The organism is Pseudomonas sp. GW456-E7, from assembly GCF_059424105.1.
The window spans coordinates 1-45,064 of sequence record NZ_JBWKZB010000049.1 but is presented as its reverse complement, the minus strand read 5'-3'; the positions used below and the strand labels follow the sequence as shown (position 1 = coordinate 45,064).

Annotated in this window: 45 protein-coding genes and 1 riboswitch; of the genes, 31 read left to right on the top strand and 14 right to left on the bottom strand. The window is 60.4% G+C overall.

The window, feature by feature from the left end:
• Window positions 1-283: 283 nt before the first annotated feature.
• On the top strand, window positions 284-1,597 hold the full coding sequence (gene brnQ / locus AC07YV_RS24795) for a branched-chain amino acid transport system II carrier protein (RefSeq protein ID WP_102701801.1): 1,314 nt from the start codon (window positions 284-286) through the stop codon (window positions 1,595-1,597).
• A gap of 88 nt (window positions 1,598-1,685) precedes the next feature.
• Here the strand turns inward: brnQ and AC07YV_RS24790 are convergent, their stop codons facing one another.
• Window positions 1,686-2,930, bottom strand: a complete 1,245-nt coding sequence (locus tag AC07YV_RS24790; protein ID WP_158248460.1) for an NHL repeat-containing protein — start codon at window positions 2,928-2,930, stop codon at window positions 1,686-1,688.
• Window positions 2,931-3,238: 308 nt separating this feature from the next.
• On the opposite strand from AC07YV_RS24790, the gene AC07YV_RS24785 reads away from it, so the two are divergent.
• Together AC07YV_RS24785 and AC07YV_RS24780 are read left to right on the top strand one after the other, a co-directional pair.
• A complete protein-coding gene (locus AC07YV_RS24785) occupies window positions 3,239-3,976 on the top strand; it encodes a DUF599 domain-containing protein (RefSeq protein ID WP_007977519.1) in 738 nt (245 codons plus the stop codon).
• The gene (locus AC07YV_RS24780; RefSeq protein ID WP_095963895.1) at window positions 3,976-4,377 is read left to right on the top strand and encodes an MAPEG family protein; all 402 of its coding nucleotides are present in this window, start codon (window positions 3,976-3,978) and stop codon (window positions 4,375-4,377) included. Before AC07YV_RS24785 ends, AC07YV_RS24780 begins: the two co-directional genes overlap by 1 nt.
• A gap of 67 nt (window positions 4,378-4,444) precedes the next feature.
• On the opposite strand, the gene AC07YV_RS24775 is transcribed toward AC07YV_RS24780, so the two are convergent.
• Window positions 4,445-4,717 carry a hypothetical protein gene (locus tag AC07YV_RS24775; RefSeq protein WP_007977522.1) on the bottom strand — a complete coding sequence of 91 codons (273 nt, stop codon included), beginning with the start codon at window positions 4,715-4,717 and terminating at the stop codon, window positions 4,445-4,447.
• A 159-nt stretch (window positions 4,718-4,876) separates the two neighbouring features.
• Between AC07YV_RS24775 and AC07YV_RS24770 the strand changes: the two genes are divergently transcribed.
• The 4 genes from AC07YV_RS24770 to AC07YV_RS24755 all read left to right on the top strand — a co-directional run bounded on the left by AC07YV_RS24770 (window position 4,877) and on the right by AC07YV_RS24755 (window position 8,584).
• Window positions 4,877-5,353 (top strand): PaaI family thioesterase, encoded by a 477-nt coding sequence (locus tag AC07YV_RS24770; protein ID WP_102701799.1) that lies wholly within the window; start codon window positions 4,877-4,879, stop codon window positions 5,351-5,353.
• Complete coding sequence (locus AC07YV_RS24765) at window positions 5,350-5,802, top strand: PaaI family thioesterase (RefSeq protein ID WP_102701798.1); 453 nt, start codon at window positions 5,350-5,352, stop codon at window positions 5,800-5,802. Before AC07YV_RS24770 ends, AC07YV_RS24765 begins: the two co-directional genes overlap by 4 nt.
• A gap of 81 nt (window positions 5,803-5,883) precedes the next feature.
• Window positions 5,884-7,788: a molecular chaperone HtpG gene (htpG, locus tag AC07YV_RS24760; protein WP_102701803.1), complete on the top strand. Its 1,905-nt coding sequence runs from the start codon at window positions 5,884-5,886 to the stop codon at window positions 7,786-7,788.
• A gap of 67 nt (window positions 7,789-7,855) precedes the next feature.
• The gene (locus tag AC07YV_RS24755) at window positions 7,856-8,584 is read left to right on the top strand and encodes a dienelactone hydrolase family protein (RefSeq protein ID WP_102701797.1); all 729 of its coding nucleotides are present in this window, start codon (window positions 7,856-7,858) and stop codon (window positions 8,582-8,584) included.
• Window positions 8,585-8,676: 92 nt separating this feature from the next.
• Here the strand turns inward: AC07YV_RS24755 and AC07YV_RS24750 are convergent, their stop codons facing one another.
• On the bottom strand, window positions 8,677-9,537 hold the full coding sequence (locus AC07YV_RS24750) for a pirin family protein (RefSeq protein WP_102701796.1): 861 nt from the start codon (window positions 9,535-9,537) through the stop codon (window positions 8,677-8,679).
• A 62-nt stretch (window positions 9,538-9,599) separates the two neighbouring features.
• Window positions 9,600-10,016: an OsmC family protein gene (locus AC07YV_RS24745; RefSeq protein WP_102701802.1), complete on the bottom strand. Its 417-nt coding sequence runs from the start codon at window positions 10,014-10,016 to the stop codon at window positions 9,600-9,602.
• A 263-nt stretch (window positions 10,017-10,279) separates the two neighbouring features.
• On the opposite strand from AC07YV_RS24745, the gene AC07YV_RS24740 reads away from it, so the two are divergent.
• A complete protein-coding gene (locus tag AC07YV_RS24740) occupies window positions 10,280-11,509 on the top strand; it encodes a hypothetical protein (protein ID WP_102701795.1) in 1,230 nt (409 codons plus the stop codon).
• A 24-nt stretch (window positions 11,510-11,533) separates the two neighbouring features.
• Here AC07YV_RS24740 and AC07YV_RS24735 read toward each other — a convergent pair whose 3' ends face one another.
• From AC07YV_RS24735 to purM, 3 genes are read right to left on the bottom strand one after another with little or no spacing between them, the layout of a single operon-like run.
• A complete protein-coding gene (locus tag AC07YV_RS24735; protein WP_102701794.1) occupies window positions 11,534-12,247 on the bottom strand; it encodes a DUF3108 domain-containing protein in 714 nt (237 codons plus the stop codon).
• A gap of 8 nt (window positions 12,248-12,255) precedes the next feature.
• On the bottom strand, window positions 12,256-12,906 hold the full coding sequence (gene purN / locus AC07YV_RS24730) for a phosphoribosylglycinamide formyltransferase (protein ID WP_102701793.1): 651 nt from the start codon (window positions 12,904-12,906) through the stop codon (window positions 12,256-12,258).
• Window positions 12,906-13,964, bottom strand: a complete 1,059-nt coding sequence (gene purM / locus AC07YV_RS24725) for a phosphoribosylformylglycinamidine cyclo-ligase (RefSeq protein WP_034146362.1) — start codon at window positions 13,962-13,964, stop codon at window positions 12,906-12,908. Before purM ends, purN begins: the two co-directional genes overlap by 1 nt.
• 384 nt (window positions 13,965-14,348) lie before the next feature.
• On the opposite strand from purM, the gene AC07YV_RS24720 reads away from it, so the two are divergent.
• From AC07YV_RS24720 to AC07YV_RS24695, 6 genes are all read left to right on the top strand, one after another.
• Window positions 14,349-15,407 carry a DUF2066 domain-containing protein gene (locus AC07YV_RS24720; protein ID WP_102701792.1) on the top strand — a complete coding sequence of 353 codons (1,059 nt, stop codon included), beginning with the start codon at window positions 14,349-14,351 and terminating at the stop codon, window positions 15,405-15,407.
• A 36-nt stretch (window positions 15,408-15,443) separates the two neighbouring features.
• Window positions 15,444-16,517, top strand: coding sequence for an AI-2E family transporter (locus AC07YV_RS24715; RefSeq protein ID WP_102701791.1), 1,074 nt, complete (start codon window positions 15,444-15,446; stop codon window positions 16,515-16,517).
• 230 nt (window positions 16,518-16,747) lie between these two features.
• Entirely contained in the window at window positions 16,748-17,452 is a 705-nt protein-coding gene (gene hda / locus AC07YV_RS24710; protein WP_007898944.1) for a DnaA regulatory inactivator Hda, read from the top strand.
• Window positions 17,453-17,673: 221 nt separating this feature from the next.
• On the top strand, window positions 17,674-18,306 hold the full coding sequence (locus AC07YV_RS24705) for a C40 family peptidase (RefSeq protein WP_057715813.1): 633 nt from the start codon (window positions 17,674-17,676) through the stop codon (window positions 18,304-18,306).
• 165 nt (window positions 18,307-18,471) lie between these two features.
• Window positions 18,472-19,008, top strand: coding sequence for a C40 family peptidase (locus AC07YV_RS24700; protein WP_102701790.1), 537 nt, complete (start codon window positions 18,472-18,474; stop codon window positions 19,006-19,008).
• 18 nt (window positions 19,009-19,026) lie between these two features.
• Window positions 19,027-19,689: an O-methyltransferase gene (locus AC07YV_RS24695; RefSeq protein ID WP_102701789.1), complete on the top strand. Its 663-nt coding sequence runs from the start codon at window positions 19,027-19,029 to the stop codon at window positions 19,687-19,689.
• Window positions 19,690-19,836: 147 nt separating this feature from the next.
• Here AC07YV_RS24695 and AC07YV_RS24690 read toward each other — a convergent pair whose 3' ends face one another.
• Together AC07YV_RS24690 and AC07YV_RS24685 are read right to left on the bottom strand one after the other, a co-directional pair.
• Window positions 19,837-21,150 carry a PQQ-dependent sugar dehydrogenase gene (locus tag AC07YV_RS24690; protein WP_102701788.1) on the bottom strand — a complete coding sequence of 438 codons (1,314 nt, stop codon included), beginning with the start codon at window positions 21,148-21,150 and terminating at the stop codon, window positions 19,837-19,839.
• Between the two features lie 65 nt (window positions 21,151-21,215).
• Window positions 21,216-21,800 (bottom strand): hypothetical protein, encoded by a 585-nt coding sequence (locus AC07YV_RS24685; RefSeq protein WP_015096166.1) that lies wholly within the window; start codon window positions 21,798-21,800, stop codon window positions 21,216-21,218.
• Window positions 21,801-21,953: 153 nt separating this feature from the next.
• Window positions 21,954-22,186, top strand: a riboswitch (cobalamin riboswitch).
• Window positions 22,187-22,268: 82 nt separating this feature from the next.
• On the opposite strand from AC07YV_RS24685, the gene cobO reads away from it, so the two are divergent.
• The 14 genes from cobO (at window position 22,269) to AC07YV_RS24615 (ending at window position 33,869) form a co-directional block, all read left to right on the top strand.
• On the top strand, window positions 22,269-22,880 hold the full coding sequence (gene cobO / locus AC07YV_RS24680; RefSeq protein WP_007984541.1) for a cob(I)yrinic acid a,c-diamide adenosyltransferase: 612 nt from the start codon (window positions 22,269-22,271) through the stop codon (window positions 22,878-22,880).
• Window positions 22,877-24,277, top strand: coding sequence for a cobyrinic acid a,c-diamide synthase CobB (locus AC07YV_RS24675; RefSeq protein WP_102701787.1), 1,401 nt, complete (start codon window positions 22,877-22,879; stop codon window positions 24,275-24,277). The genes cobO and AC07YV_RS24675 overlap by 4 nt, the downstream gene beginning before the upstream one ends.
• A complete protein-coding gene (gene bluB, locus AC07YV_RS24670) occupies window positions 24,274-24,924 on the top strand; it encodes a 5,6-dimethylbenzimidazole synthase (RefSeq protein ID WP_102701786.1) in 651 nt (216 codons plus the stop codon). The genes AC07YV_RS24675 and bluB overlap by 4 nt, the downstream gene beginning before the upstream one ends.
• On the top strand, window positions 24,921-25,829 hold the full coding sequence (cbiB, locus tag AC07YV_RS24665) for an adenosylcobinamide-phosphate synthase CbiB (RefSeq protein WP_102701785.1): 909 nt from the start codon (window positions 24,921-24,923) through the stop codon (window positions 25,827-25,829). The genes bluB and cbiB overlap by 4 nt, the downstream gene beginning before the upstream one ends.
• Complete coding sequence (cobD, locus tag AC07YV_RS24660; RefSeq protein ID WP_102701784.1) at window positions 25,822-26,814, top strand: threonine-phosphate decarboxylase CobD; 993 nt, start codon at window positions 25,822-25,824, stop codon at window positions 26,812-26,814. Before cbiB ends, cobD begins: the two co-directional genes overlap by 8 nt.
• Window positions 26,811-28,262 (top strand): cobyric acid synthase, encoded by a 1,452-nt coding sequence (locus AC07YV_RS24655; RefSeq protein WP_102701783.1) that lies wholly within the window; start codon window positions 26,811-26,813, stop codon window positions 28,260-28,262. Before cobD ends, AC07YV_RS24655 begins: the two co-directional genes overlap by 4 nt.
• A 148-nt stretch (window positions 28,263-28,410) precedes the next feature.
• Window positions 28,411-28,932, top strand: coding sequence for a bifunctional adenosylcobinamide kinase/adenosylcobinamide-phosphate guanylyltransferase (cobU, locus tag AC07YV_RS24650; protein WP_102701782.1), 522 nt, complete (start codon window positions 28,411-28,413; stop codon window positions 28,930-28,932).
• A complete protein-coding gene (gene cobT, locus AC07YV_RS24645; RefSeq protein ID WP_102701781.1) occupies window positions 28,929-29,984 on the top strand; it encodes a nicotinate-nucleotide--dimethylbenzimidazole phosphoribosyltransferase in 1,056 nt (351 codons plus the stop codon). Before cobU ends, cobT begins: the two co-directional genes overlap by 4 nt.
• Entirely contained in the window at window positions 29,981-30,556 is a 576-nt protein-coding gene (gene cobC, locus AC07YV_RS24640; RefSeq protein ID WP_102701780.1) for an alpha-ribazole phosphatase family protein, read from the top strand. Before cobT ends, cobC begins: the two co-directional genes overlap by 4 nt.
• A 2-nt stretch (window positions 30,557-30,558) precedes the next feature.
• On the top strand, window positions 30,559-31,290 hold the full coding sequence (locus AC07YV_RS24635; RefSeq protein ID WP_102701779.1) for an adenosylcobinamide-GDP ribazoletransferase: 732 nt from the start codon (window positions 30,559-30,561) through the stop codon (window positions 31,288-31,290).
• A gap of 173 nt (window positions 31,291-31,463) precedes the next feature.
• Complete coding sequence (locus AC07YV_RS24630) at window positions 31,464-31,868, top strand: MarR family winged helix-turn-helix transcriptional regulator (RefSeq protein WP_046037619.1); 405 nt, start codon at window positions 31,464-31,466, stop codon at window positions 31,866-31,868.
• Window positions 31,869-31,920: 52 nt separating this feature from the next.
• Window positions 31,921-33,129, top strand: coding sequence for an MFS transporter (locus tag AC07YV_RS24625; RefSeq protein WP_102701778.1), 1,209 nt, complete (start codon window positions 31,921-31,923; stop codon window positions 33,127-33,129).
• Window positions 33,126-33,248: a hypothetical protein gene (locus AC07YV_RS24620; protein ID WP_493724789.1), complete on the top strand. Its 123-nt coding sequence runs from the start codon at window positions 33,126-33,128 to the stop codon at window positions 33,246-33,248. Before AC07YV_RS24625 ends, AC07YV_RS24620 begins: the two co-directional genes overlap by 4 nt.
• Window positions 33,249-33,302: 54 nt before the next feature.
• A complete protein-coding gene (locus tag AC07YV_RS24615; protein WP_102701777.1) occupies window positions 33,303-33,869 on the top strand; it encodes a glutathione peroxidase in 567 nt (188 codons plus the stop codon).
• 245 nt (window positions 33,870-34,114) lie between these two features.
• Here the strand turns inward: AC07YV_RS24615 and AC07YV_RS24610 are convergent, their stop codons facing one another.
• The 3 genes from AC07YV_RS24610 to AC07YV_RS24600 all read right to left on the bottom strand — a co-directional run bounded on the left by AC07YV_RS24610 (window position 34,115) and on the right by AC07YV_RS24600 (window position 36,515).
• Window positions 34,115-35,386 carry an OmpP1/FadL family transporter gene (locus AC07YV_RS24610; protein ID WP_102701776.1) on the bottom strand — a complete coding sequence of 424 codons (1,272 nt, stop codon included), beginning with the start codon at window positions 35,384-35,386 and terminating at the stop codon, window positions 34,115-34,117.
• 146 nt (window positions 35,387-35,532) lie between these two features.
• Window positions 35,533-36,015: a hypothetical protein gene (locus AC07YV_RS24605; RefSeq protein WP_102701775.1), complete on the bottom strand. Its 483-nt coding sequence runs from the start codon at window positions 36,013-36,015 to the stop codon at window positions 35,533-35,535.
• A gap of 275 nt (window positions 36,016-36,290) precedes the next feature.
• The gene (locus AC07YV_RS24600; RefSeq protein WP_007898912.1) at window positions 36,291-36,515 is read right to left on the bottom strand and encodes a hypothetical protein; all 225 of its coding nucleotides are present in this window, start codon (window positions 36,513-36,515) and stop codon (window positions 36,291-36,293) included.
• 1,004 nt (window positions 36,516-37,519) lie between these two features.
• Here AC07YV_RS24600 and AC07YV_RS24595 point away from each other — a divergent pair.
• Both AC07YV_RS24595 and AC07YV_RS24590 read left to right on the top strand, forming a co-directional pair.
• Window positions 37,520-37,843, top strand: a complete 324-nt coding sequence (locus AC07YV_RS24595; protein ID WP_102701774.1) for an SEL1-like repeat protein — start codon at window positions 37,520-37,522, stop codon at window positions 37,841-37,843.
• 175 nt (window positions 37,844-38,018) lie between these two features.
• Complete coding sequence (locus tag AC07YV_RS24590; RefSeq protein WP_167399541.1) at window positions 38,019-39,383, top strand: DNA recombination protein RmuC; 1,365 nt, start codon at window positions 38,019-38,021, stop codon at window positions 39,381-39,383.
• Window positions 39,384-39,509: 126 nt separating this feature from the next.
• Here AC07YV_RS24590 and AC07YV_RS24585 read toward each other — a convergent pair whose 3' ends face one another.
• Window positions 39,510-42,980 carry a hybrid sensor histidine kinase/response regulator gene (locus AC07YV_RS24585; protein ID WP_102701772.1) on the bottom strand — a complete coding sequence of 1,157 codons (3,471 nt, stop codon included), beginning with the start codon at window positions 42,978-42,980 and terminating at the stop codon, window positions 39,510-39,512.
• 217 nt (window positions 42,981-43,197) lie between these two features.
• Entirely contained in the window at window positions 43,198-43,734 is a 537-nt protein-coding gene (locus AC07YV_RS24580; protein ID WP_102701771.1) for a TetR/AcrR family transcriptional regulator, read from the bottom strand.
• 114 nt (window positions 43,735-43,848) lie between these two features.
• On the opposite strand from AC07YV_RS24580, the gene AC07YV_RS24575 reads away from it, so the two are divergent.
• On the top strand, window positions 43,849-45,036 hold the full coding sequence (locus tag AC07YV_RS24575; protein WP_102701770.1) for an MFS transporter: 1,188 nt from the start codon (window positions 43,849-43,851) through the stop codon (window positions 45,034-45,036).
• Window positions 45,037-45,064: the final 28 nt, after the last annotated feature.

The window sequence follows — 45,064 nt, the reverse complement described above, 5'->3', positions numbered from 1 at the left end:
GCTCCTACATGAGATCGCGTTTCCCTGTAGGAGCTGCCGAAGGCTGCGATCTTTTGATCTTTTAATACGTAAACGCGACACAAAAATGTCGCGTATCGGATAGTTCGCCCTCTAACAGTGCGTTTCTGGTCCAAATTCGTTAGGCTACGCGCCATTTTTGCGTCTGCGGCCCACAAGGCACCAACGCGCTAAAAGGGTTGGTCTTATACGGACCGACAGCATTTCCCTCACCCATAGGGAAATCCCTCTCTAAATTCCGATTCAGTAGTGTGGTATTTCCTTAATGAAAGTGTTGAAAGGCCAGGACATCCTGGCACTTGGTTTTATGACGTTTGCCCTGTTCGTCGGGGCTGGCAACATCATCTTCCCGCCTATCGTCGGTTTGCAGTCCGGGCCCAATGTCTGGATGGCGGCGCTGGGTTTCCTGGTCACGGCCGTCGGTCTGCCGGTGATCACCGTTGTGGCGCTGGCCAAGGTCGGTGGGGCAATGGATGCCTTGAGCAGCCCGATCGGTAAAGTCGCCGGTGGCCTGTTGGCAGCCGCCTGCTATCTCGCTGTTGGCCCGCTGTTCGCGACGCCACGTACCGCGACGGTATCCTTCGAAGTGGGCCTGGCGCCGCTGACCGGCGAGAGCCCGCTGGCGTTGTTCCTGTACAGCTCGGTCTACTTCCTGCTGGTGTTCTTCATCTCGCTGTACCCAGGCCGCTTGCTGGATACCGTAGGGCGCTTCCTCGCTCCGCTGAAGATCATCGCCCTGGCCGTGCTGGGCATTGCAGCATTCGCCCTGCCGGCCGGAGACATTGGCCAGGCCACGCCTGAATACGTGGCGGCACCGTTTTCCCAAGGCTTCATCAATGGTTACCTGACCATGGATACCCTGGGCGCCCTGGTGTTCGGCATCGTCATCGTCAACGCCATCCGCTCCCGCGGCGTCGAGTCGCCGGCACTGATCACCCGTTATGCGATCATCGCCGGCCTGATCGCCGGCGTCGGCCTGGCGCTGGTTTACGTCAGCCTGTTCCGTCTCGGTTCGGGCAGCCATGAAGTGGCCGCTGGCGCGACCAATGGCGCGGCGGTATTGCACGCTTACGTGCAGCACACCTTCGGTTCGCTGGGCAGTGGTTTCCTGGCCGTGCTGATTTCCCTGGCGTGCCTGGTGACTGCGGTCGGCCTGACCTGTGCCTGCGCCGAGTACTTCAGCCGAGTGCTGCCGCTGTCCTACAAGACATTGGTGATCATCCTCGCGGTGTTCTCGCTGCTGGTGTCCAACCTGGGCCTGACCAAGCTGATTGCGTTCTCGATCCCGGTGCTCACTGCGATCTACCCACCGTGCATCGTTCTGGTGGCGTTGAGCTTCTGCAAGGACTTCTGGCATGAGCAGGGCCGTATCCTCGGCCCGGTCATGCTGGTGTCGTTCATCTTCGGCCTGATCGACGCCCTCAAGGGTGCAGGCCTGGCGGACTGGATGCCGACGCAAATGGCCCACCTGCCGCTGAGCGAGCAGGGCCTGGCCTGGCTGGTGCCTTCGGTGATGACGCTGGTGGTTGCCGTTGTCTGCGACCGTCTGCTGGGCAAGCGCGAAGAAGCGCTGGCTTAAGCTTTACCGGCCCGTCACAAGCAGGCCTGTGAAAAACAGAAATGCCCCGTATCAATCGATACGGGGCATTTTTTTATGGCAAGTGCGCTTATGTTTCACGATAGCGGACCAGCGTTGCAGGATCTGTTTTGGATGTGCCGTCGCCGGACGCCAATATTTTATGGTCGGGCTGAACCCGCACTGATAGCCATTCTTCGCGACCGGATCCGATATCGGTTACCCGGAATCCGCCGTCGCCAAATGAGGTATCAGGCTCCCCGTTTGTTTTATAGCGTGCAATCAGACTGCTTTCGCTGCCTTGCAAGCCTGTTGAACCTACGACAACAAGTCGGTCTGCCGAGGCTGCGGTGATGGCCCTCCATCGACAGGCTTGACCGGAAGGGAGCTGGGTGACGACCGGTTTACCGCCGTTAAAGATAAGGTTGGGGGTGCCGTTGCTATTGAATGCAGCGAGCATTCCTCGTTGTTTGGATCCGGTCGCATCATAAATGTCGGCGTCCATCAGACCGGTGACAAACAAGCTGCCGTCATCGCGTAGAAGCAAGCTGTAAACGAGTGTCGCGGCGTTGCTGCCTTCGGCAATACTGAAAACTACATAGCCTTTGTCTCCAAAACCAAGGTCTGGAGTGCCATTGGCATTGAAGCGAGCAATCGTTCCCTTTCTTGCTCGGTTTATGCCGGCGACGGTAATTTTTCCATTTGCCGTAACCCCTACTGCGTGGGCATTGTGGAGTTGCACACTGAACTCGGAAGCCTCATGTCCATTGCTCAGATATCGCCTGACCTTGTTTCCGGCTGCCGTTATGATTTCATCATTGAGTCCTATCGCCATGGCGAGACGAAGGGCATTGCGCTTACTCTTGGGGGATGCCGGGGTCTTGGGACGCTTTGAGGTACTTGGAAGAGGAGGAATGTAAATGCCCCCAGTTCCAAAAGTATTGTCCAGGGACCCATCTTCAAGAAATCTGGCAAAGGCCAGTTGAGCCAGCTGACCATAGTGTGTACCGATGAGCAGGGTCTTGCCGTCCTTGAGTAAGCAGGCGCCGCTTGTATCTGCGTGGAAATTATCCTTGAAGCGTCCTGTAACGATGCCTTTGTTTCCGAAATCCGGGTCTGGGGTACCATTTTCCAGTAGTTGAGCAAGTTGAAATTGCAGTCGCATCGGCTCTGTGGGAACCCCTTTTGCGGACCCCGCGAGCAGGATTTTTCCGTCGGTGCGAACTCCCAGGATTTGCATGGGCGAGCTGCCAGGAGCAAATTCGTAGAACATGCCGCGATTGGCGAAAGCGGGGTCAAAGCCCTGTTCGAAGGAATCTTTTTTGTTGTGGGACATGATTAGACTCGCTGCGTAAATGGAGTAAATCCCGACACACACATTCATACGGGATGACCGCTCAAATTACTCACCGTTGGACGGCATTGATAGCTGTTAGAAATGACAGCTATTGATGGGTTTTTTCTTATAGTCTCCCTGCATCGATGTTGTTGGCATCCAGCGCATCTTTGCCATAGTGGCGTTGCAGCGTGCCTTTTTCCTTTTGCTCACGTCGAAGCTGTACCTGTGGCTGCGTGGAAAGATCCGGCCAATGAATTAACCGCTGTCACAGCGTTCTCCAAAGTCAGAATCAAACAAGGACCTGCATGTCGTTCATCCAAGCCAACCTGATCCACATCCTTGCCGCCATCTGGTTCGTCATCTGCTGGGGCGGGTACACCCGTTATGCCACCTGGAAAGGCCGTGACACCGCGTGCCTGGCCAGTGTGCTGCACCTCTATCGTGAAGACTGGATGCGCCGCATGCTGCTGCGCGACAACCGCATCGCCGATGCCAGCGTGATCGGTAACCTGGAACGCAACGCTTCGTTCTTCGCCTCCAGTACGTTGATTATCCTGGCCGGTATTCTTACGGTGCTGGGGGCTTCGGAAAGGGCGGTGTCGTTGCTGGCGGATATCCCGATGGTGCAACAGGCGTCCCAGGGCATGTCGGAAATCAAGTTGCTGTGCCTGGCGCTGGTGTTTGTCTATGCGTTCTTCACGTTCAGCTGGTGCATGCGCCAGTACAACTTTGCGGCGGTACTGGTGGGGTCGGCGCCAATGGTGGGCGAGCGTCTTGTGTCGGAGCAGGAGCGCAAGGCGTTTGCTTCCCGTGCGGCCCGCGTCATCTCCATGGCCGCCAACCAGTTCAACTTCGGGCTGCGTTCCTACTACTTCGGCATGACCATGCTGGCCTGGTTTGTCAGCCCCTGGCTGTTCATGTTGATGAGTGCCGGCGTGGTATTTGTGTTGTACCGTCGCGAGTTTCACTCCGACGTTCTCGACGTGATGGTCTATACCCCTACAGAGGCGCCATTGCCCGAGGTGATCAAAGAGGCTGCTTGATGAGTATTCCGTTCTGGTGTGTGTTTATCAGTGCCGTGCTGATTTACGTGGCGCGTATGCCTGTGACCAAGGCCATGAAAGAGCAGGGCGGTTACAACAATCACCTGCCACGCCAGCAGCAGGGCCAACTCACAGGTTTTGGTGCCCGTGCGCTGGCGGCGCATCAGAATAGTTTTGAAGCCTTCATATTGTTTGCGGTGGGTGTGTTGATGGCGCATACAACGCAGACGGCAGGCTGGCTCATCGATTTGCTCGCGATCATCTTTGTGATCACTCGGGTTATTTATCTGGTGTGTTACTGGAAGGACCTTGCCTGGCAACGCAGCCTGGTCTGGCTGGTGGGATTAATCTGCTCGCTGTTGCTGATGATTAGTCCGACTTTTCGAACGATTTTGCTCTAAGCATTTTTTTGAAGGCAAAAGAAAACCCGCACTTGGCGGGTTTTCTTTTGTCACGCTAAAAACCGGATTAGTTCTTAGGCGCTTCCGGAGCGGCTGGAGTGGCCGGAGCAGCCGGAGCCGCCTCTTTTGCCGCTTCCGCGTTCGATTCAGCCTGAGCTTTGGCAGCTTCGGCGTTTTCTTTCGCGGCGTCGTTCACTTTATCCTGAGCTTTGCTCATGTCTTGCTGAGCTTGCTCAGCATGTTTGTTAGCTTCTTGAGCTTTGTCCTCGGATTTTTTATCGCAGGCAGCGAGACCGAGGGAAGCGGTCAACATCAAGGCAATAGCTAAAGTCTTACGCATGGGGTGTTTCTCCTGATGAAAAGCATGTACTGGCATTAAGAGCTCACACATCAGGGTTAAGTTCCTTAATTCTTTCAGATATATAAGTTTTGTTCTAATGCGGAACTTTTACCCGGACTGCCACCGCATTGCACGAACGTAAACAAGAGTGTTTATCAAATGGCTGAAAACCCCGTTTTTGAGCGAGCGAAGCGCTTTTTGTCGGCGCTGCGACATTGTCAGGTACTTGGACTAAGCGTTCACAGCGCCAGCAGCGAAGGGCTGACGATTGTGCTGCCGTACAGCCCGCAGATCGTTGGCAATCCCGAAACCGGCGTGATTCATGGTGGGGCGCTGACCTCGCTGATGGACACGGCCTGTGGCATGGCGACGCTCTGTGTGCTCCCGGAGTTCGAAGTCTGTCCGACCCTCGACCTGCGCATCGACTACATGCACGCCGCCGAACCGCACAAGGATGTCTATGGCTTCGCCCAGTGCTACCGGGTCACCACCGACGTGATTTTTGCCCGTGGCTTCGCCTATCAGGATGATCCCGGGCAACCCATTGCCCATGTGATGGGCACATTCATGCGCATGGGCAAGGGCATCAAAGGCACCAAAGGCTTTGGTAGCGCCGTCGCCGGAGGTGCGCAATGAGCGAGTCGCTGAAGGATCAATTGCAAAAGGCCCATGAGCAGGGTGATTACGCCTCGCTGCTGGGCTTGATTCCCTATGCCCGGCTGATCGGCGTCGAATGTTCACGGGTGGGCGATGAGCTGCTGTTCAAGCTGCCGGCGAACAAGGACAACATCGGTAACCCTTTGCTGCCGGCGATTCATGGCGGGGTGATCGCCGGGTTCATGGAATTGGCCGCGGCGCTGCACCTGCTGGTGTTTACCGGATCGCCCGGGGTGCCGAAGATCATCGACTTCTCCCTGGATTACCTGCGAGCCGGGCAGTTTCGCGACACCTGGGCCCGATGCCAGGTTTGCCGACAGGGTCGTCGGGTTGCCAACGTGGCGATTACCGCCTGGCAAAGCACTGAGGCCGAACCCATTGCCACGGCCCGTGCACATTTCAAACTCGAGGAGCCCTTGAAATCCTGAACTCAGCCCCAAACTCTGATGACAACCCGCCGCCGACCCTCAAGGTCGCGGCTTATGCCATCTGATTGGAGTTTGATGACCATGAGTGTGGAAACTCAAAAGGAAACCCTGGGCTTCCAGACCGAGGTGAAGCAGCTGCTGCATCTCATGATCCATTCGCTGTATTCCAACAAGGAAATTTTCCTTCGCGAATTGATCTCGAACGCCTCTGACGCTGTCGACAAATTACGTTTCGAAGCCCTGGCCAAGCCAGAGCTGCTGGAAGGCGGCGCCGAACTGAAAATCCGCGTGAGCTTCGACAAGGACGCTAAAACCGTCACCCTCGAAGACAACGGTATCGGCATGAGCCGCGAAGACGCGATCACCCACCTGGGTACCATCGCCAAGTCCGGCACCGCCGATTTCATGAAGCACCTGACCGGCGACCAGAAGAAAGACTCGCACCTGATCGGCCAGTTCGGTGTCGGTTTCTACTCCGCCTTCATCGTCGCCGACAAAGTTGATGTGTACAGCCGTCGTGCCGGCAGCGCTGCCAGCGAAGGCGTGCACTGGTCGTCCAAGGGCGAAGGTGACTTCGAAGTTGCGACCATCGACAAGGCCGAGCGCGGCACTCGCATCGTCCTGCACCTGAAATCCGGTGAAGACGAGTTCGCCGATGGCTGGCGCCTGCGCAACATCATCAAGAAATACTCCGACCACATCGCCTTGCCGATCGAGTTGCCGAAAGAAGTGGCAGCCACCGAAGGCGAAGAGAAACCGGCCGTTGAATGGGAAACCGTCAACCGCGCCAGCGCTCTGTGGACCCGTCCGCGTACCGAGATCAAGGACGAGGAATACCAGGAGTTCTACAAGCACATCGCTCACGATTTCGAAAACCCGCTGAGCTGGAGCCACAACAAGGTCGAAGGCAAGCTGGAGTACAGCTCGCTGCTCTACGTACCGACCCGTGCTCCGTTCGACCTGTACCAGCGTGAAGCGCCGAAAGGCCTGAAGCTGTACGTGCAGCGCGTATTCGTCATGGATCAGGCCGAGTCCTTCCTGCCGCTTTACCTGCGCTTCATCAAGGGTGTGGTCGACTCCAACGACCTGTCGCTGAACGTGTCGCGGGAAATCCTGCAGAAAGACCCGATCATCGACTCCATGAAGTCGGCGCTGACCAAGCGTGTGCTGGACATGCTGGAAAAACTGGCGAAGAACGAGCCTGAGCAATACAAGGGCTTCTGGAAAAACTTCGGTCAGGTCATGAAAGAAGGCCCGGCAGAAGATTTCGCCAACAAGGAAAAAATCGCCGGTCTGCTGCGTTTTGCATCGACCCATGGCGACGATGGCGAGCAGGTTGTCGGCCTGGCCGAGTACCTGGCGCGCGCCAAGGAAGGTCAGGACAAGATCTACTACCTGACCGGCGAAACCTATGCACAGGTCAAGAACAGCCCGCACCTGGAAGTCTTCCGCAAGAAAGGCATCGAAGTGCTGCTGTTGACCGACCGCATCGACGAGTGGCTGATGAGCTACCTCAGCGACTTCGACGGCAAGAGCTTCGTCGACGTGGCGCGCGGTGACCTGGACCTCGGCAACCTGGACTCGGAAGAGGACAAGAAGGCCGCGGAAGAAGTCGCGAAGTCTAAAGAGGGTCTGGTTGAGCGTCTGAAAACCGCGCTGGGCGAATCCGTTGCGGAAGTCCGGGTGTCCCATCGCCTGACCGATTCGCCAGCGATCCTGGCCATCGGTGAGCAGGACCTGGGCTTGCAGATGCGCCAGATTCTGGAGGCCAGCGGGCAGAAGGTTCCGGATTCGAAGCCGATCTTCGAATTCAACCCGGCTCACCCGCTGATCGAGAAGCTCGACAACGAGCAGAGCGACGAGCGCTTCGGCGATCTGTCGCACATCCTCTTCGATCAGGCGGCCCTGGCGGCCGGCGACAGTTTGAAAGATCCGGCGGCCTATGTGCGCCGTCTGAACAAACTGTTGGTTGAGCTATCCGCTTGACTGTGTAGTAGAAAAACCCGCTTCGGCGGGTTTTTTCATTCTGGTGTTCAACAATCAGGAGTCAGAAATGAGCCAGATCACTGTACGTTCCATTGCCTATCAGATCGATGGCCAGGCCTACGAAAGCCGTCTGGCCTTCGATGCCGACCATAAAGGCCCGCGTCCGGGTTTGTTGATGGCGCCGAACTGGATGGGCGTCAGCGCCGGTGCCGAGGAGATCGCCAGGTCTGTGGCTGCCAAGGGCTACGTGGTGCTGATCGCCGACCTTTACGGGCAATCGGTTCGTCCGTCGAACAATGACGAGGCCGGGGCGGCAATGATGCCGTTGAAGAATGACCGTGGGTTACTGCGCAAGCGCATGCAGGTGGCGTTCGAACAGTTGCAGAGCCAGGGCGAGGCGGCCGTCGATACGTCGAAGCTGGCGACCTACGGTTTCTGTTTCGGCGGCTGCTGTGCCCTGGAGTTTGCCCGTACCGGTGCGCCGGTGAAGGCCGCGGTCTCCTTCCACGGCACGCTGGATACACCGAATCCGGCCGACGCGAAAAACATCAAGGGTAAGGTCCTGGTCCTGCACGGGGCTTCCGATCCACTGGTGCCGAAGGAGCAGTTGCCGGCGTTCGAAGATGAAATGAACGCGGCCGGTGTGGACTGGCAGTTGCTGAGCTACGGCGGTGCATTTCACTCGTTCACCGACCCGCATGCGAATGTGCCGGGCATGATGATGTATGACGCCAAGGTGGCTGCCCGGGCGTTCACTTCGATGCACAATCTGCTGGATGAAGTGTTCAGGGGCTGATTGCCCCAGGATCAAAAGATCGCAGCCTGCGGCAGCTCCTACAGGAGAACGCATTTCCCTGTAGGAGCTGCCGAAGGCTGCGATCTTTTGCTTTAAGGCAGTTCAATCCGCTCAACTTCCCCCGGCACCGTCGGCCAGTCCCCGGCCGCCCAACGCCGACGCGCTTCATCAATCGCCGCCGGATCGCTCGCGACAAAATTCCAGTTGATCCGCCGTGGCCCGTCCAGCGGCGCGCCGCCAAACAACACGGCGTGACTGTCGCTTTCAGCAAACAGGGTCAACTCTTCCCCGGCAGGCAGTACCACCAGCGAATGCGGTTCTATCAGCTCGCCATCCAGTTGCACTTCGCCGCTCAACACATACAGCGCACGTTCTTCATGCTCGGTGGGAATCAGTAATGTCGTCGCTGTTTGCAGGTGCAATTCCGCGTACAACGTAGGAGAAAGCACCGGCACCGGTGACTCCAGGCAAAAGCCCGACCCGGCAATCATGCGGATCTTCACCCCCAGGTTTTCGCTGACGGGCAAGGTGGACGCCGGATGGTGGCTGTAATGCCCCGGACCCTGTTCTTTATCCTTGGGGGATGCCAGCCAGATCTGCAAGCCGTGCATCGTGAAGCCGCTCTCCTTGAGGGCCTCGGGTGTGCGTTCGACGTGGGCAATGGCGCTGCCGGCCGTCATCCAGCTGACATCGCCGGTATCAACAACCTGATCGGAACCCAGGCTGTCCTTGTGCTGGATTTGCCCCTGGAACAGATAGGTCAGGGTGGACAGGCCAATGTGCGGATGCTGGCGGATATTCATGCCTTTGCCCGGCGGATAACGGGTTTCCAGCATGTGATCGAAAAACACGAATGGTCCGACGCTGCGGCACTTGGCGGATGGCAGTGGGCGCAGGATCGGCTGGCCTTCGACGTCTTCGGTGCGGGGGCGGATCACGAGCGGAGTGGTCATGGTGCGTTCCAGGCTGGGCGGGTGATGCGTTCGAGCATAACCCGCTTGCGCAGCCCTTGCCGCTATTGGCTGAAGGCGCCTTCGGACAAATGCGTTTCGATGCTGACTTCAGACGTGGTCATCAGCTTGTGGATCGGGCAGCGATCGGCCACGCGGTGCAGCTCGTCGCGCTGGGCGTCGCTGAGTGCGCCCTTGAGGGTCAGTTTGACGTGTAGCGCGTATTGGCCTTTCTGTTCCAGGCTGTTGTCGCGCTTGACCTCGACGCCGACACCGGTCAACGGGATGTCCTTCTTCTTCGCATAGAGCTTGAGGGTCAGGGCTTTGCAGGCGCCGAGCGCGGCATCGAAATAATCGTGCGGTTCCGGGGCAGTGCCTTCTCCGCCTGTCGTGACGGGCACGTCGGCGAAGAGTTCATGGTCATCGATTTGTACGCTGTGGCGAAAGCCTTCGGCAGAAACGGTGTTGACGGTGACGGTCATGGGAAACCTCGGCAGTAGGGAATTCATTCGATCAAAAAAGACGTTGAAGTTATAGAGCATTCCTTTTGTTTCGCGTTCCACTTTCTTGTCGGTGAACATTCAATCTTCGTCCAACTGTCATTTATGACAGTAGCCGGAGTGCGTTATGCGTGGTTGAATCGCCTCGACTGAACGCACTTTCTGTATGGGGCAGAGGATGGTGAGTGTTGTGTAAGCCATTGCCGAGCGAAAGGTGTTCTTTTCCCAGTTTTAGGAGAGAAGCAATGGCAACGCATAAAGTTACCAGGGTGGATGGTGAGTTAGATCCTACTTTTGCAATTGGCGGCAAATTCGAGGTGCCGACACCCACAGAAGATGCCGTTTCACTGATTGCTGACACCGATACTGGCACCGAGTCTTTGACGGTGGCGATGAATGCGGGTCAGGAGTTCTGTCTCTGTCGGGCTGACAAAAACGGCGTGCTGGACACCAGCTTTGCAAATCAAGGGTGGTTGAAATGGCGGTTTCAAGATGGAAAAAATTCAGCTATATGGCGGGCGTTGGTGCAGCCTCTTGATAAGAAAATCGTGGTGATAGGCGCGTCCTTTATTACTAGCGGAACTGCCCAGCCGGCCTTGACGCGTTTTAATTCCAATGGAAGCCCGGATCTGGTTTTCGGTCGAGTGGTACTCCCGGTGTTTCCGGAGTCGCATACCAGCATCACCCGAGTACGTGGGTGCCTGCAATCCGATGGAAAAATACTTGTTTGCGGCGGATATTTGTCAAACAGTGGGAGCAAGACCCTGTTGATCAGATTATTGGCCGACGGAACAATGGATACTTCTTTTGGGAAAGATGGGGTAGTCGAACTCACCCATCCCAATGGCATGCTCTACCCGGAGCAGGTTGAAATCCAGGGCAGTGGGAGAATTCTTGTTGCAGGCTATTTCTGGCGCAACCAAGGCTTTGTTGTTGGGGTCGGAACTGATGGCAATGTGGATAAAGATTTTGGTAATCAGGGTTTTGTATTAATTGAGGCGCAAGACGTAACCACCTTGAACAATCTGTTGGTTTTGAAGGATGGGCGCCTTCGCTGCATTGGCGGTACCGGTAGCTCGGGTGCATTGTTGGTCGGCCTGGATGAAAACGGCAACCCAGACCCGTCTTTTAATGAGGGGAAGCCGGTAAAGACAAAAGAGTTGCTTGGCAGATGGGTTACCATTCGCGAGCAGGATGATCATATGCTGCTTGTTGCTGGTCATTCTGGAGGCGCTTTGATTGAGCAAGTGTGCGCGCGATTTTCTCCGCAGGGAGCTTTAGACAGGGCGTTTGGCTGGTCGGGGTTTATGTACCATCCTGGAGGACCTGCAGATAGCGTGATTCAACCCGGCGGGCGTTGGATAACGACTGCACAACAGTCTAATTCTACGCTTGTCTGGCTTTACGGGATGGTCGTCGGGGGAGGTACACCCTTGACTAACTCTTCAATCCGTCAGAAAAAAGCCCCGCATTAGCGAGGCTTGTTGTTTAGCAACGGATCAGCTGCCTTTGACAGCCTTGCCATTGACCGTACCGTCGAGGAGCATGATGTTGTACTCCTTGCCGTCGGTTTCGACCTGTTGCAGGCGGACCAGCAGGTAATCCCAGTCCTTGGCGAACCACATCACGGTGATGCGTTTGCTCTGCGTCGGGTCGCGCACGCGCTCAACCTTGATCGCATCGATCTGACCGGCCTTGGTGTCGACTTTTTCCGAACCCAGCACGCGGAAGTCATAGGTGTCGACTTCACCGCCATCGACCACTTGATAGCTCATGGTCTTTTTGCCGGCAGCAACATCATGCTGCAGTGCCAACTGGTAGGTGGACTTGTCGACCATGCCGCGGTTGAGGGGCAACTTGACGGCGTCACCGCGATCGGTGCCGGTGATCATCTTGGTGTTCCAGTCGAAATCCAGATCCGATTTCTTGGCCTTGCCCAGGCCGCCACGTTCAAAGTGGTACGACTCCGGAAGCAGCGTGTCCTTGTCCAGGGTCAGGGTGCTTTCCTCGGACAGGCTGGCAATCATCATCGATGCCTTGAAACTCAGTTTCCATTTGCCGTCGCTGGTTTTTTCGAGGCTGCGCTCGGCAGTGCCGCTCATGGGGAGCTGTTTCCAGTCGGCGGTGTAGCTGGCGGAGAAGGGTTGAAGTTCTGCCGCCTGAGCGAAGGGCAAAGCGAGCAGAGCGCAAGCGAAGAGCAGGGCGCGACGCATAAAATCTCCTAGTTTCGAATCAAGTGGCCGCTGGCCGCGAGTAGCTGTCCATCCAGTAAAGCACCTTGCTCGCCGAGGGACAGACGACCTTCGGCAAACCAGCGTACGGCCATCGGGTAGATCAGGTGTTCCTGAACATGGACCCGCTGCGCCAGACTCTGCGGTGAATCCTGTAACTCTACCGGTATTACAGCTTGTACGACCAGTGGTCCGCCATCGAGTTCCTCGGTGACGAAGTGCACGGAGCAGCCGTGCTCGGCGTCGCCAGCCTCCAGCGCGCGCTGATGAGTGTGTAACCCTTTGTATTTGGGTAGCAGCGAGGGATGGATATTGAGCAGGCGACCCTGATAGTGGCGTACGAAACCCGCGCTGAGAATGCGCATGAATCCGGCCAGTACCACGAGTTTGGGGTTGAAGGCGTCGATCAGTTCGATCAGCGCGGCATCGAAGGCCTCGCGACCTTCGAAAGCCTTGTGATCCAGGGTGCGGGTGTCGATACCCGCGTCCCTGGCGCGTTGCAGGCCGTAGGCGTCGGCGCGGTTGGAAATCACCGCAGCGATGCGGACCGGGCTGTCGCCGGTCCGCATGCTGTCGATCAGGGCCTGCAAGTTACTGCCGGTGCCGGACAACAGCACCACCACATCACAGGTCGGAGACATCAATGAGCCTTGAGGTTCTTCAGTTCTACCTGAGCCGCGCCTTCGGCAGCGGTGGAGATCTGGCCGATGACCCAAGGCTGCTCGCCCGCTTCGCGCAGAACGTTCAGGGCGGTTTCAACGTGCTCCTGAGCCACGCAGATAACCATGCCCACGCCGCAGTTCAGCACGCGGTGCATTTCGTTCTCGTCAACGTTGCCTTTCTCTTGCAGCCAGTCGAACACGGCCGGACGGGTCCAGCTGGCCACGTCAACCACAGCCTGCGCGCCTTTTGGCAGAACGCGCGGGATGTTGTCCAGCAGGCCGCCACCGGTGATGTGGGCCATGGCTTTGACAGCGCCGGTTTCCTTGATCAGCTTGAGCAGCGGCTTCACGTAGATGCGGGTCGGGGCCATCAGCAGGTCGGTCAGCGGCTTGCCGTCGAGCTGGGTGTTTTCGATGTCGGCACCGGACACTTCGATGATCTTGCGGATCAGCGAGTAGCCGTTGGAGTGCGGGCCGGAAGACGGCAGGGCAAGCAGGGCGTCGCCGGCAGCAACCTTGGAACCGTCGATGATTTCGGATTTTTCCACGACGCCGACGCAGAAGCCGGCCAGGTCGTAGTCTTCGCCTTCGTACATGCCCGGCATTTCAGCGGTTTCACCGCCAACCAGCGAGCAGCCCGACAGTTCGCAGCCAGCGCCGATGCCGGTAACAACCTGGGCAGCGGTGTCGACGTTCAGTTTGCCGGTGGCGTAGTAGTCGAGGAAGAACAGTGGCTCGGCGCCGCACACCACCAGGTCGTTGACGCACATGGCAACCAGGTCGATGCCGATGCTGTCGTGCTTGTTCAGGTTCAGTGCCAGGCGCAGCTTGGTGCCAACGCCGTCAGTACCGGAAACCAGCACAGGCTGCTTGTAGCCGGCCGGGATTTCGCAGAGGGCGCCGAAACCGCCCAGGCCGCCCATGACTTCCGGGCGCGCAGTGCGCTTGGCGACGCTCTTGATGCGTTCGACCAATGCTTCACCGGCGTCGATGTCTACACCGGCGTCCTTGTAGCTCAGGGAGGGTTGCTTGCTCATGATCCAGGCCTTTAGGGGGGATTCAGGGGTAACGACCGAGTCCAGCGGGGCCGCCGAAATCGACGAAGGCGATTGCCTCACGCGATTTTCGAAAGTGCCCGGCTGTTGCCGGTCTGCGAAGGCGCGCGATTTTATCAGGCTTGAGCCGCAGCGGCCATCCTCAGGCCGACAGCAGGGCCATATCCGTTAAAAAAAACCGTTGATGCGCGGTGTCGGTGGCATCCTGCCTGGCTGTATAAGATGTCGCGATTAACCGTCTATCGTTATGACAGTGCGAAAACTTACCCGGAACGTGTGAATGTTTTGCGTCGGGCAATGGTCACAGCCTTGCTCGATCGTCTTCATGCGGTCTGATCCAGCCGCTCTTGTCGTCAGGAATCTTCCATGCGTTTTTGTAAATTCTTGCTTGTGAGTTGTTTGTCAGTGGTCAGCCTGGTCAGTCAAGCCGAAACCGTCAAAGGCCTGTATCAGGTGCGCGAGCCGGTGAATGGCCAGTCGCCCGAGGAGCGTGACCAGGCGACTCAACGTGCGTTGGACACGTTGGTGTTGCGCCTGACCGGTGACCCCAAGGCTGCTCAGAATCCGGGGCTGGCGGCCATTCGCAAAGATCCGCAACAGATCATCAGCCAATACGGTTTTGAAGCCGGTCCGCCGGAAGTCCTGAAAGTCGATTTCGACCCGGGAACCACTGAGCAGGCCTTGCGCCGCGCCGGCCTGGCTATGTGGGGGGCCAATCGGCCGTCGATCCTCGGCTGGTGGCTCAACGATTCCACCGAGGGTTCAAGCCTGGTGGGCGACGGCCAGGCCAGCGCGGCGCCGCTGCGTCGGGCTGCCCAGCACCGGGGCTTGCCATTGCGCTTGCCATTGGCGGACCTGAACGAACAGATCGTCGCGACCGCGCCGAATCTGGAAGGCGCAGATTCCGCACCGTTGCTTGCGGCATCGGAACGCTACAACGCCGACGCCCTGCTCGCGGTACACGCCAGGGAGGAGGGCGGGCAGTGGCAAGCCAAGTGGCAATTGTGGCTGGGGGATAAAAAAGAGGCAGGCAGCGTGCAGGGCGCCGATCAGGCCGCCGTGGCCGATGCGGTGATGCTGGCGGTCAATGAGCGCCTGGCGCCGCGGTTTGTCGCCAAGCCCGGTGCTTCGAGCGCGCAATTGCTGGAAGTGCAAGGCATGAATCTTGAACACTACGCGTCCCTTGGACGCTTGCTGGAGCCATTTGGCGGGCGCGTGCAAAGCGTCGACGGCGACCGGATCGTCTACCGGGTCAATGGCAGTGCCGAACAATTGCGTGCACAACTGTCGCTGGCACGGTTGCAGGAAGCGCCAGCGGCTCAGGCACCGACGCCGGCAGTGCCGGTTCAGCCGGCCGCCGGTGGTGCGGTGCCAGCCCCTGCACCTGCGCCAGCCCCGACCCCGCAACTGCGGTTTCGCTGGTAGTTTTTCTCTCTTTATATAGAAGCAATGGAGTGGTTCATGGCCGATACGCGGCGTTGGTTCTGGCTCGGCGGGGTGGTCCTGCTTTGTGTTTTTGTCTGGTTGTTGCATCCGATCCTGACGCCGTTCCTGGTGGCCCTGCTGTTGGCCTATCTGTTCGACCCGCTGGTGGATCGACTGGAGAAGGCGGGGCTGTCTCGCACCTGGGGTGTAGTGGCGGTGTTTGCCCTGTTTACATTGATCCTCACCGCGCTGCTGTTGGTCCTGGTGCCGTTGCTCGCCCGGCAGCTGTTTCGTTTGTATGAGCTGGCCCCGCAGATGCTCGACTGGCTGCAGCACACGGCGTTGCCCTGGGCACAATCGAAGTTCGGCCTGTCGGAGGGCTTCTGGAAGTTCGACCGGCTGAAGGCAGCCATCGGCGAACATATGAGCCAGACCTCCGATGTTGTCGGCGTGGTACTGAGTCATGCCACTGCCTCGGGGCTGGCGTTGATTGGCTGGCTGGCGAATCTGGTGTTGATCCCGGTGGTGAGCTTCTATCTGTTGCGCGATTGGGACCTGATGATGGCCAAGGTCCGCAACCTGCTGCCCCGTGATCGTGAGGAGCGCGCGGTATCGCTGGCGGGTGAATGCCATGAAGTACTCGGTGCGTTCATTCGTGGCCAGTTGCTGGTCATGGTGGCCCTGGGGGTGATCTACGCGGCAGGCCTGATGCTGGTCGGGCTGGAGCTGGGCTTGCTGATTGGCCTGATTGCCGGTCTGGCAGCGATCGTGCCGTACATGGGATTTATCATCGGCATCGGTGCGGCGCTGATTGCAGGGCTGTTCCAGTTCGGTGGCGATCTTTACCCGATGCTCGGCATTGTCGCGGTGTTCATGGTCGGCCAGGCCTTGGAGGGTATGGTGCTGACGCCGTTGCTGGTCGGTGACCGGATTGGTCTGCACCCGGTGGCGGTGATTTTCTCGATTCTGGCCGGGGGTGAGCTGTTCGGCTTTACCGGTGTGCTGCTGGCATTGCCGGTCGCCGCGGTGATCATGGTGCTGGTGCGCCATGTGCAAGATTTGTATAAGGATTCCGATATCTACGGGGGCGTCGACGAACCGCAGGGGTAAAAGGTGTCGATGGGCGATGGCGGGCTGTCCGGGTTCGTGCCGGGTCAGCCTGATTACACAGCGCGACTGTCACATGCACCGCCAAAGAAACTGTCATAAAATCGGTGCGTTAACGCAAACCTTTGATTTTGCTTGTGGTCTATCGCATTGTGCGGCCCGCTTCACGGGTATAAACTTCGCAAACTTTACACAGAGGCCACTAACGGTTCCTTTGGAACTGTTCAGTCAGCATGAAACCGATTCAGCTGCCCCTAGGTGTGCGTCTGCGTGACGACGCCACCTTTATCAACTACTACCCAGGCGCCAATGCCGCTGCACTCGGCTATGTCGAGCGGCTATGCGAAGCCGACGCCGGCTGGACCGAAAGCCTGATCTACCTTTGGGGCAAGGATGGGGTAGGGCGTACGCATCTGTTGCAGGCTGCCTGCCTGCGCTTCGAGCAATTGGGAGAGCCTGCGGTTTATCTGCCGCTGGCCGAGCTGCTCGATCGCGGTATCGAGATTCTCGATAACCTTGAGCAGTACGAACTGGTCTGCCTCGATGACCTGCAGGCGGTTGCCGGCAAGGCGGACTGGGAAGAGGCGCTGTTCCATCTGTTCAATCGCCTGCGCGACAGCGGCCGGCGCCTGCTGATTGCCGCGTCGACATCCCCGCGCGAGTTGCCGGTGAAGCTGGCGGACCTCAAGTCGCGCCTGACCCTGGCCTTGATCTTCCAGATGCGCCCACTGTCCGACGAGGACAAATTGCGTGCCCTGCAATTACGCGCATCCCGTCGCGGACTGCACCTGACCGATGAGGTCGGGCATTTCATCCTGACTCGCGGCACCCGCAGCATGAGCGCGCTGTTCGAGCTGCTTGAGCGTCTCGATCAGGCCTCCCTCCAGGCTCAGCGCAAGCTGACAATCCCGTTTCTGAAAGAAACCCTCGGCTGGTAAACCCGCTGGAACCGGGGCTTTTAGCCGGTTCGGCATATTTCAGGCGCCAGAAAATCCGCTTTCCTGCAAGGTTGCAGGCCGCGTGTGTGTTTAAAATGGGCTTAAGCGCTTAGATGTAAACGAGAAACCAATAAGTCACAAAAAGATTGATTGAATTTGCAAATGAGGTCGATAGCGGGCATAGTCTCGACTTCTTTACAACTTCAGCCACGGTCGTGCCCATGCTAAATCGCTTCGCACCCCTCGTGCCCCTCGCACTCGTCACCCTGTTGTTCGGTTGCGCTGCCCACACTCCAGTGGCCCAGCAAGCGCCGCAACAGCAGGTTCAAAACTCGGCCACTGCCCAGTCTTCCGCCCTCTTTCAGGAAGAGCTGGCCACCGAAAAAGAACTCGCAGACTTCGCTGGCGGCAAGTCCTACCAGCTTCCGGTCCTGGCCGACAGCATCCTCGAACGCGGCATGTCCCTGATCGGTACCCGTTACCGTTTCGGCGGCACTTCTGAAGCCGGCTTCGATTGCAGTGGTTTCATCGGTTACCTGTTCCGCGAAGAAGCGGGCATGAACCTGCCACGCTCCACCCGCGAAATGATCAACGTGGACGCTCCGCTGGTCTCGCGCAGCAAGCTTGAGCCGGGCGATCTGCTGTTCTTCGCAACCAACGGTCGTCGTGGTCGCGTCAGTCACGCCGGGATCTACCTGGGTGACAACCAGTTCATCCACTCCAGCAGCCGCCGCAGCGGTGGCGTGCGCATCGATAGCCTGGGCGACAGCTACTGGAGCAAGACCTTCATCGAGGCCAAGCGCGCCCTGGCGATGGCACCTAACGCGTCGCCAATCGTCACTGCACGTAAATAAGCGGACATTTTGTAAGGCGAACTTAAAGTCTTACTTGAAGTTTGTCGCGTAGCCGCTAGAATCTTGATCTACAAATGATGGCAAACCGCCTGCGTCCAACGCAGGCGGTTTTCTTTTCTGCGCTCCCCGCAGAAAAAGCCGCAGCCAGATCAGGATGTTCTGCTTATGACGACGTCGGCCCGCCTCGCAATCATGTTCTTCGCAGCGCTGCTCAGTGCCTGCGCCAGCCGCACACCGCCTCCTGCGCCGGTGGTTCGCGCGCCCATCGTATTTGGTTCCCCACAAGCTTTTTCGCCCGAAGCGGAAGACGTGCTGTTTCGCGCGCTCGGCCTGGTGGGTACGCCTTATCGCTGGGGTGGCAACACGCCGGATTCCGGATTTGATTGCAGCGGCCTGATCGCGTATGTGTACCGCGATGTCGCCGGTATTGCCTTGCCGCGCACCACGCGCGAGATGATCTCCATGCAAGCGGCGAGTGTTGGCAAGGAAGGCCTGCAGACGGGTGACCTGCTTTTCTTCGCCACCAATGGCGGTTCCCAGGTCAGTCATGCCGGGATCTACGTGGGAGAAGGGCGTTTCGTCCATGCGCCGGCCACCGGCGGCACCGTTAAGCTCGACAGTTTGTCCAAGGCCTATTGGCAGAAGGCTTACCTGAGCGCCAAGCGTGTTCTGCAGCCTGAACATCTGGCGCGCAACCCGTAACGTCCGGAGCTGCTGCTCATGACTGCTCGCACGCTGAATCTCGACGACGCCCTGTATCAATACCTGCTTGATGTTTCCCTGCGCGAAACGCCACTGCTCAAGCGCTTGCGCGATGAGACCCAGGCGCTGCCGATGGCGCGCTGGCAGGTAGCGCCGGAGCAGGGACAGTTTCTTGCCTTGCTGGTGAAGCTGACGGGGGCCAGGCGCTTGCTTGAAGTCGGCACCTTTACCGGTTATAGCGCGCTGTGCATGGCGGCGGCATTGCCGGCTGACGGTTCGCTGATTTGCTGTGATATCCCCGGCGACTACAACGCCATCGCACGGCGCTACTGGCAGGAAGCGGGACTCGCCGGGCGGATCGACCTGCGCCTGGCGCCCGCACTGGAAACCCTCGCCGAGCTTGAGCGGCAAGGTCAGGGCGAGCAGTTCGACCTGGTGTTCATCGATGCCGACAAGGCCAACTACCCGCGTTATCTGGAGCATGCCCTGCGTTTGCTGCGGGTCGGCGGGCTGGTGCTGTTCGACAACACCCTGTGGAGCGGGCGCGTGCTTGAGAGCAACCCCGAGAGCGCGGACACCCGGGCGATCCAGGCGCTCAACCTGGCGTTGAAGGATGACGTGCGGGTGGATCTGTCGTTGTTGCCGTTGGGTGACGGGCTCACACTCTGCCGCAAGCGCTAGAACCCTGAACCCTGAACCCTGTGGGAGCGAGCTTGCTCGCGAAGGCGGCATGTCAGTCAACCAGGATGTTGAGTGTGCTGGCCTCATCGTCGGATCGCCGCCCGGAGCAAGCTCGCTCCCACAGGTTTTTATGTTTCAGTGATAACGTTACCTAGCAGCCGACACCCGCCACACCTTGTTCCCCACATCATCAGCCACCAGCAGATCGCCCTGCCGGTCGATCACCACGCCCACCGGGCGGCCCATGGCTTCTTCCTTTTCGTTGAGAAAACCGCTGAGCACTTCAATCGGTGTCCCCGCAGGTTTGCCTGCGCTGAACGGCACGAAAATCACTTTGTAGCCACTGTGGGGGTTACGGTTCCAGGAGCCGTGCTGCCCGATGAAGGCTCCTTGGGTGAAGGGCGGCGGCAGCTTGCTGTTTTCAGCGAAGGTCAGGCCCAGTGATGCCGTGTGTGGGCCGACGGCATAGTCCGGAGCGATGGCCTTGGCCACCAGGTCGGGGTTTTGCGGTTCGACGCGAATATCGACATGCTGGCCGTAGTAACTGTACGGCCAGCCATAGAACGCGCCGTCCTTGACCGAGGTGATGTAGTCCGGGACCAGGTCGCTGCCGATTTCATCCCGCTCGTTGACCGCGGTCCACAGCGCGCCACTGCGCGGCTCCCAGGCCATGCCGTTGGGGTTGCGCAGGCCGGAGGCGAAGATCCGCTGCTGGCCGGTGGCGCGGTCCACTTCCCAGATCGCTGCGCGACCTTCTTCCTTGTCCATGCCGTTTTCCGCGACGTTGCTGTTGGAGCCCACGGTGACGTAGAGCTTACGGCCGTCCTTGCTGGCGATGACGTTTTTGGTCCAGTGGTGGTTCAGTGGGCCGCCCGGCAAGTCGACCACTTTGACCGGCGGTGACTTGATCTGCGTATCGCCACTTTCATAGTGAAAGCGCAGCAGGCGATCAGTGTCGGCCACATACAAGTCCTTGCCGACCAGGGTCATGCCGAAGGGCGAGTTGAGGTTTTGCAGAAACACCGTGCGGGTTTCCGCGACGCCGTCGTGGTCCTTGTCGCGCAGCAAGGTGATGCGGTTCGCGCTGGGCACGCGAGCTCCGGCGCGCCCCATGACTTGCTTCATGACCCAGCCGCGAATGCCTTTGCCGTCTTCGGGTTTGGGTGGTGCGTTGGTTTCCGCCACCAGCACGTCGCCGTTGGGCAGCACATAAAGCCAGCGGGGGTGATCCAGGTCTTCGGCAAAAGGGGCTACTTGAGTGCCCGCGGCGGCGACGGGTTTCGCGCCCTGTGGCCAGCCGATGGCCGGGGCGATGTTCACAGTTGGGAGCAGGGTCTTGTTGGGGGGCGGCAGTTGGGGTGAAGGGCCGGTGCCGTCGGAGACTTGCAGGCCGGCGGTCTCACTGCAACCGGCGAGCCCTCCGCAGATCGCGATAACGAGAACGAGCGGGGGCGTGCGCATACGGGTTTCCCTATGAGTGCCTTGTTCTAATCATAGAGACGCGTTGTCGTCCAATGGTTCAACCCCTAGCCACGTGCTTCCTTGAACAGCACCGCAATGCCGGGGTGATAGTTGCCGGCTTCATTGCGCAACTTGCGGTAGGCATACGGGAAATACCAGGCGACCGCGCAGGTGTGTTCCTTTTGCAGGTCGTCGACCATGTCCTGGAGTTCCTCCGGTGTCGCGCCTTGCTGGGCTTTTTGCGGGGCGACGAACAGGCAGCCGAGTTTCAGGTCGCTGGCGTGGCTCAGGCGCTTCGCATCGCTGGCGATGTCGAGCAGGGCCTGGCTCAGATTGAGGCTGTTGACCCGTGGCCAGCGCTGGCTGGTCTGGATGTAGGCGCGGGTTTCGGGCGAGGCGAGGAACAGGTCGGCGCGGCTGTTGCGTTCGCCTTCTTCGGTCTGCTTGCGGGTGGGCGTCTGTTGCAGTGTGACCATCTCGGCCATCCAGGCGGCGGCAGACAGCAGTCCGAGATTGGCTTTTTCGTCGTGCCAGTAGGGGGTGTCGCCATCACCGCGGACGGCGTTATAGCGGTCGATGCATTCGAACCAGCGCTCGAGCACAGGGCGCAGGAATTCCAGCTTTGGATTGCTGATGATCATGCCTTGCATGGGCTCACCCTTGTTATTGTGTTGTGAGGTTGTGGCTCTTTGATATCACTGCTGAGAGCGAGGCACAAGATTGACGTCAGTTTTTTGAGTGACGACAGTTATTCGGCCGATGGCCTCCCGGCTTTAATTGACGCTCCACCCCCAACCCTCTAACCTTCGCGGCTTGTTTCAGGTGCTCTGTGACTTGGGTCGACAGAGTGAAACAGGGAAGCCGGTGAGCGAGTTCTTCTGTTGGTCGAAGACCCGCAATTCCGGCGCTGCCCCCGCAACGGTAAATGAGTGAAAACTGTGTCTGATGCCACTGTGTCGATTCGATGCGGGAAGGCGCGCAGTCTGGCTACGCGCCACTCATGAGCCCGGAGACCGGCCTGATTCATCCAGCGGCATCACGGTGGGCGATGCCAGGCTTGTTGCCTTCTATTGCTGTGCCTGCCCGCCGTTATTCCTGTCTCAACGGAGAGCTCCCCCATGACTGATACCCCCGATCGTGACGAACGCCACCTGGCGCGCATGCAGCGCAAAAAAGCCGTGATCGACGAGCGCATCGCCAATTCCCCGAACGAGTGTGGTCTGTTGCTGGTGCTGACCGGTAACGGCAAGGGCAAGAGCAGTTCGGCCTTCGGCATGCTCGCCCGCGCCATGGGGCACGGCATGCAATGCGGCGTGGTGCAGTTCATCAAGGGCCGCAACAGTACCGGCGAAGAGTTGTTCTTCCGGCGCTTTCCCGAGCAGGTGCGTTTTCATGTGATGGGCGAAGGGTTTACCTGGGAAACCCAGGACCGTCAGCGCGACATCGCTGCCGCCGAAGCAGCGTGGGCGGTGTCCCGGGAACTGCTGCGCGATCCGTCCATCGGCCTGGTGGTGCTGGATGAGCTGAACATCGCCCTCAAGCACGGCTACCTCGATCTCGATCAGGTGCTCAGCGACTTGCAGGCCCGGCCGCCGATGCAACACGTGGTGGTCACCGGGCGTGCCGCCAAGCCGGAAATGATCGAGATGGCCGACACGGTCACCGAAATGGGCATGATCAAGCACGCCTTTCAGGCCGGGATCAAAGCGCAGAAAGGCGTCGAGCTGTGAACCAGCCTCGCCATTGCCCGGCGGTTCTGATTGCCGCGCCGGCCTCCGGCCAGGGCAAGACCACCGTCACCGCGGCGCTGGCCCGGTTGCATCGCAATCAGGGGCGCAAGGTCCGTGTGTTCAAGTGCGGCCCCGACTTTCTCGATCCGATGATCCTCGAACGTGCCAGCGGTGCACCGGTGTATCAACTGGACATGTGGATGGTCGGCGAGCAGGAGAGTCGCCGGTTGCTGTGGGAAGCCGCCGCTGAAGCCGACCTGATCCTGATCGAAGGCGTCATGGGGCTGTTCGACGGTACGCCGTCGAGCGCCGATCTGGCGCGGCATTTCGGTGTGCCGGTACTGGGTGTGATCGACGGCACCGCCATGGCCCAGACCTTCGGCGCACTGGCCCTGGGGCTGGCGCGTTATCAGCCGGACTTGCCGTTCGCCGGCGTGCTGGCCAACCGCGTCGGCACGCTGCGCCACGCGCAATTGCTCGAGGGCAGCCTGACTGAAGGATTGCGCTGGTACGGCGCGCTGTCCCGGGAAACCGGGATTGAACTGCCGAGCCGACACCTGGGGCTGGTTCAAGCCAGTGAGCTGAACGATCTCGACCTGCGCCTCGATGCGGCAGCCGATGCCCTGGCCAACAGTTGCGAGGTCGCGCTGCCACCGGCCGTCGAGTTCGCCGCCCCCGATGTCATCGTCGCCGAACCGCTACTGGCCGGTGTGCGCATTGCCGTGGCCCGTGACGAAGCCTTTGCGTTCACCTACGGTGCGAGCCTGGATTTGCTGCGGGCGATGGGCGCCGAGCTGTCATTCTTCTCGCCGATCCGCGACCGCCAATTGCCGGAGGCGGACAGCCTGTATCTGCCGGGCGGTTACCCGGAGCTGCACCATGTCGCGCTGGCGCAAAACACCGCGATGCTCGAGGCGATCCGCGCCCACCACCAGGCGGGCAAACCCTTGCTTGCCGAGTGTGGCGGCATGCTGTATCTGCTCGATTCCCTGACCGATGTCGAGGGCACTCGCGCGGAACTGGCGGGCTTGCTGGCCGGTGATGCGGTCATGCAAAAGCGTCTGGCGGCGCTGGCGCTGCAAGCGGTGGAACTGCCGGAAGGTCCGCTGCGCGGGCACACCTATCACCATTCGCTGACCAGCACTGAACTGGCGCCGATTGCCCGGGGCGTGAGCCCTAACGGCGGGCGCGGCGCGGAAGCGGTTTATCGTGAGGGGCGGATGACTGCCTCTTATGTGCACTTTTATTTTCCGTCCAATCCCACGGCGATTGCCGCGCTGTTTGCGCCGGACCTTGAGGCCGCCTTCGCGAGCAAGCCCGCTCCCACAGGGGATTGCATGTCTTCAGGCAGCTCACTTTTAAATGTGGGAGCGGGCTTGCTCGCGAAGAGGCCATGACAGACAACGCATTCACCGAAGCCGAACGCGCAGCGGTCTACCGCGCCATCGGCGAGCGCCGCGACATGCGCCACTTCAGTGGTGGCAGCGTCGAGCCCGAGTTGCTCCAGCGCCTGCTTGAAGCTGCGCATCAGGCACCCAGCGTCGGCCTGATGCAGCCCTGGCGCTTCATCCGCATCAGTGATCGCGCCTTGCGCGGGCAAATCCAGGCCCTGGTGGAAGAAGAGCGCATCCGCACCGCCGAAGCCCTCGGCGAGCGTAGCGACGAATTCATGAAGCTCAAGGTGGAAGGCATCAACGATTGCGCCGAGGTCCTGGTCGCCGCACTGATGGACGACCGCGAGCAGCATATCTTCGGTCGCCGCACCTTGCCGGAAATGGACATGGCCTCGCTGTCCTGTGCCATCCAGAACCTGTGGCTCGCGTCCCGCGCCGAAGGGCTGGGCATGGGCTGGGTGTCGCTGTTCGAACCCCAGGCACTGGCGGACCTGCTGAAGCTGCCGCCGGGAGCCAAACCGCTGGCGGTGCTGTGCCTGGGACCGGTAAAGACGTTCTACCCGGCGCCGATGCTGGTGCTCGAAGGCTGGGCGCAGGCGCGTCCGCTGCATGAATTGCTTTATGAGAACTATTGGGGAGTGAGTCAATGAGTGTGGCGTTGTTGAGTGTCGCCGCGGTTGCGCTGGATGCGCTGCTGGGTGAACCCAAACGCTGGCATCCGCTGGTGGCGTTCGGCCGTTTTGCCGATCGCATCGAGCAACGTTTCAACGGCGGCGGTCGCGGCTGGCGCAGCCATGGCGTCACCGCGTGGGTGATCGCCGTGCTGCCGCTGGTGCTGTTGGTCACGGCATTCTCCTGGGCGCCTTACGTCGGCTGGATCGTCGAGATTCTCGCGCTCTATTGCGCCCTCGGCATGCGCAGCCTCGGTGAACACGTCACGCCGGTGGCCAAGGCCTTGCGTGGCGATGATCTGGATGAAGCACGCAAGCGTGTGAGTTATCTGGTCAGCCGTAAAACCAGTGACCTGGATAAAACCGAAGTCGCCCGTGCCGCCACCGAGTCGGTGCTGGAGAACGGCAGCGACGCGGTGTTCGCCGCGTTGTTCTGGTTTGCCGTGGCCGGTGCGCCGGGCGTGGTGCTCTATCGCCTGAGCAATACGCTGGATGCGATGTGGGGCTATCGCAATGAGCGCTTCGAACGATTCGGCTGGGCGGCGGCGAAGATCGACGACGTGCTCAATTACATTCCAGCGCGTCTGGTGGCACTGACGTATGCGCTGCTGGGCAAAACCCGGCTGGCGTTGAAATGCTGGCGCACCCAGGGCCCGACCTGGGACAGCCCGAACGCCGGCCCGGTGATGGCGGCTGGGGCGGGGGCCCTTGGCGTCGAATTGGGCGGCGCGGCGATTTATCACGGCGAACTGCACCAGCGTCCGCAACTGGGCGAAGGTGTGCCGGCGGACGCCGACTCCATTGACCGGGGCTGGCAACTGGTCCAGCGCGGGGTATGGTTATGGCTGCTGATTCTCTGCCTGGGGGCTGAATTTTATGCTTGAGCACGGTGGCCGATTGCGCAGGGCAGCGCTCGAATATGGCATAGATGAAGCCGACTGGCTGGACCTGTCGACGGGCCTTGCGCCCTGGCCGTTCCCGGTGCCGGATATTCCGCTGCGGGCCTGGGCCCGTTTGCCGGAGGCGGACGATGGTCTGGAACAGGCCGCCTGTGATTACTACGGCACCTTGCAGGCATTGCCGGTGGCCGGTTCGCAAATGGCGATCCAGCTGCTGCCGCGATTACGGCGGGCGGGCAAGGTGGGTGTGTTGTCGCCCTGCTACGCCGAGCACGCCGAAGCGTGGCGTCGCAACGGCTATATCGTGCGGGAAGTGCTGGAGCAGGAAGTCGACTTCTTTCTCGACAGTTTCGACGTGCTGGTGGTGGTCAATCCGAATAACCCCACGGGCCTGAGCCTCACCCCCAGTCGGCTGCTCGACTGGCACACGCGACTGGCCCAGCGCGGTGGCTGGCTGGTGGTGGACGAAGCGTTCATGGATAACACGCCGCAACTGAGCCTGGCGCCGTTTGCCCATCAGGTCGGGCTGATCGTCTTGCGCTCCTTCGGCAAGTTCTTCGGCCTGGCCGGTGTGCGCCTGGGGTTTGTGCTGGCCGAGCGCAAGTTGCTCAAGTTGCTGGCAGAACAAGTGGGGCCCTGGGCCGTGAGCGGGGCAACCCGGGTAGTGGGGCAGGCCTGCCTGCGCGATACCGAGGGGCAAACGCGGCAACGGCTGCGCACCGAAGAGGCCAGCGAGCGCCTGGCGTCGTTGCTGCAGCAACACGGCTTCGAGCCCCAGGGCGGCTGTGCGCTGTTCCAGTGGCTGATCACCGAGCGCGCCGAAACACTGAATGAGTTCATGGCCCGGCGCGGCATTCTCCTGCGGTTGTTCACGCACAACAGCAGCCTGCGATTCGGCCTGCCCGGTGACGAAGCTGCCTGGGTGCGACTGGCGCAGGCATTCGAAGATTTCGCCAAGGAAAACCAATGACCACGCTGATGGTGCAGGGCACCACGTCGGATGCCGGTAAAAGCACGCTGGTGACTGCGTTGTGCCGTTGGGCCACGCGTCAGGGCGTCAGGGTAGTGCCGTTCAAGCCACAGAACATGGCACTCAACAGTGCGGTGACCGCCGACGGCGGCGAGATTGGCCGTGCCCAGGCGGTTCAGGCCCAGGCCGCGCACCTCGAACCGCACACCGACATGAATCCGGTATTGCTCAAGCCCAACAGTGACACCGGTGCCCAGGTGATCATCCATGGCCGCGCCGTAACGACCATGAACGCCGTCGCCTATCACGACTACAAAAGCATCGCCATGCAAGCGGTGCTGGCCTCCCACGAGCGCTTGAGCGCGGCCTATCCGCTGGTGATGGTTGAAGGTGCAGGTTCGCCGGCAGAAATCAATTTGCGTGCCGGCGACATCGCCAACATGGGCTTCGCCGAAGCGGTGGATTGTCCGGTGTTGCTGATTGCCGATATCAATCGCGGCGGGGTTTTCGCCCATCTGGTGGGTACCCTCGAACTGCTGTCGCCGAGCGAACAGGCGCGGGTCAAAGGCTTCATCATCAATCGTTTTCGCGGTGACATCGCGTTGCTGCAACCCGGTCTCGACTGGCTTGAAGAGCGCACCGGCAAACCGGTGATGGGTGTGCTGCCCTACGTGATGGATCTGCACCTGGAGGCCGAAGACGGCATCGATCAACGCCAGACCGATAAAGTCGAACGGGTGCTGAAGGTGGTGGTGCCGGTGCTGCCGCGCATCAGCAATCACACCGATTTCGATCCACTGCGCCTGCATCCGCAAGTGGACCTGCAATTCATCGGGCCCGGCCAGGCGGTTCCGCCCGCCGACCTGATCATTCTTCCCGGTTCGAAAAGTGTCCGCAGCGACCTCGCGTACCTGCGGGCCAACGGCTGGGAAACCTCGATTGCCCGGCATCTGCGTTACGGCGGAAAACTGCTGGGGATCTGTGGCGGCCTGCAGATGCTCGGTGAGCAGGTGCATGACCCGTTGGGCCTCGAGGGCGCGCCGGGTTCCAGCGCCGGTCTGGGGCTGCTGGCGTTCCAGACCCGGCTCGAACAAGAGAAACAGCTGCGCAATGTGTGCGGTCGCCTGGCGCTGGAAGATGCGCCGGTATCAGGCTATGAAATTCATGCTGGCGTGACCACCGGCCCGGCCCTGGAAAACGCCGCCGTGCAACTGGATGACGGCCGCTGCGACGGTGCGCAAAGTGCTGACGGGCAGATTTTCGGCACCTACCTGCACGGGCTGTTCGAATCGCCGGCGGCGTGCAGTGCGCTGTTGCGCTGGGCGGGTTTGCAGGAGGTGCAGGACGTGGATTACCACGGCTTGCGCGAGCGCGATATCGAGCGGCTGGCGGATCTGGTGGAGAAGCATCTGGATACTTCTCTGCTGCGTCGGCTCTGTGGGTTCTGAGGTGGCTGTTGCGGCCCCATCGCGAGCAAGCTCGCTCCCACAGGTTACGAGGTGTACTCAAAATATATATTCAGCCTGGATCAATTGTGGGAGCGAGCTTGCTCGCGATGAGGGCCGTCGCCTCCCCGAAGATTTTAAGGAATAAGCAATGCTCCAACTGATCCTCGGCGGCGCCCGCTCCGGCAAAAGTCGCCTGGCTGAAAAACTCGCCATCGACAGCGCCCTGACCGTGACCTACATCGCCACCAGCCAACCACTGGATGGCGAGATGAGCGAGCGGGTCGCCCATCACCGTGCCCGTCGTCCTGCCGAATGGGCACTGATTGAGGAACCGCTCGAACTGGCCCGGATACTGCGTGAAAGCGCCCGTGCCGACCACTGCCTGCTGGTGGATTGCCTGACCCTGTGGCTGACCAACCTGCTGATGCTCGACGATGCCGAGCGCTTGCAAGCCGAGCGTGATGCCTTGCTGGACTGCCTGGCGTCGCTGCCGGGTGAAATCATTTTTGTCAGCAACGAGACCGGAATGGGTGTCGTGCCGCTGGGCGAATTGACTCGCCGCTATGTCGATGAAGCCGGTTGGCTGCATCAAGCTCTGGCTGAGCGGTGTCAGCGTGTCGTCCTGACCGTTGCCGGCCTGCCCCTGACTCTGAAAGGAACTGCGTTATGACTCAATCCTGGTGGCTGAACCCGTGCAGGCCGGTCGATACCCAAGCGCTCGAACAGGCCCGGGCGCGGCAACAGCAACTGACCAAACCGGCCGGCTCCCTCGGTCAGCTGGAATCGGTGGCGGTGCAACTGGCGGGATTGCAGGGGCGGGTCAAGCCGAGTCTGGAACAGGTGTGGATCGCGATATTTGCCGGCGACCACGGCGTGGTCGCCGAGGGCGTGTCGGCGTATCCCCAGGAAGTGACCGGGCAGATGCTACTCAACTTCGTCAGCGGCGGTGCGGCGATCAGCATATTGGCGCGGCAACTGGGCGCTTCCCTTGAGGTGGTGGACCTTGGCACGGTGACGCCGTCGCTGAACCTGCCGGGTGTGCGTCATCTGAACGTCGGCCCGGGCACGGCGAATTTCGTACAGGGACCGGCCATGACCGAAGCCCAGGGACAACTCGCTTTGCAGGCCGGCCGTGACAGCGTGCAGCGGGCGATGGCCAGCGGTGCGCAGTTGTTCATCGGTGGCGAAATGGGCATTGGCAACACCACCGCTGCCAGCGCCCTGGCCTGTGCCTTGCTCGATTGCCCGGTGGGCCATTTGACCGGGCCTGGCACCGGGCTCAACGCCAAAGGTGTGAGCCACAAAGCCCAGGTGATCGAGCGTGCCCTGGCATTGCATGGCGCACAGCGTGGCGATGCCTTGCAGACCCTGTTCAACCTCGGTGGCTTCGAGATTGCCGCGCTGGTCGGTGCCTATCTCGCCTGCGCTCAAGAAGGTGTCGCGGTGCTGGTGGACGGCTTCATCTGCAGTGTCGCTGCGCTGGTCGCGGTGCGCTTGAATCCTGAATGCCGTCAGTGGCTGATGTTCGGTCATCGCGGCGCCGAGCCGGGGCATCGTCATGTGCTGGAAACCCTGGATGCGCAACCCTTGCTCGATCTGGGCCTGCGGCTCGGTGAAGGCAGTGGCGCGGCATTGGCTGTGCCGCTGTTGCGCCTGGCGTGCGACCTGCACGGGCAGATGGCGACCTTCGCCGAAGCCGCCGTGGCAGATCGTCCGGCATGACCCTGCGCGTGGATCTGTTGCGACACGGTGAAACCGAATTCGGCGGTGGCTTGCGCGGTAGCATCGATGATGCCTTGACCGACACGGGCTGGGCGCAGATGCGCGCCGCCGTGGTCGGGCAGGGGCCATGGGACCGGCTGGTCAGTTCGCCGTTGCAGCGTTGTGCGCGGTTTGCCGAGGAACTCAGTGCACAACTGGGGGTGCCGGTGCAATTGGATAAAGACCTGCAAGAGTTGCATTTCGGCGCCTGGGAAGGGCAGAGCGCGGCGGCGCTGATGGAAACCGACGCGCAGGCGCTGGGCTTGTTCTGGGCCGATCCTTACTCGTTCACGCCGCCTCAGGGCGAGCCGGTTGCGGACTTTTCGACACGGGTGCTGGCAGCGCTGCAGCGTTTGCACGCGACCTGTGCCGGTGAGCGCATTCTGCTGATCAGCCACGGCGGGGTGATGCGCCTGTTGCTGGCACAAGCTCGCGGGCTGCCGCGAGAGCAATTGCTCAACGTTGAGGTCGGGCATGGCGCGCTGTTTTCGCTGACGATGGAGTCCGCTGGTTTGTTGAAGGAAGTGCTCTGACCATGTTGCCATTCTGGATCGCCCTGCAATTTCTCAGCAGCCTGCCGATTCGCCTGCCCGGCATGCCTGAGCCTCGGGAGCTGGGACGGTCACTGCTGTTTTATCCGCTGGTGGGCTTGCTCTTTGGCGTGATTCTGTGGGCAGTGAACTGGCTGTTGCAGGGGACGCCGGCGTTGCTGCACGCGGCGTTGTTGCTGAGCGTTTGGGTACTGCTCAGCGGCGGGTTGCATCTCGATGGCCTGGCGGACAGCGCCGATGCCTGGCTCGGCGGTTTTGGCGACCGTGAGCGTACGCTGACCATCATGAAAGACCCGCGCAGCGGACCGATCGCCGTGGTGACGCTGGTGCTGGTGTTGTTGCTCAAGTTCACTGCGCTACTGGCGCTGATCGGGCAACCGAATTCGCTGGCATTGGTCATCGTGCCGTTGATCGGTCGCAGCGCCTTGCTCGGCTTGTTCCTGACCACACCCTATGTGCGTGCCGGTGGTCTGGGGCAGGCCTTGGCCGATCATCTTCCGCGTGTGGCGGGCAGGTGGGTGTTGGCTGGCAGTGCACTGGCTTGTGTGCTGATTGCCGGTTTGAGTGGTGTGGTGGCGATGGTGTTGGCGGTTCTCGGGTTTGTCTGGTTGCGGCAGGTGATGCTGCGGCGGCTCGGTGGAACGACTGGCGATACGGCAGGGGCGATGCTGGAGTTGCTGGAAGTTGCAGTGCTGGTAGGCTTGGCGCTGGTCTGATTGGGTTGTGTTGAGCGTTCCGGCCTCTTCGCGAGCAGGCTCGCTCCCACATTGGAATGCGATCAACTGTGGGAGCGAGCCTGCTCGCGAAAGCGATTTTCGGGACACCGCCTGACCACTGAACAAACCCCATGCCACTTGATTTAACCGACTCGCGGGTATATACACGCACCATGCTCGATTCCCAATGTTTATGCATCAACCTGCGTCGCGCCGCCCGTGGCGTCAGCAGGCATTACGACGGCGCTCTTGACGGCTTCGGGATCAACGTTGCGCAGTATTCTTTGCTGTGCAATCTGCAGCGTCTGGATCAGCCGAGCATTTCAACCCTGGCCGAGGCCATGGGCCTGGATCGCAGCACCTTGGGGCGCAATTTACGGGTGCTGGAGGGTGACGGCCTGGTGACGCTGGTCGAGGGCGAAGACATGCGCAACCGCATCGTCCTGCTGACCGAGGCCGGGGCAGAGCGTCTCAAGGCGGCCTTGCCGGCCTGGGAGGCCGCACAGCAGCGCTTGATCGATCGCCTGGGGGCCGAGAAGCGCGAAACCTTATTGAAGCTGCTGGACGAACTGGCGTGACGCCGGTTTTTCCGATCATAAGCGGGTATATACCCGCTACCGGAGAACAACAATGACATCGATGTGGCGTACGTGCGGTTGGGTTCTGTTGGGGAGTGCGCTGATCCTTGCGTTGTCTCTGGGGGTTCGACATGGCTTCGGGCTGTTTCTGGCGCCGATGAGTGCCGAGTTCGGCTGGGGTCGTGAAGTCTTTGCCTTCGCCATCGCCTTGCAGAACCTGATCTGGGGCCTCGCCCAGCCATTCACCGGCGCGCTGGCCGACCGCTTCGGTGCAGCGAAAGTGGTGCTGATCGGTGGCATCCTGTACGCAGCGGGGCTGATTTGCATGGGGCTCTCCGATTCTGCAGTGACCCTGTCCCTGAGCGCCGGCCTGCTGATCGGCCTCGGGCTGTCCGGCACGTCGTTCTCGGTGATTCTGGGTGTGGTCGGCCGCGCCGTACCGCCGGAAAAGCGCAGCATGGGCATGGGGATCGCCAGTGCTGCCGGCTCGTTCGGCCAGTTCGCAATGTTGCCCGGCACGCTCGGGTTGATCGGATGGCTTGGCTGGTCCGCGGCGTTGCTCGCGCTGGGTTTGCTGGTGGCGCTGATCGTACCGCTGGTGAGCATGCTCAAGGACAAGCCGTTGCCCGTCCTGGGCCACGAACAAACCCTTGGCGAAGCACTGCGTGAAGCCTGCTCGCATTCCGGATTCTGGCTGCTGGCGTTCGGCTTTTTTGTCTGCGGATTCCAGGTGGTGTTCATCGGTGTGCACTTGCCGGCCTACCTGGTGGACCAGCATCTACCGGCCACGGTCGGCACCACGGTGCTGGCGCTGATCGGCCTGTTCAACATTTTCGGCACCTATACCGCCGGGTGGCTCGGCGGGCGCATGTCCAAACCGCGTTTGCTCACCGGTTTGTATTTGCTGCGGGCGGTGGTCATTGCGTTGTTCCTGTGGGCGCCGGTGACCACCACCACGGCCTACCTGTTCGGCATGGCCATGGGCTTCCTGTGGCTGTCGACGGTGCCGTTGACCAACGGTACGGTGGCGACCTTGTTCGGCGTGCGAAACCTGTCCATGCTCGGTGGGATTGTTTTCCTGTTTCACCAGCTTGGTTCGTTTCTGGGCGGCTGGCTGGGCGGGGTGGTGTATGACCGAACCGGGAGTTATGACTTGATCTGGCAAGTGGCAATTCTCTTGAGCCTGTTGGCCGCCGCCCTCAACTGGCCGGTGCGTGAACGGCCGGTGGCGCGCCTGCAAACACAAATGAGTGCGACATGAACAGCCTTTGGCCACGGATCGCTGTAGCCGCCGTCTGCGCCTTTTTGCTGGCGTTGTCGTGGTGGGGCTGGCATCAGGGCGGGCTGGCGCTGATGCAGTTGGGCATGGGTGCTTGCTAGTGAGCGGCGAGGGCGAGTAACGTCGCTTTTGACGAATTATCAAGGATGCTCGAGATGCTCAAGCGCTGGTGTGCTGTTCCCGCGTTGCTGATGACGTTGTCCGGACTGGCCTGGGCCGCTGACTGTCCGGAGGTGCTGCAGGGCTCGCTGCCGAAGTTGCGGGCCAAGGAGTCCATCGACCTGTGCCAGCGTTACGCCGACAAACCGCTGGTGGTGGTCAATACCGCCAGTTTCTGCGGCTTCGCACCGCAGTTCGAGGGCCTTGAGGCACTCAATCAGCGCTACAAGGAGCAAGGGCTGGAAATACTCGGCGTGCCGTCAAACGACTTCAAGCAGGAGTCCAAGGACAGCGCCGAGACTGCGAAAGTCTGCTATGCCAACTACGGCGTGACCTTCACCATGACTGAGCCACAAAGGGTTCGTGGCGACGATGCGACGCACTTGTTCAAAGTCCTCGCCCGTCAAACCAGTGCGCCGAAGTGGAACTTCTACAAGTATGTGGTGGATCGCCAGGGCAAGGTGATCGCCAGTTTCTCCAGCCTGACCAAGCCGGATGATCCCGAGTTCATCGCCGCGGTAGAAAAAGCCCTGGCTTCGGCACCGCTTGCTTCTGCCCCCTGACGTTCGGCCTCGTTGTTTGGTGGTGCACGCGTTCCCTTGTAGGAGCTGCCGAAGGCTGCGATCTTTTGATCTTGCTTTTGCGTTGCTGAAGATCAAAAGATCGCAGCCTTCGGCAGCTCCTACAGATTTTTCGAAATCCGTGTTCCGCGGGATTCCGTGAAGAACCAAAAAAAAGCCCCGCCTCTGTGAAGAGAGCGGGGCTTTTTTGATTCCGATGGCGAGCGGTTCAGGCTCGCCGGGAATCATCAGAAGCGGTAGGTTGCACCGAGACCGAAACCGTTCGCGTAGTTTTCATACTTGGCGTTGTAGGTCTGGCCACGGTCGTTGCTGTTGTTGACCTTGACCGACTCTTCGCGCAGGTACGAATACGCCAGGTCGATGGTCAGGTCGTCGGTCGGACTCCAGCCGGCGCCCACGCTGAAAATCTTGCGATCGCCCGTCGGGATGCGCGGAGAGCGATCGACGTTGTTGGTCGGTGCCTGGTCAACGGACAGGCCGGTACGCAATACCCATTGCTTGTTCAACTGGTAGGACGCGCCGATGGCGTGAGCCCAGGTGTCGTGCCAGTTCTGTTCTTCGGTGATGGTGCCGAACTGACCGTTCAGAACGGCCGGAACACCTTTGTTTTCGACGGTGATTTCTTTCAGGCGGCTCCAGCGGGTCCAGGTGCTGCCTGCGTACAGAGTCCACTTGTCGTCGAGCTGGTGAGTGACCGAGAAGTCCACCGATTCAGGTGTGGTCAGGTCCAGCGAAGCGTCGTATTTCTGATTCGGGTTCTGGCCGATCAGGCCCAGCACGCCGTAGTTGACCTTGGTGTTGCCTTCGAGCTTGTACTTCACTTTCGAGTGGTAGGTCAGGCCAACGCGCGTGCTGTCGGTGGCTTGAACCAGCACGCCGATGTTGTAGCCCAGCGCGGTGTCGTCACCTTCGATCTTGACCTTGCCATCTGGCTGGGACTGGGTGATCGACAGGTTCGATTCCAGGGTGCCGTCGATGCGGTTGATGGTCGGGCCGAAACCGATGGAGACCTTGTCGTTGAAGGCGTAGCTGACAGTCGGTTGCAGGGTGACGATTCTGACTTCGCTCTTGCTGCCGAAGTAGCGGCCGGCAAAGTTGTTTTCGTAGTCGGTGACCAGACCGAATGGTGCGTACACGCCGATACCGAATGCCCAGTGGTCGTCGATTGGTTTGACGTAGTAACCCATCGGGACGCCCATGAAGGGGACCATGTCACCCTTGTTGGTGCCGCTGTTCGGACTGGAGCTGGCGTCACTGATGTCAGTGTGCGCGTCGATGAATGCAACACCGCCGGTCACTTGTTCGCGCTTGATACGGGACATGCCGGCAGGGTTGCCAGCAATGGTGGATGCGTCGTCGGCAGAGGAAGATCGCCCGGCAAAACCTGTCCCCATCCCGCTGATGCTTTGTTCGTTGAGGGCAAAGCCACTTGCAAAGAGCTGGGTGGATGCCAGGGTAACGGCGAGGCTAAGGGTGGTTTTGAGCATTACTTTTTTCATTATTAGAACTCCTGGTGATCACCGGGGCGAAAATTACCAACATTTTCGTCCGGGCGCCATAGGCTGTATGCCTTGATTTAGAGCGGTTTTGTAGGACAATCAGACCAAAATCGCGACTTGTTACGCGATGTTTGGATCCAGAAATATCAGCAGGCTACCTGATTCAGGGGTGAAACACAGGTTTGCCAGGCGCTGGTGAAATCACGCAGACGCCCTTGGGGCTGAAATGTCTGGCGCCAGATCCTGGCCATGCCCAACAGATCATCAGGGGAGGGGAGGGGGGTATTCTGTTCTTCCACCAGCAGCCAGGCGATGGCTGTGGCGTAACGCAGGTTGACGGTCAACTCGAGGTGCGGGCCGCTCAGAAACGCATGTTGGCTGGCCAGGCCGCGGACCAGGCTTGCACGCTCCGGATCAAGGGCCAGGTAATGGTCCCAAAGGGCCTGGTGGCGGGGCTCGGCGATGCGGTACAGGCCGTGCCCACGGCGGTCATGCAGGGCGGAACCAAGGGCTGACTGGCTGGCGGCAATGCCCAGCAGCAGGGATTCGGCAGTAGCGCTATGGCGTCCGAGGTAGATCAACGTCGGACGAATCACATAGCGGCACAGTTCGCTGGCAGCGATACCCATAAAACCCTCGAAACCTGAATTGGACGGCGATACCTGAAGGGGGCTTGGCAGCTGTGAATCGGTTCAGGCTCGCCGCAAGCGGGTCAAGCCGCTTGAGTTGAAGTGTAGTGTCATATTCGCGCTGTAAAGGACTGTTTTTAAAATATTTCCAGCGACCAGTTATAACCCTTATATCGGATCGTGCTTAGTCGTGGTTCGAGTGCAGGGAAACATCGGGCAATAAAAAGCCCTGCTTTTCGGGCAGGGCTTTCGGGTTTTTCAGCCTTTCTGGCGTTTCAGGCAACCAGGGCCTGACGGGTACGCTCGATCACGGCCTGCAGCGGCTCGGCGCTGGAGTATTGATCGGGGTACAGGCGTTCGCTGTGACGAGCGATGCCATGTTCGTTGACCAGGGTGAAGCTGAAGCAGCCTTTGCGAGCGGCCATGATCAGGCAGTTCATTGGTGCAAAAGCGTTGGTTAGGGTGCGAATGGCATCCTGAGTGTGGATTTGAGTAGACATTATTGGTGTTCCTACAAATGACACGGATAAGAACCGTGCAACGTTAAAACGTTCCAGTAACGTCGATCACCATTGATCGAACGAAGAACCCGACTGGAACAAAGCAGCCAGTTTGAAGCGCTGATAAGTTGGCGCGCTTGGGCTGGCAGGTAGGTACTTAGGAGGGCAGGCAACACATCGAGGGCAAAGGTTCTGGGCCCGGGGTGAAGATCCTGATCAATTTGCAGGTTGGTTCGAGCAGAGTAGGCAGGCGGAGCAACACCCTTTGCTTTCGATTCAAAGGTCGTGTTGGCGCAAGATTTACCTGGAAACCATCGAGGTGGTCGATCCCGCTTGTTCGGTGGAGGCTTCCGTCGGGAAGGCTGACCGGGGGGATTTGTTCGACCAGAATTGACTTTCAGCTTGGTACTAACGCCGCGGATACTAACGGATTGAACTGGACAAGGGAAGTGTGTTAGCAAAAAAACTTCCCGGCAGGTGCTCGATCGGGCTGTTTTGTCTCGCAGATAAGCGTATGCAGCGGCGGCGCCTTCGATGGTACGCCCTGTAGCAGAACAAAATCCGACCATCGGTCATCGACGTTGGTAGCAACGCAGCCGTCTAAACACTAGGTTTGCCAGGGCTTATCCCCAGCCATGACCAAAAAACGCGCCGAAAAACTGCATTGATATAACCGCCGCAAAGGCACTTGTGCACATTAGTTGCAGAGTCTGTCACCCCGCTGTCATCTCCCGTTCAAGCGCAATGACTGCCTGTAACCAAAATTTAAGTCAATGAAAAACATCGCTTTTTTTTACTGGTGAAAAAATCGTCAGTTTGACTGCGAACCCCATTCCACAGGGCTTTGAGCGGGTTCAAGGACGGTTGTCCACTGAGTTATCCACAGCTTCTGTGGATTGTCCCGAGCGCTTGCTCTAGGACGGGCGTGCCGGGACATTTTCAGCTTTACCTGTAAGAAAAAGAGAGTAAAGTTGCGCGCCTTCCGATCTGCCCCACAGTGCTTTATGAAGTTTCGCTCAGCCCCTGTTTCCTCTACCTCCACACCAACCACTGTTGCCCCTACCAAGCGCTTTTCCATGCGCGTGGCAGAGTGGCTGTTGGACAGTCCGCACCTGGGCGAAAACCCTAGCGTCAAACACATCGCCGGACGTCTGCTCAAGCAACCGGCCCGTGAGGGCGTGGTGGCTGCGCAAAGTCGCCTTGGCCAGCTGATGTGCCGCGAATGCGGGAATGCCCGGGACCGCCGTATCGGTCAGGACCTGCTGCGTCAGGCCGCTCGGGCTGGCGATCGCCGCGCTCAACAGGAACTGGGGCTGATCGAAGACTGAGCTGTCCAAGACCGGACGCCTTGGTTAACCTTCAGGCTTTATCCGAATGGCAGGAGTGGCTATGGCAATGGACTTGACCAGCGTATTGCTGGGTCTGGCAGCGGCAGGGTTGCCGTTGCTGGTATTGGCCTGGCAACTTCAGCGTCGGGCCAGCACCACGCAGTCAGACGTTGCACTGCTGCAGGAACGCCTGGCCATGGCGCAACTGGCGCAGGACGGCTTGAATGCACAACTGGAGTCCAGCCGCGATGAAATCGCTGATCTGACCCAGGCCAATTCCGCCAAACAGGCTGATCTGGCTGCATTGCGTCGTGAAGTCGAACTGCTGCAGATCGAGCGCGACGACGCTCGGGATGCGGCCCATGCGTGGAATATCGAGCGCGCCGGCAAAGATGCCGAACTGCGCCGTCTGGATGCCCAGGCCGCGTCACTCAACGCCGAATTGCGCGAACAACAGGACAGCCACCAGCAACGCCTTGACGACCTGCAAGGTTCGCGGGACGAATTGCGCGCGCAGTTTGCCGAGCTGGCGGGGAAGATTTTCGATGAGCGCGAGCAGCGTTTTGCCGAAACCAGCCAGCAGCGCCTGGGGCAGTTGCTCGATCCGCTCAAGGAGCGCATCCAGTCCTTCGAAAAGCGTGTCGAGGAAAGCTATCAGAACGAGGCTCGTGAGCGTTTCTCCCTGGCCAAGGAACTGGAGCGCCTGCAACAGCTGAATTTGCGCTTGAGCGACGAAGCCACCAACCTGACCCGCGCCTTGAAAGGGCAGAAGACCCAAGGCAATTGGGGGGAACTGATCCTTGAGCGCGTGCTCGAGCATGCAGGGCTGGAGAAGGGCCGCGAGTACCAGACTCAGGTCAATCTCAAGGGACCGGATGGCGAGCGCTTCCAGCCGGACGTGATCATCTATCTACCGGGCGACAAGCAGGTGGTGGTCGACTCCAAGGTCAGCCTGACGGCCTATCAGCAATACGTCGCGGCTGAGGACGAGGCCATCGGCCAGATCGCCATCAAGCAGCACGTGCTTTCATTGCGCAATCACGTCAAAGGCCTGGCCGGCAAGGATTACAAGCGCCTCGATGGCTTGCACAGCCTGGATTTCGTGTTGCTCTTCGTGCCGATCGAGGCGGCGTTTTCTGCCGCGTTGCAGGCTGAGCCGACGCTGTTTCAGGAGGCATTCGACCGCAACATCGTGATCGTCAGCCCCACCACGTTGTTGGCGACCCTGCGTGTCATCGACAGTCTGTGGAAACAGGAACGCCAGAGCCAGAACGCCCGGGAAATCGCCGAGCGGGCCGGGTGGCTGTACGACAAGTTCGTGCTGTTCATTCAGGATCTGGACGAGGTCGGCAATCGCCTGCAGCAACTGGACAAGGCCTACAGTTCGGCACGCAACAAGCTGACAGAGGGGCGTGGCAACTTGGTCAGCCGCAGTGAACAGCTCAAGCTGCTGGGCGCACGGGCGAGCAAGAGCCTGCCGGCGGATTTGCTGGAGCGGGCAATGACCGATGTCGATGGGTTGGTCGAATTGCCGGAGTAGCTGAAAAGCATCGTCGGAACGCCGCCCGGAGCAAGCTCGCTCCCACAGTTGACCGCGTACCCCTGTGGGAGCGAGCTTGCTCGCGATGACGGCAGTCGCGCCACCGCAAAGGTCAATTCTTGAGCGCTACAACGGCAAATACCGACTCAACAACGCTCGCAACGCCGCCGGTTTCACCGGTTTGGCCAGGTAATCCAGCCCTGCTGCATGTACCTTGTCGACCGTCTCCGGCCGGCCATCGGCGCTGATCACCACACCAGGAACCGGCTCGCCCATTTGCGTGCGCAACCAGGCCATCAGATCGGTGCCGGTTTCGCCATGATCGAGGTGGTAATCCACCAGCGCCAATTGCGGGCGCATACCTTCGCCCAGCAGCGTTGCGCACTCCTCGCGATTGCGTGCGGTCCAGACCTGGCAACCCCAGCGGCTGAGCAAGCTGTTCATGCCGATCAGGATGCTGTCCTCGTTATCGATGCATAGCACCTGTGCGCCATTGAGCAATTTGCCATTGAGCTCGGCGACTTTGACCGGCGCTGCGGTTTGCGCCCTGGCCAGCGGTACGCTGACGCTGAACACGCTGCCCCGCCCGGGCCAGGAGCGCACGCGCAAGGTATGACCGAGCACGCGACATAGCCCGTCGGCAATCGCCAACCCCAGGCCGAGGCCTTTTTCGGCCCGTGTCTGGTGGCTGTCGAGGCGCTTGAACTCTTCGAAAATCACCTGTTGTTTATCTTCCGGAATACCCGGCCCGCGATCCCAGACTTCCAGGCTCAATGCTTCCTTGTGCCGGCGAACGCCCAGTAGTACCGGCCCTTTGCCGTAGCGAAACGCATTGGTCAGGAAGTTCTGCAAAATTCGCCGCAGCAGTTTGATGTCGCTGTCGACCCGCAGCGTGCTGCCGCGAACGCGGAACTCCAGGCCTTGTTCCTGCGCCAGCACCTTGAACTCTGTACCGAGGGTGTCGAACAGTTCGTTGAGCGCGAACGGTTGGCGATTCGGGTTGATCTTGCCGTTCTCCAGGCGGGAGATGTCCAGCAGGTCGCTGATCAGGTCCTCGGCCGAGCGCAGCGAGCTGTCCAGATGCCCGACCAGTTTCTGCACTTCACCGGAGAGTCCATCGTGCTGATGGGAGAGGGCGGCGGAGAACAGGCGCGCCGCATTCAACGGTTGCATCAAGTCATGGCTGACGGCCGCAAGGAAACGGGTCTTGGACTGGTTGGCCGCCTCGGCGGTGCCCTTGGCTTCGGTCAGGGCGACGTTGAGCTGCGACAATTCGTGGGTCCGTTCGGTGACCCGTTGCTCCAGGCCTTCGTTGGCTTCGGTCAGCGCCTGCTCGGCTTCGCGGAACGCGGTGATGTCGGTGAAACTCATGACGAAGCCGCCGCCCGGCATTGGGTTGCCGATCAACTCGATGACCCGGCCGTTGGGGAACAGGCGCTCGGAGGTATGCGCGCGGCCCTGGCGCATCCAGTGCAGGCGACGCGCGACGTGAACTTCGGCTTCGCCGGGGCCGCACAGGCCGCGCTCGGCATTGTGGCGAATGATGTCGGCGATCGGCCGACCGACACTGATCAAGCCGTCCGGGTAGTTGAACAACTCCAGGTAGCGACGGTTCCAGGCCACCAGTTTCAGCGACTGGTCGACCACGCTGATGCCCTGGGTGATGTTCTCGATGGCGCCTTGCAGCAAGGCGCGGTTGAATTGCAGCACCTCCGAGGCTTCGTCGGCGATGCGCACGACGTCTTCCAGTTGCATCTCCCGGCCTTCAATGGCGGCTTTTACCACCGCGCGGGTCGAAGAGGCACCCAGCACACCGGCCAGCAGGCGTTCGGTATGGGCGATCCATTCCCCGTCAGCGTTCTGGCTCGGGTTGAAGCCTTTGCCCTGGCGATAGGCAAAACGGATGAAGCTCTGACGGGCGCGCTCTTCGCCGACGAAGCGCGCCGCCAGCTGCAGCAGGTCGTCGATCTGCACCGCCAGCATCGAGCGTGCGCTGGGGCGGGCACTGATTTCCTGGCCGATGAAGCGGCCCGCCTGCCAGTGCTCGGAAACCCGGGTACGCGACAGCACCGAGACCCAGGCGAACAGCGTGAAGTTGCCAGCCAGCGACAGCACTACGCCCTGGGTCAGCGGGGTGATCGGCAGGTTCAGTGGATTGCTGTGCAACCAGGCCAGCCCAGGGAATGTGCTCAAGGAAAGGCCGAGGCTGAGGGCGGCAATCGGCAGGATCAAGGTGTAGAACCACAGGAAGGTGCCTGCGGCGAGGCCGGCGAAAACACCGCGGCGGTTGGCCTGTTTCCAGTACAGCGCACCGAGCATGGCGGGGGCCAGTTGGGTCACGGCGGCGAAGGCGATCTGGCCGATGGTCGCCAGGCTGGCGGTCGAGCCCAGCAGGCGGTAACTGACGTAGGCCAGCAGCAGAATGACCACGATGCTGACGCGGCGCACCGACAACATCCACTGGCGGAACACTTCGAACGGGCGCTCGGCGTTGTTGCGACGCAGCAGCCAGGGCAGCAGCATGTCGTTGGACACCATGGTCGACAGCGCCACGCTGGCCACGATCACCATGCCGGTGGCCGCCGAGGCGCCACCGATAAACGCCAGCAGGGCCAGCGCCGGATGCGCCTGCGCCAGGGGCAGGCTGATGACGAACGAGTCCGGCAACACCGAACTGGGCAGCAGCATCTGGCCGGCCAGGGCGATCGGCACGACAAACAATGCAGCAAGGGCGAGGTAGGCCGGAAATACCCACTTGGCCAGGCGCAGATCCTGGGGGTCGATGTTCTCGACAACGGTCACGTGAAACTGCCGCGGCAGGCAAATGATCGCCATCATCGCCACACCGGTCTGCACCACCATCGACGGCCAGTTGATGGTTTCCTTCCAGTACTGTTCGAGACGCGGCGCCAGCATGGCCTGGTCGAACAGGTCGTCGAAACCGTCGTACAGGCCGTAGGTCACGAACGCGCCGACCGCGAGAAACGCGAACAGCTTGACCAGTGACTCGAAGGCAATGGCCAGCACCATGCCACGGTGGTGCTCCGTGGCGTCGAGGTTGCGGGTACCGAAAACGATGGTGAACAGCGCCAGCACCAGCGACACGATCAGCGCCGTGTCCTGGGCCCGGGTGCCCATGGCGTCAGCGCCGGCGCCGATCAGCAGGTTCACGCCGAGCACAATGCCTTTGAGTTGCAACGCGATGTAGGGCAGCACGCCGACCAGGCAAATCAGCGCCACCACCACCGCCAGCGACTGGGATTTGCCATAGCGCGCGGCGATGAAGTCGGCGATCGAGGTGATGTTCTCCTGTTTGCTGATCATCACCATTTTCTGCAGGACCCACGGCGCGCCGACCAGCAACAGGATCGGCCCGAGGTAGATCGGCAGGAACGACCAGAGCTGTTCGGCGGCCTGGCCCACGGCGCCGAAGAACGTCCAGCTGGTGCAATAGACCGCCAGCGACAGGCTGTACACCCAGGCGCGCACACGCGGCGGCAAGGGCGCGCTGCGACGATCGCCATAGAAGGCGATGGCGAACATGATGGCCATATAGGCCAGGGCGACGACGGCAATCAGCCCGGTGGACAGCGACATGGGGACTCCAGACAAAAGACACCCGGACCTCCCGCCCGGACAGACAGTCTCGCACGACCGCCAGCGTTAGTCAGTGTCGACCAAGGTCGTGGCGTGGCGGGGTGTCGCAGGGGATTTTGCAGTGTCTGGACTGGCCTCATCGCGAGCAAGCTCGCTCCCACAGGGGGGCGGCGAACACAGGGTAAATGTGGGAGCGAGCTTGCTCGCGATGGGGGCCTCACTGACTGAATGCAATCTCGATCAATCGATGCAGCTCTTCAACCTCCAGCGCGGCCTCGGAAAACAGAATGCGGAAAACGATGGGGGCGGCGATCAGGTTGATCAACCGATCGACACCCGGCACGGGCTCGTTGGGGAAACGGTCGAGGATAGTCTGCAACTGCCCGCCAATGATCGTCGCGCAGTAACTTGGCTTGAGCGCCGCCTGTACGTCGCGCAGCATGTTGCGGCCAGGTTCGGAGCTCATTTCGTCCAGGTACTGTTCCGCCCAGGCTCGAATATCGCCGCGCAGGCTGCCGGTGTGGGTGGGGTCGTTGTCGGGCTGCATGCGGGCGAGGGCGACGTCGGCCAGCAGCGCCGACAAATCACCCCAGCGACGATAGATGGTCGAGGGTGTAACGCCTGCGCGCGCAGCAATTTGCGGCACGGTCAGGCTGGCGCGGTCTTGCTCCTCGAGGAGTTGACGCACGGCCGAATGAATCGACTCTTGTACCCGCGCGCTGCGTCCGCCCGGGCGTAAGGTGGGAGCTGTCATCCTGGGGTTCCTGTAAAAGCCATGCCTCGGACCTTAACACAAAGAATTTGCTTTAAGAGGGATCCGGTAGCACACTCCGCAAAAGCAAAAACTTAGCTTTTGTGGAGCCCGCCTATGTCCAGTTCTCATTCAAACCGTGCCAGCCTGTGGTTTCTTGCCGTTACCTTGCTCAGTTTCCTGGCGGCCTCCACGGCGCCGACGCCGCTGTATCACCTGTATCAGGAGCAGATGCAGTTTTCGGCCGCGACCCTGACCCTGATTTTTGGCGTGTACGCCCTCAGCCTGTTGGTGGCGTTGCTGACCGTTGGCTCGCTGTCGGATTACCTGGGGCGCAAACCGGTGATTTTCACGGCGGTGGTGCTGAATATCCTGGCGATGCTGCTGTTTATTCACGCCGACAACGTCACCTGGCTGATCAGTGCCCGAGTCCTGCAGGGTTTTGCCACCGGCATGGCTACCGCGGTGCTGGGCGCAACGCTACTGGATACCGACCGAGAACGGGGGCCGCTGGTCAATAGCGTTGCGCCCTTGACCGGTATGGCCATTGGCGGGTTGGGCTGCGGTGTGTTGGCCGAGTTCGCCCCGGCGCCGTTGCACCTGACGTACTGGCTGCTGCTGGCGTTGTTTGTGATGCAGGCGTTGTATGTCTGGCGCTTGCCGGAAAGCGTCTCGCGGCAGGCCGGGGTTTGGGCCTCATTGCGACCGACTCTGCACGTACCGCTGCAGGCGCGTTCGACTTTGTGGCGGGTGCTGCCGCTCAATACTGCCCTGTGGGCCCTCGGCGGTTTCTACGCTTCCCTGGCGCCTTCGTTGGTGCGCACGGCCACAGGCTCGACCTCGAACATGATCGGCGGGGCGACCGTTGCCGCCTTGACCTTGACCGGTGCGCTGATGATCTACAGCATGCGCAACCGACCCGCCGGCAAGTCATTGTTATTGGGCGCCAGCCTGATGCCTGCGGGTGTCGTGATGATTTTGCTGGGTGTGCGCAGTGCAAGCCTGCCGCTGTTCTTCCTTGGCACCCTGGTCGCAGGCTGTGGTTTCGGCTCCGGTTTTCTTGGCACCTTGCGTAGTCTGGTGCCGTTGGCCTTGCCCCATGAGCGTGCCGGGCTGGTGTCGACGTATTACGCACTGAGCTATCTCGCCTTCTGCCTGCCATCGCTGCTGGCCGGGAACCTGAGCCGGACCCTCGGTTTGGTGGCGACCGTCGACGGCTATGGCGTCGTGTTGATTCTTCTGGCCCTTGGCGCTTTGGCAGGTTTGATGCGCCCGCGTTCAGGCAGGGCATGCGAGGTCAATTGAATATCTATGTAATAGATAACATATAGAG

Bases quoted from the DNA above. Each gene is read 5' to 3' on its own strand.
- AC07YV_RS24700 (WP_102701790.1), top strand. From the start codon at position 18,472: ATGACGACGTCGGCCCGCCTCGCAATCATGTTCTTCGCAGCGCTGCTC.
- cobT (WP_102701781.1), top strand. From the start codon at position 28,929: ATGACTCAATCCTGGTGGCTGAACCCGTGCAGGCCGGTCGATACCCAA.
- AC07YV_RS24790 (WP_158248460.1), bottom strand. From the start codon at position 2,930: ATGTCCCACAACAAAAAAGATTCCTTCGAACAGGGCTTTGACCCCGCT.
- AC07YV_RS24715 (WP_102701791.1), top strand. From the start codon at position 15,444: ATGGCCGATACGCGGCGTTGGTTCTGGCTCGGCGGGGTGGTCCTGCTT.
- cobC (WP_102701780.1), top strand. From the start codon at position 29,981: ATGACCCTGCGCGTGGATCTGTTGCGACACGGTGAAACCGAATTCGGC.
- purN (WP_102701793.1), bottom strand. From the start codon at position 12,906: ATGTCTCCGACCTGTGATGTGGTGGTGCTGTTGTCCGGCACCGGCAGT.
- AC07YV_RS24580 (WP_102701771.1), bottom strand. From the start codon at position 43,734: ATGACAGCTCCCACCTTACGCCCGGGCGGACGCAGCGCGCGGGTACAA.
- AC07YV_RS24630 (WP_046037619.1), top strand. From the start codon at position 31,464: ATGCTCGATTCCCAATGTTTATGCATCAACCTGCGTCGCGCCGCCCGT.
- AC07YV_RS24785 (WP_007977519.1), top strand. From the start codon at position 3,239: ATGTCGTTCATCCAAGCCAACCTGATCCACATCCTTGCCGCCATCTGG.
- AC07YV_RS24615 (WP_102701777.1), top strand. From the start codon at position 33,303: ATGCTCAAGCGCTGGTGTGCTGTTCCCGCGTTGCTGATGACGTTGTCC.
- cbiB (WP_102701785.1), top strand. From the start codon at position 24,921: ATGAGTGTGGCGTTGTTGAGTGTCGCCGCGGTTGCGCTGGATGCGCTG.
- AC07YV_RS24755 (WP_102701797.1), top strand. From the start codon at position 7,856: ATGAGCCAGATCACTGTACGTTCCATTGCCTATCAGATCGATGGCCAG.
- AC07YV_RS24740 (WP_102701795.1), top strand. From the start codon at position 10,280: ATGGCAACGCATAAAGTTACCAGGGTGGATGGTGAGTTAGATCCTACT.
- cobU (WP_102701782.1), top strand. From the start codon at position 28,411: ATGCTCCAACTGATCCTCGGCGGCGCCCGCTCCGGCAAAAGTCGCCTG.
- AC07YV_RS24735 (WP_102701794.1), bottom strand. From the start codon at position 12,247: ATGCGTCGCGCCCTGCTCTTCGCTTGCGCTCTGCTCGCTTTGCCCTTC.
- AC07YV_RS24635 (WP_102701779.1), top strand. From the start codon at position 30,559: ATGTTGCCATTCTGGATCGCCCTGCAATTTCTCAGCAGCCTGCCGATT.
- AC07YV_RS24605 (WP_102701775.1), bottom strand. From the start codon at position 36,015: ATGGGTATCGCTGCCAGCGAACTGTGCCGCTATGTGATTCGTCCGACG.
- htpG (WP_102701803.1), top strand. From the start codon at position 5,884: ATGAGTGTGGAAACTCAAAAGGAAACCCTGGGCTTCCAGACCGAGGTG.
- cobO (WP_007984541.1), top strand. From the start codon at position 22,269: ATGACTGATACCCCCGATCGTGACGAACGCCACCTGGCGCGCATGCAG.
- AC07YV_RS24690 (WP_102701788.1), bottom strand. From the start codon at position 21,150: ATGCGCACGCCCCCGCTCGTTCTCGTTATCGCGATCTGCGGAGGGCTC.
- AC07YV_RS24745 (WP_102701802.1), bottom strand. From the start codon at position 10,016: ATGACCGTCACCGTCAACACCGTTTCTGCCGAAGGCTTTCGCCACAGC.
- AC07YV_RS24655 (WP_102701783.1), top strand. From the start codon at position 26,811: ATGACCACGCTGATGGTGCAGGGCACCACGTCGGATGCCGGTAAAAGC.
- hda (WP_007898944.1), top strand. From the start codon at position 16,748: ATGAAACCGATTCAGCTGCCCCTAGGTGTGCGTCTGCGTGACGACGCC.
- AC07YV_RS24770 (WP_102701799.1), top strand. From the start codon at position 4,877: ATGGCTGAAAACCCCGTTTTTGAGCGAGCGAAGCGCTTTTTGTCGGCG.
- brnQ (WP_102701801.1), top strand. From the start codon at position 284: ATGAAAGTGTTGAAAGGCCAGGACATCCTGGCACTTGGTTTTATGACG.
- AC07YV_RS24585 (WP_102701772.1), bottom strand. From the start codon at position 42,980: ATGTCGCTGTCCACCGGGCTGATTGCCGTCGTCGCCCTGGCCTATATG.
- AC07YV_RS24610 (WP_102701776.1), bottom strand. From the start codon at position 35,386: ATGAAAAAAGTAATGCTCAAAACCACCCTTAGCCTCGCCGTTACCCTG.
- AC07YV_RS24775 (WP_007977522.1), bottom strand. From the start codon at position 4,717: ATGCGTAAGACTTTAGCTATTGCCTTGATGTTGACCGCTTCCCTCGGT.
- AC07YV_RS24685 (WP_015096166.1), bottom strand. From the start codon at position 21,800: ATGCAAGGCATGATCATCAGCAATCCAAAGCTGGAATTCCTGCGCCCT.
- cobD (WP_102701784.1), top strand. From the start codon at position 25,822: ATGCTTGAGCACGGTGGCCGATTGCGCAGGGCAGCGCTCGAATATGGC.
- purM (WP_034146362.1), bottom strand. From the start codon at position 13,964: ATGAGCAAGCAACCCTCCCTGAGCTACAAGGACGCCGGTGTAGACATC.
- AC07YV_RS24765 (WP_102701798.1), top strand. From the start codon at position 5,350: ATGAGCGAGTCGCTGAAGGATCAATTGCAAAAGGCCCATGAGCAGGGT.
- AC07YV_RS24595 (WP_102701774.1), top strand. From the start codon at position 37,520: ATGAAGTTTCGCTCAGCCCCTGTTTCCTCTACCTCCACACCAACCACT.
- AC07YV_RS24780 (WP_095963895.1), top strand. From the start codon at position 3,976: ATGAGTATTCCGTTCTGGTGTGTGTTTATCAGTGCCGTGCTGATTTAC.
- AC07YV_RS24695 (WP_102701789.1), top strand. From the start codon at position 19,027: ATGACTGCTCGCACGCTGAATCTCGACGACGCCCTGTATCAATACCTG.
- AC07YV_RS24625 (WP_102701778.1), top strand. From the start codon at position 31,921: ATGACATCGATGTGGCGTACGTGCGGTTGGGTTCTGTTGGGGAGTGCG.
- AC07YV_RS24575 (WP_102701770.1), top strand. From the start codon at position 43,849: ATGTCCAGTTCTCATTCAAACCGTGCCAGCCTGTGGTTTCTTGCCGTT.
- AC07YV_RS24620 (WP_493724789.1), top strand. From the start codon at position 33,126: ATGAACAGCCTTTGGCCACGGATCGCTGTAGCCGCCGTCTGCGCCTTT.
- AC07YV_RS24705 (WP_057715813.1), top strand. From the start codon at position 17,674: ATGCTAAATCGCTTCGCACCCCTCGTGCCCCTCGCACTCGTCACCCTG.
- bluB (WP_102701786.1), top strand. From the start codon at position 24,274: ATGACAGACAACGCATTCACCGAAGCCGAACGCGCAGCGGTCTACCGC.
- AC07YV_RS24750 (WP_102701796.1), bottom strand. From the start codon at position 9,537: ATGACCACTCCGCTCGTGATCCGCCCCCGCACCGAAGACGTCGAAGGC.
- AC07YV_RS24600 (WP_007898912.1), bottom strand. From the start codon at position 36,515: ATGTCTACTCAAATCCACACTCAGGATGCCATTCGCACCCTAACCAAC.
- AC07YV_RS24720 (WP_102701792.1), top strand. From the start codon at position 14,349: ATGCGTTTTTGTAAATTCTTGCTTGTGAGTTGTTTGTCAGTGGTCAGC.